Source organism: Pseudomonas sp. G11, assembly GCF_029457515.1.
Taxonomy (GTDB): domain Bacteria; phylum Pseudomonadota; class Gammaproteobacteria; order Pseudomonadales; family Pseudomonadaceae; genus Aquipseudomonas; species Aquipseudomonas gorinensis.
Genome location: NZ_CP120377.1, coordinates 2451782 through 2508768 on the forward strand (window position 1 = coordinate 2451782; position 56987 = coordinate 2508768).

Annotated in this window: 50 protein-coding genes, 2 tRNA genes, 3 rRNA genes and 1 pseudogene (2 of these 56 running past the window's edge); 18 read left to right on the plus strand and 38 right to left on the minus strand. The window is 60.6% G+C overall.

Annotation, left to right across the window (positions count from 1 at the left end; translation table 11 throughout):
• Window positions 1–662 carry the beginning of a bifunctional diguanylate cyclase/phosphodiesterase gene (locus P2T68_RS11355; protein WP_024074382.1) on the minus strand. Its footprint begins 1108 nt before the window's first position, so 662 of the gene's 1770 nt are visible here — the first part of the coding sequence; the start codon lies at window positions 660–662; its stop codon lies beyond the left edge, outside the window.
• Between the two features lie 118 nt (window positions 663–780).
• Window positions 781–2862, minus strand: a complete 2082-nt coding sequence (locus tag P2T68_RS11360) for a carboxy terminal-processing peptidase (RefSeq protein ID WP_172831342.1) — start codon at window positions 2860–2862, stop codon at window positions 781–783.
• A 138-nt stretch (window positions 2863–3000) separates the two neighbouring features.
• Here P2T68_RS11360 and P2T68_RS11365 point away from each other — a divergent pair, with 138 nt between their 5' ends.
• Window positions 3001–3963 (plus strand): zinc-binding dehydrogenase, encoded by a 963-nt coding sequence (locus P2T68_RS11365; protein ID WP_069075612.1) that lies wholly within the window; start codon window positions 3001–3003, stop codon window positions 3961–3963.
• Window positions 3964–4106: 143 nt separating this feature from the next.
• Here the strand turns inward: P2T68_RS11365 and P2T68_RS11370 are convergent, their stop codons facing one another.
• The 6 genes from P2T68_RS11370 to P2T68_RS11395 all read right to left on the minus strand — a co-directional run bounded on the left by P2T68_RS11370 (window position 4107) and on the right by P2T68_RS11395 (window position 9479).
• Window positions 4107–4760 carry an HAD family hydrolase gene (locus P2T68_RS11370; protein ID WP_069075613.1) on the minus strand — a complete coding sequence of 218 codons (654 nt, stop codon included), beginning with the start codon at window positions 4758–4760 and terminating at the stop codon, window positions 4107–4109.
• 31 nt (window positions 4761–4791) lie between these two features.
• A complete protein-coding gene (locus P2T68_RS11375; RefSeq protein WP_024074386.1) occupies window positions 4792–5781 on the minus strand; it encodes an ABC transporter ATP-binding protein in 990 nt (329 codons plus the stop codon).
• Entirely contained in the window at window positions 5778–6578 is an 801-nt protein-coding gene (locus P2T68_RS11380) for an ABC transporter permease (protein ID WP_024074387.1), read from the minus strand. The genes P2T68_RS11375 and P2T68_RS11380 overlap by 4 nt, the downstream gene beginning before the upstream one ends.
• Window positions 6565–7401: an ABC transporter permease subunit gene (locus tag P2T68_RS11385; RefSeq protein WP_168233592.1), complete on the minus strand. Its 837-nt coding sequence runs from the start codon at window positions 7399–7401 to the stop codon at window positions 6565–6567. Before P2T68_RS11385 ends, P2T68_RS11380 begins: the two co-directional genes overlap by 14 nt.
• Before the next feature lie 5 nt (window positions 7402–7406).
• Complete coding sequence (locus P2T68_RS11390) at window positions 7407–8213, minus strand: alkaline phosphatase family protein (protein ID WP_102624988.1); 807 nt, start codon at window positions 8211–8213, stop codon at window positions 7407–7409.
• A gap of 189 nt (window positions 8214–8402) precedes the next feature.
• A complete protein-coding gene (locus P2T68_RS11395) occupies window positions 8403–9479 on the minus strand; it encodes an ABC transporter substrate-binding protein (protein ID WP_024074390.1) in 1077 nt (358 codons plus the stop codon).
• Window positions 9480–9830: 351 nt separating this feature from the next.
• On the opposite strand from P2T68_RS11395, the gene P2T68_RS11400 reads away from it, so the two are divergent.
• The gene (locus P2T68_RS11400; RefSeq protein WP_041160882.1) at window positions 9831–10544 is read left to right on the plus strand and encodes a UTRA domain-containing protein; all 714 of its coding nucleotides are present in this window, start codon (window positions 9831–9833) and stop codon (window positions 10542–10544) included.
• A 107-nt stretch (window positions 10545–10651) separates the two neighbouring features.
• On the opposite strand, the gene P2T68_RS11405 is transcribed toward P2T68_RS11400, so the two are convergent.
• The 8 genes from P2T68_RS11405 to P2T68_RS11440 are packed head-to-tail and all read right to left on the minus strand — an operon-like array spanning window position 10652 to window position 16775.
• A complete protein-coding gene (locus P2T68_RS11405; protein ID WP_069075614.1) occupies window positions 10652–11575 on the minus strand; it encodes a zinc ABC transporter substrate-binding protein in 924 nt (307 codons plus the stop codon).
• Window positions 11575–12474, minus strand: coding sequence for a metal ABC transporter permease (locus tag P2T68_RS11410; RefSeq protein ID WP_024074393.1), 900 nt, complete (start codon window positions 12472–12474; stop codon window positions 11575–11577). Before P2T68_RS11410 ends, P2T68_RS11405 begins: the two co-directional genes overlap by 1 nt.
• A complete protein-coding gene (locus P2T68_RS11415; RefSeq protein ID WP_024074394.1) occupies window positions 12471–13217 on the minus strand; it encodes a metal ABC transporter ATP-binding protein in 747 nt (248 codons plus the stop codon). Before P2T68_RS11415 ends, P2T68_RS11410 begins: the two co-directional genes overlap by 4 nt.
• The gene (locus P2T68_RS11420) at window positions 13214–14134 is read right to left on the minus strand and encodes a metal ABC transporter substrate-binding protein (RefSeq protein ID WP_150056052.1); all 921 of its coding nucleotides are present in this window, start codon (window positions 14132–14134) and stop codon (window positions 13214–13216) included. The genes P2T68_RS11415 and P2T68_RS11420 overlap by 4 nt, the downstream gene beginning before the upstream one ends.
• Window positions 14135–14153: 19 nt before the next feature.
• Complete coding sequence (locus P2T68_RS11425) at window positions 14154–14714, minus strand: DUF6162 family protein (RefSeq protein ID WP_277379347.1); 561 nt, start codon at window positions 14712–14714, stop codon at window positions 14154–14156.
• Entirely contained in the window at window positions 14711–15031 is a 321-nt protein-coding gene (locus tag P2T68_RS11430; RefSeq protein WP_277379746.1) for a hypothetical protein, read from the minus strand. Before P2T68_RS11430 ends, P2T68_RS11425 begins: the two co-directional genes overlap by 4 nt.
• 5 nt (window positions 15032–15036) lie before the next feature.
• Entirely contained in the window at window positions 15037–15576 is a 540-nt protein-coding gene (locus P2T68_RS11435) for a hypothetical protein (RefSeq protein WP_024074398.1), read from the minus strand.
• Window positions 15573–16775 carry a PepSY domain-containing protein gene (locus P2T68_RS11440; protein WP_277379348.1) on the minus strand — a complete coding sequence of 401 codons (1203 nt, stop codon included), beginning with the start codon at window positions 16773–16775 and terminating at the stop codon, window positions 15573–15575. The genes P2T68_RS11435 and P2T68_RS11440 overlap by 4 nt, the downstream gene beginning before the upstream one ends.
• Window positions 16776–16988: 213 nt before the next feature.
• On the opposite strand from P2T68_RS11440, the pseudogene P2T68_RS11445 reads away from it, so the two are divergent.
• A pseudogene (locus tag P2T68_RS11445) lies at window positions 16989–17090 on the plus strand (3-isopropylmalate dehydratase small subunit); the annotation flags it as partial.
• 436 nt (window positions 17091–17526) lie between these two features.
• Here P2T68_RS11445 and P2T68_RS11450 read toward each other — a convergent pair.
• Both P2T68_RS11450 and soxR read right to left on the minus strand, forming a co-directional pair.
• A complete protein-coding gene (locus P2T68_RS11450; protein ID WP_024074401.1) occupies window positions 17527–17985 on the minus strand; it encodes a VOC family protein in 459 nt (152 codons plus the stop codon).
• A 238-nt stretch (window positions 17986–18223) separates the two neighbouring features.
• Window positions 18224–18673 carry a redox-sensitive transcriptional activator SoxR gene (soxR, locus tag P2T68_RS11455; protein WP_024074402.1) on the minus strand — a complete coding sequence of 150 codons (450 nt, stop codon included), beginning with the start codon at window positions 18671–18673 and terminating at the stop codon, window positions 18224–18226.
• Window positions 18674–18773: 100 nt separating this feature from the next.
• On the opposite strand from soxR, the gene P2T68_RS11460 reads away from it, so the two are divergent.
• On the plus strand, window positions 18774–19139 hold the full coding sequence (locus tag P2T68_RS11460; RefSeq protein ID WP_041160883.1) for an antibiotic biosynthesis monooxygenase: 366 nt from the start codon (window positions 18774–18776) through the stop codon (window positions 19137–19139).
• Here P2T68_RS11460 and P2T68_RS11465 read toward each other — a convergent pair.
• The 4 genes from P2T68_RS11465 to msuE form a co-directional block, all read right to left on the minus strand.
• Window positions 19128–20231, minus strand: a complete 1104-nt coding sequence (locus tag P2T68_RS11465; RefSeq protein ID WP_024074404.1) for a sigma-54 dependent transcriptional regulator — start codon at window positions 20229–20231, stop codon at window positions 19128–19130. The two genes, P2T68_RS11460 and P2T68_RS11465, sit on opposite strands and share 12 nt — an antisense overlap.
• A gap of 11 nt (window positions 20232–20242) precedes the next feature.
• The gene (locus P2T68_RS11470; RefSeq protein WP_102624995.1) at window positions 20243–21430 is read right to left on the minus strand and encodes an acyl-CoA dehydrogenase family protein; all 1188 of its coding nucleotides are present in this window, start codon (window positions 21428–21430) and stop codon (window positions 20243–20245) included.
• Window positions 21431–21577: 147 nt separating this feature from the next.
• Window positions 21578–22717, minus strand: a complete 1140-nt coding sequence (gene ssuD / locus P2T68_RS11475) for an FMNH2-dependent alkanesulfonate monooxygenase (protein ID WP_277379349.1) — start codon at window positions 22715–22717, stop codon at window positions 21578–21580.
• Window positions 22718–22726: 9 nt separating this feature from the next.
• Window positions 22727–23290, minus strand: a complete 564-nt coding sequence (msuE, locus tag P2T68_RS11480) for an FMN reductase (RefSeq protein ID WP_024074407.1) — start codon at window positions 23288–23290, stop codon at window positions 22727–22729.
• A 396-nt stretch (window positions 23291–23686) separates the two neighbouring features.
• Between msuE and P2T68_RS11485 the strand changes: the two genes are divergently transcribed.
• The 3 genes from P2T68_RS11485 (at window position 23687) to P2T68_RS11495 (ending at window position 27208) form a co-directional block, all read left to right on the plus strand.
• A complete protein-coding gene (locus P2T68_RS11485; RefSeq protein ID WP_024074408.1) occupies window positions 23687–23956 on the plus strand; it encodes a hypothetical protein in 270 nt (89 codons plus the stop codon).
• A 233-nt stretch (window positions 23957–24189) separates the two neighbouring features.
• Entirely contained in the window at window positions 24190–25350 is a 1161-nt protein-coding gene (locus P2T68_RS11490) for an aminotransferase class V-fold PLP-dependent enzyme (RefSeq protein WP_102624997.1), read from the plus strand.
• 49 nt (window positions 25351–25399) lie between these two features.
• Window positions 25400–27208: an aminopeptidase P family protein gene (locus tag P2T68_RS11495; protein ID WP_024074410.1), complete on the plus strand. Its 1809-nt coding sequence runs from the start codon at window positions 25400–25402 to the stop codon at window positions 27206–27208.
• An 84-nt stretch (window positions 27209–27292) separates the two neighbouring features.
• Here P2T68_RS11495 and P2T68_RS11500 read toward each other — a convergent pair whose 3' ends face one another.
• From P2T68_RS11500 to rhtA, 4 genes are all read right to left on the minus strand, one after another.
• Window positions 27293–27907 (minus strand): 2-hydroxychromene-2-carboxylate isomerase, encoded by a 615-nt coding sequence (locus tag P2T68_RS11500; protein ID WP_277379350.1) that lies wholly within the window; start codon window positions 27905–27907, stop codon window positions 27293–27295.
• Between the two features lie 37 nt (window positions 27908–27944).
• The gene (locus P2T68_RS11505; protein WP_168233590.1) at window positions 27945–28676 is read right to left on the minus strand and encodes an SDR family oxidoreductase; all 732 of its coding nucleotides are present in this window, start codon (window positions 28674–28676) and stop codon (window positions 27945–27947) included.
• 106 nt (window positions 28677–28782) lie between these two features.
• Window positions 28783–29064 carry a hypothetical protein gene (locus tag P2T68_RS11510; RefSeq protein ID WP_024074413.1) on the minus strand — a complete coding sequence of 94 codons (282 nt, stop codon included), beginning with the start codon at window positions 29062–29064 and terminating at the stop codon, window positions 28783–28785.
• Between the two features lie 166 nt (window positions 29065–29230).
• A complete protein-coding gene (rhtA, locus tag P2T68_RS11515) occupies window positions 29231–30118 on the minus strand; it encodes a threonine/homoserine exporter RhtA (protein ID WP_277379351.1) in 888 nt (295 codons plus the stop codon).
• A 698-nt stretch (window positions 30119–30816) separates the two neighbouring features.
• Between rhtA and P2T68_RS11520 the strand changes: the two genes are divergently transcribed.
• From P2T68_RS11520 to mrdA, 6 genes are all read left to right on the plus strand, one after another.
• A 16S ribosomal RNA gene (locus tag P2T68_RS11520) occupies window positions 30817–32353 on the plus strand.
• 83 nt (window positions 32354–32436) lie between these two features.
• Window positions 32437–32513: transfer RNA gene (locus P2T68_RS11525), tRNA-Ile, on the plus strand.
• 30 nt (window positions 32514–32543) lie between these two features.
• A tRNA-Ala gene (locus P2T68_RS11530) sits at window positions 32544–32619 on the plus strand.
• Window positions 32620–32866: 247 nt separating this feature from the next.
• Window positions 32867–35758 (plus strand): 23S ribosomal RNA (locus tag P2T68_RS11535).
• Window positions 35759–35915: 157 nt separating this feature from the next.
• A 5S ribosomal RNA gene (gene rrf / locus P2T68_RS11540) occupies window positions 35916–36031 on the plus strand.
• Together the 16S, 23S and 5S rRNA genes with 2 tRNA genes alongside form the textbook arrangement of a ribosomal RNA operon.
• A gap of 346 nt (window positions 36032–36377) precedes the next feature.
• Window positions 36378–38270, plus strand: a complete 1893-nt coding sequence (gene mrdA / locus P2T68_RS11545) for a penicillin-binding protein 2 (protein WP_024074415.1) — start codon at window positions 36378–36380, stop codon at window positions 38268–38270.
• Between the two features lie 4 nt (window positions 38271–38274).
• Here the strand turns inward: mrdA and P2T68_RS11550 are convergent, their stop codons facing one another.
• The gene (locus P2T68_RS11550) at window positions 38275–38676 is read right to left on the minus strand and encodes a GFA family protein (protein WP_024074416.1); all 402 of its coding nucleotides are present in this window, start codon (window positions 38674–38676) and stop codon (window positions 38275–38277) included.
• Between the two features lie 98 nt (window positions 38677–38774).
• Here P2T68_RS11550 and P2T68_RS11555 point away from each other — a divergent pair, with 98 nt between their 5' ends.
• The 5 genes from P2T68_RS11555 (at window position 38775) to P2T68_RS11575 (ending at window position 43811) form a co-directional block, all read left to right on the plus strand.
• Window positions 38775–39242 (plus strand): SRPBCC family protein, encoded by a 468-nt coding sequence (locus tag P2T68_RS11555; RefSeq protein WP_024074417.1) that lies wholly within the window; start codon window positions 38775–38777, stop codon window positions 39240–39242.
• Window positions 39243–39410: 168 nt separating this feature from the next.
• Window positions 39411–41768 carry a DNA polymerase II gene (locus P2T68_RS11560; RefSeq protein WP_277379352.1) on the plus strand — a complete coding sequence of 786 codons (2358 nt, stop codon included), beginning with the start codon at window positions 39411–39413 and terminating at the stop codon, window positions 41766–41768.
• Between the two features lie 68 nt (window positions 41769–41836).
• The gene (locus P2T68_RS11565) at window positions 41837–42415 is read left to right on the plus strand and encodes a GNAT family protein (RefSeq protein ID WP_277379353.1); all 579 of its coding nucleotides are present in this window, start codon (window positions 41837–41839) and stop codon (window positions 42413–42415) included.
• A gap of 13 nt (window positions 42416–42428) precedes the next feature.
• Entirely contained in the window at window positions 42429–43061 is a 633-nt protein-coding gene (locus P2T68_RS11570; RefSeq protein ID WP_150054272.1) for a glutathione S-transferase, read from the plus strand.
• A 165-nt stretch (window positions 43062–43226) separates the two neighbouring features.
• Window positions 43227–43811 (plus strand): DUF4174 domain-containing protein, encoded by a 585-nt coding sequence (locus tag P2T68_RS11575; protein WP_069075620.1) that lies wholly within the window; start codon window positions 43227–43229, stop codon window positions 43809–43811.
• A gap of 38 nt (window positions 43812–43849) precedes the next feature.
• Here the strand turns inward: P2T68_RS11575 and P2T68_RS11580 are convergent, their stop codons facing one another.
• The 11 genes from P2T68_RS11580 to P2T68_RS11630 form a co-directional block, all read right to left on the minus strand.
• Complete coding sequence (locus tag P2T68_RS11580; protein WP_190362324.1) at window positions 43850–44857, minus strand: acyltransferase family protein; 1008 nt, start codon at window positions 44855–44857, stop codon at window positions 43850–43852.
• A 101-nt stretch (window positions 44858–44958) separates the two neighbouring features.
• Entirely contained in the window at window positions 44959–46368 is a 1410-nt protein-coding gene (locus P2T68_RS11585) for a lipid II flippase MurJ (RefSeq protein ID WP_102624310.1), read from the minus strand.
• Window positions 46368–47795 (minus strand): O-antigen ligase family protein, encoded by a 1428-nt coding sequence (locus P2T68_RS11590; protein WP_277379747.1) that lies wholly within the window; start codon window positions 47793–47795, stop codon window positions 46368–46370. Before P2T68_RS11590 ends, P2T68_RS11585 begins: the two co-directional genes overlap by 1 nt.
• A 2-nt stretch (window positions 47796–47797) precedes the next feature.
• Complete coding sequence (locus tag P2T68_RS11595; RefSeq protein WP_277379354.1) at window positions 47798–48901, minus strand: glycosyltransferase family 1 protein; 1104 nt, start codon at window positions 48899–48901, stop codon at window positions 47798–47800.
• Complete coding sequence (locus P2T68_RS11600; RefSeq protein WP_277379355.1) at window positions 48892–50109, minus strand: glycosyltransferase family 4 protein; 1218 nt, start codon at window positions 50107–50109, stop codon at window positions 48892–48894. Before P2T68_RS11600 ends, P2T68_RS11595 begins: the two co-directional genes overlap by 10 nt.
• Before the next feature lie 8 nt (window positions 50110–50117).
• Complete coding sequence (locus P2T68_RS11605; protein ID WP_277379357.1) at window positions 50118–51446, minus strand: cellulase family glycosylhydrolase; 1329 nt, start codon at window positions 51444–51446, stop codon at window positions 50118–50120.
• Window positions 51436–52626 carry a glycosyltransferase gene (locus tag P2T68_RS11610; RefSeq protein ID WP_277379358.1) on the minus strand — a complete coding sequence of 397 codons (1191 nt, stop codon included), beginning with the start codon at window positions 52624–52626 and terminating at the stop codon, window positions 51436–51438. The genes P2T68_RS11605 and P2T68_RS11610 overlap by 11 nt, the downstream gene beginning before the upstream one ends.
• Window positions 52626–54617 (minus strand): exopolysaccharide transport family protein, encoded by a 1992-nt coding sequence (locus P2T68_RS11615; RefSeq protein ID WP_024074429.1) that lies wholly within the window; start codon window positions 54615–54617, stop codon window positions 52626–52628. The genes P2T68_RS11610 and P2T68_RS11615 overlap by 1 nt, the downstream gene beginning before the upstream one ends.
• Before the next feature lie 14 nt (window positions 54618–54631).
• Window positions 54632–55408: a polysaccharide biosynthesis/export family protein gene (locus tag P2T68_RS11620; RefSeq protein ID WP_102624315.1), complete on the minus strand. Its 777-nt coding sequence runs from the start codon at window positions 55406–55408 to the stop codon at window positions 54632–54634.
• Between the two features lie 29 nt (window positions 55409–55437).
• Window positions 55438–56349 carry a glycosyltransferase family 2 protein gene (locus tag P2T68_RS11625; RefSeq protein WP_102624316.1) on the minus strand — a complete coding sequence of 304 codons (912 nt, stop codon included), beginning with the start codon at window positions 56347–56349 and terminating at the stop codon, window positions 55438–55440.
• A 1-nt stretch (window position 56350) separates the two neighbouring features.
• Window positions 56351–56987 carry the 3' end of a mannose-1-phosphate guanylyltransferase/mannose-6-phosphate isomerase gene (locus P2T68_RS11630; RefSeq protein WP_102624317.1) on the minus strand. Its footprint extends 824 nt past the window's final position, so the window shows 637 of its 1461 coding nt (coding positions 825–1461); its start codon lies beyond the right edge, outside the window; its stop codon occupies window positions 56351–56353.

Genomic DNA, 56987 nt, shown 5'->3' on the forward strand with positions numbered 1-56987 from the left:
GCCAGTTCCTCGGGCAGTTCGATGCCCTCGGCGATCACCTGCGCGCGAGAGGCCCGGGCGATTTGCAGGATGGAGCCGACAAACTCACGTTTGAGCGCGTCCTGATGAATACCATCGATGAAGTGCCGGTCGATTTTCACGTAATCCGGGCGTAACTCCGACCACAGCCGCAGGCTGGAATACCCGGCACCCAGGTCATCAAGGGCGATGGCGAAGCCCATGTCACGGTAATGATGCAGGGCGGTTTGCAGCACGTCGAAATCGTCGGTGGGTGTCTGCTCGGTGAGTTCGATCACCACCTGGCTCGGTGGAATGCCGAAGTCGCGCAGCAGTTGCAGGGTGCGTCCTGGTTGGTGCGCCGTTTCCATCAGGGATTCCGGCGAGATATTGAGAAACAGCTTGCCCGGCAGCTTCTGGTCGCTGAAGCGGCGGCAGGCGCTCTCGCGGCAGGCCATTTCCAGTTCACTGAGGCGCCCTGCGTGGCTGGCCACGGCGAACAAGGCGACAGGGGAGTGCAGCGGGCTGTTGGACGGGCCACGACTGAGGGCTTCGTAGCCGAGGATGCGCCGTTCTGACAGGCAGATGATCGGTTGGAACAGGCTGTGCAAACTGCCTTGAGCCAGGATAGAGCCCAATGCATTCAGCTGTTCGGTCATGGTCATGGCGATCTCGATCGAAAAAAAAGGACCGCAGGCATTAAGCCTACGGTCCTTCATTTCACGACAGAATGATGTCTATATGATGACACTCTGCTGAGCGATCACATTAAATCGCCATCATTTACTGCTTGGCCACCTGCTTGCTGACTTTCAGGTAGTCCAGCAGGATCCGGCCTGTCTCGGCCAGGTAGGCGTCGTCTTCCGGCTTGGTTTTATCCGCCTCGGTCGGCAGCGCATCTTCATCTTCTTTCTTCAGCTCCTTGAGTGGCTCTTCGCCCTTGGCCTTGCGGCGGACGTTTTCCAGTACCAGTTGCTGATTCTCGATGTCGCTGTGCTGCTTGCGGCGATCCACTTCGTTGAGGCTGACGGTTTTCTCTTCCATCAACTTCTTGGCCAAAGCCAGTTTGTCGCGGATAAACACGAACTCGGCATCCTTGGCGGAGCGGATGTCGTGGTCGGCCTTCAACTGCGCCAGGAACGGTTTGAACGGGTCTGACGCGGGCTTGATCGCGGGACGGATGGTGTCCCACGGCATGGCCTCAGGCAGTGCGCTCTCGCCGATTTCCTTGGTATCGATGATCGATGGGAAGTCGATGTCCGGCAGTACGCCCTGATGCTGGGTGCTCTGCCCGGAAACCCGGTAGAACTTGGCCAGGGTCAGTTTCAGCTCGCCATGGTTGAGCGGCTGGATGGTCTGCACGGTGCCTTTACCGAAGGTCTGGCCGCCGATGATCAACGCGCGGTGATAGTCCTGCATGGCGCCAGCGAAAATCTCCGAAGCCGAGGCCGAGAGGCGGTTGACCAGCAACGCCATCGGGCCTTTGTAGAAGGCGCCCGGGTTCTCGTCTTCGAGCACGTCGACACGGCCGTCAGCATTGCGTACCAACACGGTCGGGCCCTTGTCGATAAACAGGCTGGTCAGCTCGGTGGCTTCCTGCAGGGAACCGCCGCCGTTGTTGCGTAGGTCGATGACCACGCCGTCGACTTTTTCCTTCTGCAGCTCGGTAAGGATTTTCTTCACGTCGCGGGTGGTGGACTTGTAGTCCGGGTCGCCGGCACGGAAGGCCTTGAAGTCCAGGTAGAAGGCCGGGATTTCAATCACGCCCAGCTTGTAGTCCTTGCCATCCTGCTTGAGGTTGAGGACTTTCTTCTGCACGGCCTGGTCTTCGAGCTTCACCGCTTCGCGGGTGATGGACACGATCTTGCTGGTCTGGTCGTTCGGCGCATTGGTGTGCGGAATCACTTCCAGGCGCACCACGCTGCCTTTCGGCCCACGGATCAGCTTGACCACTTCGTCCAGGCGCCAGCCGACCACATCGACCATCTCTTTGTCGGCCTGGGCCACACCGATGATCTTGTCGGCCGGAGCCACTTGCTTGGTCTTGTCTGCCGGACCCGCCGGCACCAGGCGCACGATCTTGACCTGGTCATTGTCGCTTTGCAGGACGGCACCGATGCCTTCCAGCGACAGACTCATATTGATATCGAAGTTTTCCGCGTTATCTGGCGACAGATAATTGGTGTGCGGGTCGTAGGACATCGCAAAGGTATTGATGTAGGCCTGGAAGATATCTTCGGCACGGGTCTGGTCCAGGCGCGCCAACTGGTTCTTGTAGCGCTTGGTCAACAGTTCCTGGATGGCCTTGGGGTCTTTGCCGGCGATCTTCAGGCGCAGCACTTCGTCCTTGACGCGTTTGCGCCACAGGTCGTCGAGCGCGGCAGTACTGGTCAGCCAAGGGGCGTCCTTGCGATCCACCAGAAGGGATTCCTTCTCGGTGAAGTCGAGCTTGTCGACGCCTTTGTTCAGCTCCGCCAAGGCGAAGTCCAGACGCGCTTTGACGCGGTCCAGGTAGCGCTTGTAGATGGTGAAGCCGGGTTGCAGGTCACCGCTCTTGAGGAAGTCGTCGAACTGGGTCTTCCACTTGTCGAACTCAGCGATATCGCTGGCCAGGAAGTAGCTGCGCGACGGATCCAGCAGCTTGAGGTAGCTGTCATAGATGATCACCGAGCGCGCGTCGTCCAGCGGCGGCTTGCTGTAGTGATGGCGCTTGAGCAACTCGACGACGTTAAGGCTGGCAATCACCTCATCGCGATCAGGCTGAAGATTGTCCCAGCTATTGGCTGCGAACGTATTGGTCGACATCGACGAGAGGCCGAGACCAATGAAAAGAGCGAGGGCGGTGCTGGGGAACAAATGCTTCATGCTGATTCGACGCGGGGGCAATTGATAACGCATATTAGGCCGTCTTTGAAGTCGCCGGTTCCATATGGGCCGGTCGCATAATGCAAAAAGCCCGACGCTACAGCTACGGGCTCAGTCCAGACTCACTATGGAGGCACTGTGAAAGCATTGCAAGGCGTTGAAGGTCATGTGGAGTGGGTTGAGGCGCCAAGTCCTACGTGCGATGTAGGCCAAGTTCGCATTCGCGTGGCGGCTGCGGGGCTCAATCGCGCCGATTTATTGCAGCGGGCGGGGCTCTATCCGCCGCCACCGGGCGTCAGCCATGTGCTGGGCCTGGAGTGTTCCGGGGTGATCAGCGAAGTCGGGGCCGGCTCGTCCTGGCAAGTGGGCGACCGGGTCTGCGCGCTGCTGGCCGGTGGCGGCATGGCGGAAGAAGTGGTGGTGGATGCTCGCCATGTACTGCCCGTGCCGGAAGGCCTGTCGCTGGCCGAAGCGGCGGCGTTGCCTGAGGTGTACAGCACGGCGTGGCTCAATCTGTTCCAGCTGGCAGGGCTCAAGCCTGGTGAAAAAGTGTTGCTGCACGCGGGCGCCAGCGGCGTGGGTTCGGCGGCGATCCAGCTGTGCAAGGCGTTTGGCAGCCCGTGCTGGGTCAGCGTCGGTTCGGCGCAGCGCCTGGCCTACTGCGAAGACCTCGGGGCCCAGGGCGGTGTGGTGCGCACCGATGGTATCGAAGGGTTGCGCGATTTCGGGCCGTTCGATGTGATCCTCGACCCGGTCGGCGGCAGCTACGCGGCGTTGGACCTCAAGCTGCTGGCCCTGGACGGGCGCTGGGTGTTGATCGGCCTGATGGGGGGCCGCGAGGCGCAGCTGGACCTGGCACAGGTGCTGGGCAAGCGTATTCAGTTGTTGGGCTCGACCCTGCGCAGCCGTGATGATCAGTTCAAGGCTGACCTGTTCAGTGATCTGAGCCAGCAGGTGTGGCCGCTGTTCGCCGAAGGGCGCTTGAGCCCACAGTTGGCCAAGACGTTTCCGATCAAGGATGCCGAGGCGGCGTTTGCCGAGTTGGCGACCAACCAGATTGCCGGGAAGTTGGTGTTGGTGATTGACGAAAGCCTGACCTGATCCGGGATTGAAATAGGGTCAAGGTGGGTGGAGGCTCGCTCCCGATGGCGGTGGGTCAGTGAAGAATTCTTCATCTGGCACACTGCCATCGGGAGCAAGTCGAATCGTCGCACCGCCCCTCCCACATTTGGATTTCGGTCGAATCAGACCCAGTGGTGGATCGGCCAGCCGGCCTTCTCGGCGTGCTCGCGCAGCACCGGATCCGGGTTCACCACCTGTGGGTGATCGACTTTCAGCAGTAACGGCAGATCATTGCGCGAATCCGAATAAAAGTACGCCCCTTCCAGGGTTTCTCCTTCCCGTTCCAACCAATCCAGCAAACGCGTGATCTTGCCTTCGCGGTAGGTCAGCACACCGACGGTACGGCCGCTGTACGCGCCATGGCCGACGTCCAGATCGATCCCGAGCACCTCATCGATACCGATACGCGCCGCAATGGGCGTGACCAGGTGGGTGCCCGATGCGGAGATCACCAGGACTCGGTCGCCGTTCGCCCGGTGGCGGGCGATGGTTTTGGTGGCGTCGCTGTAGATCAGCGGCTCGATCACATCTTCGACCCACGGTTCGACCAGATGCTCGATTTCCTCCGGCGTGCGGCCAATCATCGGCTCCAGGCTGAAGTCCATGAAGTCTTCCATGGCCAGCTCGCCCCGGCTGTAGGCGTCCATCAGTTCGTTGTTCTTGCGCATGAACGACTCCGGGTCGACCCAGCCGAGGCGGCCCATCTGCTCGCTCCACAGGGTGGCGCAGTCACCGTGGATCAGCGTGTCGTCCAAATCAAAAATTACCAATGCCATCCGTCATGCTCTCTCAGTCAATCGTTGTTGCTCAGGCTACTTCACACAGCGCACTGGGGTCGATGGAAAGTGCCAGGCGCTGGCCGTCCGGGTGCAGGTCGTCCGCCGAGCGGTTGAGCACGTCCACCACCAGTTCCACGCCACGGGCTTCGATGCGGTAACGGATCACGTTACCCAGCAGGCTGTGGCTGCGCACCAAGGCGTCGAGTTCGCCGCTGCGGCTCAGTTCGATGGCTTCGGGGCGAATCGCGATACGCCCACTGATCGGGCGTTGCAGCAGTTGGCTGGCCTTGTCGGCATCGAGCAGGTTGTAGTTGCCGATAAACCCGGCGGCAAATACGTCCACGGGTGCGGTGTAGAGGGTTTCGGCGTCGCCGCTTTGCACGATCTTGCCCTGGTTCATCAGGAAGATGCGGTCGGACATGGTCAGCGCTTCCTCCTGGTCATGGGTCACGAAAATCGTGGTCAGCCCCAGTTCGCGCTGGATCTGGCGGATCTGTTCGCGCAGGTGCTTGCGAATGCGTGCATCCAGTGCCGACAGCGGCTCATCGAGCAGCAGCAGGCGCGGGCGCGTGACCAGCGAGCGGGCCAGGGCTACGCGCTGGCACTGGCCGCCGGACATCTGGTGCGGATAGCGCCCGGCCAGGTCCTTGAGTTCCACCAGTTGCAGTACTTCCTGCACGCGCTTGTGGCTGTCGTCGGCATTGACTTTCTGCATGCGCAGGCCGAAGGCGACGTTCTGTTCCACGGTCATGTTGGGGAACAGCGCATAGCTCTGGAACACCATGCCGATCTGCCGCTTCTGCGGGCTCAGCGGTACGATGTCCTGGCCGTCGAGGAGAATCTGGCCGCTGTCCACCGAGGTCAGGCCGGCGATGCAACGCAGCAGGGTGGATTTGCCGCAGCCGGACGGGCCAAGCAGGGTGACGAACTCGCCCTTGGCGATCTCGCAGTTGATGTCGCTGAACACCGGAGTGCCGGCGTAGCCTTTTTGCAGGTGTTGGACGCTCACGAAGCTCATTGGCTTTTGTCCTTGTTCAAGATATTGGCGGCCCAGGTCAGCACCAGCACAAAGAAGAAATAGGAAATCACGACGGCACTGGTGAAGTGGCCGCTGCTGTTGCGCATGTTGTTGAGGTACACCTGCAGGGTCTCGTAGCGTGTCCCCACGAGGATATTGGCGAACACGAACTCACCGAACAGGAACGAGAACGACAGCAGCAGGGCGACCATCAAGCCTTTGCGCAGGTTCGGCAGCACCACCAGGATCGCCGCCTGCCAGGTGCTGGCGCCGAGCAGTTGCGAGGCGTCCATCAGGTCGCGCAGGTTGATGGCTTGCAGGTTGTTGGTGATCGCGCGGTACATGAACGGCAAGGCCACGGTGAAGTAGCAGCCGATCAGAATCCACGGCGTGCCCACCATCGCGAATGGGCCGGAACCATACAGTTGCAGCAGGCCCACCGACGACACCACCGGCGGCACCGCGAAGGGCAGCAGGATCAGGATATTCATCAGCGCATCGAGCCGGGGGAAGTGGTAATGCACCACAAACAGCAACGGCAAAATCAACACCACCGACAGGATCAGCGCACCCACGCATACCAGCAAGGATTGCCCGAAGGCCATCAGGAAGCGCGGGTCACTCCACAACTGCACATACCATTTCACCGTGAAGCCGGCGGGCAGGATGGTGGCCGACCAACTGCTGGCGATGGAATAGACGAAGGTGCCGATCAGCGGCAATACCAGGATCGCGAACAACAGGTACACCACTACGCGATGGTAGAGGGCGGCGGGGCCGGCTTCAGCGCGAGACATGGTAGCTCCTCTTGAGCAGCAGTTGATGGACTACCGTGACCACGGTCATCAGTGCCACCAGCACGACGGCCAGGGCACTGGCCAGGTTCGGGTCGAGTGACACGTCGCCGGACACCAGGCCCGCGATGCGGATCGGCAGCACGTTGAAGTTACCGGTGGTCAAGGCATAGACCGTGGCATAGGCACCCAGGGCGTTGGCCAGCAGGATCACGAACGTGCCGAGCAGCGCCGGCGCCAATACCGGCAAGCCGATATGCCGCCAGAACTGCCAGCCATTTGCGCCCAGCAACGCCGCCGACTCACGCCAGTCTTCGCGCAGCGCATCAAACGCCGGGTAGAGCAGCAGCACGCCGAGGGGGATCTGGAAGTAGGTGTAGAGGATGATCAACCCGGTCTTGGAATACAGGTTGAAGTCCTGGATAAGCCCGGCCTGCTTGAGCATCAAGGTGATGCTGCCGTTGAACCCCAGCAGGATGATGAAGGCAAACGCCAAGGGCACGCCGGCGAAGTTGCTGGTCATGTTGGCGAAGGCGGTGACGAAGTTACGCAGCGGCGAATCGACGCGGCGCAGGGAGTAACTGCCCAGGGTGGCGATGATGATCCCGAAGATGCTGGAGTAGAAGCTGATCTCCAGGCTGAACTGGATCGCTTGCCGGTAGAACTTCGAACTGAAGATGCGCGTGAAGTTGTCCACGCCCCAGCCGGACTCTTCCGTTTGCAGGCTGTTGATCAGCACCCACACCAGTGGGGCAATCTCGAACACGATGAAAAACAGTGCGAATGGCACCAGGCATAGCAACGCCAGCCATTTGCCGCGGGTCATAGCGTTCATTTAAGCAGCTCCCGGCATACCGGTTTGTCGTGGGGGACGCCCAGCAGTTCGCAGACGGTGCCGCACAGCTCGGTCTGTTTCGGTGCGGCGCCGGCGTCCAGGCTGAAGGCGTCGCCGATGACGAACAGCGGCACTTCGCGTTCTTCCGGCAGCAGGCCATTGTGGGAACGGTCGTTGTTCATGCCGTGGTCGGCGGTCACCAGCACCTGGTAACCGGCATCGAGCCAAGCTTGCAGGTAGTCGGCCAGGATGATGTCGGCCGCGCGTGCGCTGTTGCGGTACTGCGGTGTGTCGAGGCCGTGCTTGTGGCCGGCGTCGTCGATGTTCATCGGGTGCACCACCAGGAGGTTCGGCGCGTGCTTGAGCCGCAGGCTCTCGGCGTCGGCAAACAGGTGTGAATCCGGGTAATGGTCATTCCAGTAGAAATGCCCGTGCTGGATCGCCAGCGCCTTGTCGTCGGTATGACGGTCACGGGCGGCGATAAAGGGCGTGCGGTTATACAACTCGCTGACCCAGTGATAGGCCGCTGCCGCCGTGGTGAGACCGGCGTCGGTGGCGTAGTGAAAGATGCTGCGCTGGTTGGACAGGCGTGAAACGTTGTTGTGCACGATGCCGCTCTGGATCGGTGGCACGCCGGTGAGGATGCATTCATACAGCGGACGGGACAGGGCAGGCAGTTCACATTCCAGCTTGTAGAGGGCTGCGCGTCCTGCGCCGACATAGGCCTGCAAGTGCCCCATGGCGTGCCTCGCAACCTCAAAGTTGAGGCCGTCGAGCACGACAAGGATGACAGTGTGCTTCATGGGGGAGAACGCTCCGCGGCAATAGACTTGACTCAATTTCCCTGGAGGAACGAGGTCAAAAGTGTGGGAGGGGGCTTGCCCCCGATAGCGGTGTGCCATTCAACGGATTGGTTAGCTGATCCACCGTCATCGGGGGCAAGCCCCCTCCCACATTGGATCTCCACTGGAGCTCCAATGTGGGATAAACCCTTACTTCATTTCTACGATGACCTGCTCATTCCACAACTGCGGCAATTTCTTGGAAGTCGCTTCCCAGGCATCGGCATCCTTGATCGGCTGCGGGTTGGCCTTGGTGTACTGCTCGCCCGGGATCAGGTTCTTGGCGATGTCGGCCGGTAGTTTCAGGTCGGTTTCGGCACGGATCGGACGTGCGTTGCCACGCGCCAGGTTGAGTTGGCCGGCATCGCTGAAGATGTATTCGCGGGTCAGCTTGGCGGCGTTCGGGTGCTTGGCGTATTTGTTGATGATGGTGGTGTAGCCGGATTTCACTGAGCCGTCCGATGGGATCAGCACCACGTAGTCAGCCGGGTTGGCCATCTTGGCCTTGTAGCTCAGGCCGTTGAAGTCCCAGACCACACCCACTTCGACTTCGCCTTTTTCCATGGTGGCGATGGTCGGGTTGGACAGTGACAGGCGGCCTTGCTGGGCGATCTTGGTGAAGAATTGCAGGCCAGGGGCGATGTTCTTCTCGTCGCCTTTATTGGCGATGGCGGCGGCCAGCACGCCGTTGGCGGCTTGTGCCGCGGTGCTTACGTCACCGATGGAGACCTTGTATTTGCCGGTCTGCAGGTCGGCCCAGCTGGTGGGGATTTCAGACCCGTGCAGCAACTTCTTGTTCACGATAAAGGCGATGGTGCCGGTGTAGGCCAGGGCCCAGTGACCGTCTTTGTCTTTCGCCCAATCCGGCACCTGGGCCCAGGTGGACGGTTTGTACGGCTGGGTGACTTCCTGTTTCACCGCGATCGGGCCGAAGGCCGCGCCCACGTCGCCGATATCGGCGCTGGCGTTGTCTTTTTCGGCCTTGAACTTGGCGATTTCCTGGGCCGAGCTCATATCCGTGTCGATGTGCTTGAGGCCGTAGGTCTTGGCCAGGTCTTCCCAGGTGCCTTTCCAGTTGGCCCAGTCATCGGGCATGCCGACGCTGTTGACGGCGCCTTCCGCTTTCGCGGCGGCTTCAAGGGTTTTTAAATCGGTATCAGCGGCCATGGCAGCGGTGCACATGGCAATGGTCGAGCCTAACAGTGATGCCAGGAAAAGCTGTTTCATCCGAAGCTCCTTTGGGCGTTTTCAACGCGGCGTTTTATACGAACGTTAGCGGTGGTGTTGGTCTAGGTCAGCAATACCTGAGCCAATCTAGGCTCGATGGATGACAGTTTCATGTCGATGTCGTTTTTAAAGCGCTGATGTCGCACAGTGCAGACTTAGCGTAGACCATGCTCAAGTGCCCGCAGACTCTGGACTTGGCCGATGTATTGCAGGGTGGCGCAGGAGGCACGATGCGGACTGTCATCTGTCGGTCATCTGTAATGCCTAGGCTGGCACGTAACAACAGAAGCCCAAATAACGCGCGGTTTATGCACCTGAACGGTGCTGGTCTAGTCCAGATAGGTAACGTTGATGCGTGATGAGGCAATCAAGGCGGTGACATCCATCGGCCTGGCGCTGCAAGAGCAGATCGACCACGGTTTGTTGCCGCCTGCAAGCAAACTGCCCGCCGAGCGCAAACTCAGCGAGTTGTTTGGTACCACTCGAATTACCGTGCGGGAAGCCTTGTTACAACTGGAGGCCCAGGGGCAGATCTATCGCGAGGAGCGTCGTGGCTGGTTTGTCTCGCCCCCCCGGCTGGCCTACAACCTGATGCAGCGCAGCCACTTTCACGCCATGGTCAATGACCAGGGACGCGTGGCGTCGACCGAGGTCATCAGCGCGCGGCTGCAACCGGCGTCGGCGGCAGTGTGTGCGTGGTTGCAGCTGCCGGCCTTGTCCAGCGTGATCCAGATTTGCCGGAGCCGACGGATCGATGGGCGGCTGGTGTTGTATGTGGAGCACTACCTGAACCCGCACTATTTCCCGGGGATTCTGGAGTGCGACCTGAATCAGTCGATGACCGAGTTGTATGCGCGCAAGTACGACCTGCACTACGGGCGGGTGCGTTTCGAGATTGTGCCAACCTCATTGCCGGTGGAAGCCGCCGCGGCGTTGCGCGTGTCGGTGGGCAGCCCGGGCCTGCGGATTGCCCGGGTCAACTATGACCAGCACCAGCGCTTGATCGACTGCGACCTGGAGTTCTGGCGGCATGATGCGATTCATGTCGGCGTGGATGTGGTGTGATCGGGAGCTTCCTGTAGGAGCGAGCTCGCTCGCGAAAAACCTGAGGGCGCCGAGGTGGATCAGGCTGTCCGCGTTAGCGTTGACGTCTTTCGCGAGCAATCTCGCTCCTACAGTGAGTGCTTTGTGAGTGCCTTGATCACTTGATCCACATTGGTTTCCAACTCCGATACCGGGTCCGCGCCGTCGACGTTCAACACCAGCAACTTCGAGCCGCCTGCCGTGACGGCGGCGTTCACGGCGTCACTCGGCTGACGATGATGCAGCACCACGGCCACGTCGTTTTCCTTCAGCTCGGCACTGAGTTTTTGTAATGCCTCAGGCGTCCAATCCGCATCGGGCCGGGCATCGGTGCTGAGCAGTTCCAGATTCAAACTGCTGATCAGATACCCAAAGTGATCGCTCAAGCTCACCACGCTCAGGTTGTCCGCCTGGGCCAGTCGCGCTTCGCTGTCGGCAGTGAGCTTGAGCAGGCGTTGCTTGAGGGCGGCGAGGTTGGCGTCGATCTTTGGCTTGGCGGCGGGGGCCAGGCGGCTGAGGTCGGCGGCCATTACGTCGGCCATGCGCCCCATGTTATTGCTCGATTGCCAGGGTTGGCTGTTCAAGCCGTCGGTGACGCCCGGTTGCACGGCGATCCCCGGCAAGCCGCCGTCCACCGGGCGTGCGGCGTCCACTTCGACAATACGGATATTGCTGCGCCGCGCCACGGGGTAGAGCGGATCATCGGCCCACAGCGAGCGCAGGCCGATGGCGGCGTCGGCGTCCTGGGCCAGCGTATTGAGCGCCGGTGCGCCACGGCCGGTGAAGTAGGACACCTGGCGCGAGCCTGGCAGGTTGGCCGGGGCGGCACGTTCCAACTGCACGTCGGTGCCCTTGAGCAGCACCGCTGCCAAGCCATAGGTGATGGGCAGCGAGGCCAGGACCTTGATGGGTTTGGCCGCGTGCATGGCCGGCCTGGCGACGTCGGCGGCTATCAGCGGCGGGGTGATCAAGCAGGCGATGGCCAGGGTCAGGGGGGGGAAGAACGCGCGCATTATCCAAGGTTCCCTTTGAGACTGGGCACGGTGCCGCGCGCAATGGCGGCACAGGCGAAGGCGATACCGGCCACGAGGATGATCGCGGCGCCGGAGGGGATCGGCAGGTCGAAGATGATGGGCAGCAGGATCCCGCAGAGGGTGCTGAGGGTGGCGATCACCACTGAGATCCAGAAGAATCCCTTGAGCGATTGGCTCAACAGGCGGGCCGCCGCGGCCGGGATCACCAGCAGCGCACCGACCAGGATCGCGCCGATGACCTTGACTGCCGCCACGGTGATCAGGGTCACCAGGATCACGAACAGGTAGTCCAGAGTCTTCACCGCCACACCGCGTACCGCGGCCAATTGCGGGTTGAAGCTGGCGAGCATGATGCGGTTGTACAGCGGCAGCGCCAGGGCCATTACCAGCGAACCTACGACTGCCAGTACCAGCAGGTCATTGCCGTTGACCGTCAGTACCGAGCCAAACAGCACGTTCTCCAGGATATGCACGTTGATCTTGCCTGCCAGGATCAGCAGCAGGCTCGCGCCCAACGCCAGGGACACCGACAGGAACACCCCGATCAACGTATCCGGCGCCAGGCCGGTGCGGTTGCGCAGGTAGTTGAGCAGGATGCCGAACAACAGGCAGTAGCCAAACAGGCTGCCGTACGGTCCGGTATAGGGTTCTCCGAGCAGGATGCCCACCGCAACGCCGGTCAGCGCCGCATGGCCGACCGCTTCGGAGAAAAACGCAAAGCGCTTGACCACCACCAGCGTGCCCAGGCCGCCCAGCACCGGGCCGATCAGCAGGCCAGCGAGCAACGCGTTGACCACAAAACCATAGGCCAGGGCTTCCGGCAGGTAACCGGAAGAGGCCCAGCCCTGGACCATCAAGCGAAACGCTTCATAACTCATTGCGCCGGGCTCCGAGGGTGGGTAGAGAACAGGGTCAGCAGGCGATCCGGGGTCAGAGCCTCCTTTGGCGTGGCGTCGAACAGCACACGGCGGTTCAACCCGGTGACGCGGTCGGCTAGGCGACCCACGGCCTCCAGGTCGTGCTCGATCCACAGCACGGTGATCCCGGCCAGGCGCCAGTCGCTCAGCAGCCGTTCGAACACTTGGATACCGGCTTCATCGAGGGCCGACATCGGTTCGTCCAGCACCAGCAAGTGCGGGGCCGGAATCAGCCCCTGGGCCAGCAGCACGCGCTGACGCTCACCGCCGGACAGCGCACCCATGCGGCGCTTGCGCTTGTCTTGCATGCCGACCCGTTCCAGCGCCTCGCCGATGGGGCCGGCGTAATGCTTCGACAACCCAAGGAACGCCGGGCGCCGCTGGCACATGGCAGCCATGAAATCATCCACGGTCATCGGCAAGCCCCGGTCGAATTCCAGGGCCTGGGGCACATAACCGATGGTGCCGGGCACCGTTGGCCATTGCAGGCTCAAGTGGCCCTGATGCGGCGTCTGCCCCAGCAGGGTCTTGATCAGCGAGCTTTTACCGCCGCCGTTGGGGCCTACCAGTGCGTGGATGCTGCCCGGCTGCACCTGGAAACTCACGCGATCGAGAATCGCCGTGCGGCCGAGGGTCAGCGTCACCTGGTCGAAGTCGATCGTTGGCCCGACGCTGGCCACTTTCAGGTGTTCCGCCACCGTCATGCCCCCGACTCCTGGATCGCCCGTACCACGGTGTTGAGGTTGCCGGTCATTTCCACTTCGTACTTCTCAGCGCTGTATTCACCGTAGGAAATATGCGAAAGCGGGTAGAGCTTGACCCCGGATTCGCGTTGGATGGTGTCGACATAGGTGGACGGGAAATCCATTTCCGAGAAGATCACCTTCACGTCCAGCGCCCGCAGTTCATCGATGGTTTTCTTCAACTGGCTGGGGCTGGGTTCGATCCCGTGGGCCGGTTCGACCACCGCGGTGACTTCCAGGCCGAACTCGCGCAGCAGGTAGTCGTAGGCCGCGTGCACGGTGGCGACACGCAGGTCCGGGTTGGGCGCGCGGGTCAGCTTGGCCAGGGCGTCGGCGCGCATCTGGCGTAGGCGTTTGCCGTAGGCACGGGCGTTCTGGGTGTAGGTCTTGGCGTTGTCCGGGTCGAGCTTGCCCAGCTCGCGGGCGATGTTGTTGACCTGGGCAATCGAGGCACTGATCGACAGGAAGGTGTGCGGGTTGACCACCTTGCCGGCACCGCGCGCCGCATTGCCGGTGGCGGCCAGCAACGGCACGTTGGCGTTGGCCTCGATCACCGGGATAGCCGGGCGCTCGCTGGTGGCAATCATGCGGTCGGCGAAATCGTCATGGCCGACGCCATTGAGCACGATCACATCCAGGGTGCCGATGCGCTTGATGTCTTCGGCGCGCGGCTCGTAGGCATGGGGGTTGAAACCGGCCGGAATCAGCGGCACCACCTCGGCCTTGTCGCCGACGATATTCGCCACGTAGCTGTAGTAAGGGTGCAGGGTGATGCCGATCCGCAGGCGCTTGGCGGCCTCGGCGTTAGCGAGGGGCGCGAGCATCAGGCTGAACAGGCCAACCAGCAACAGGCGTAACAGGGGAGATGAAATAGACATGGGCAATCGATCTTCTCGTTCAGTGACGGTGCTGGCGGGTGACGCCGGTATCGAATTGCGCGACCACCTGCTGCCAGCCGGCTGCGATCAGCGCCTGGTCAGTGAGGTCGGAAGGGGCGGCGAGGTCTGCGCGGCGGTTGAGCCAGATGTCCGGCTCGGCGCCGTGCACGCGCATCAGCAGCGAGCCACTGGTGGTCGGCGCCTGGCTCAGTCCCAGGTAGGCCGTATTCGCCAGCAACTGCCAGCGATGGTCACCACGACTGACCGAACTGGCGTCGCGGGCAAACGGCGCAAAGCCTTCTTCGGCCAGTTGTTCGGGGCCAGGCAGGGCGCTTTGCTCTTGTTGCAGCACGTGGATTTCATCCAGCGTTACCCGCAGGTCGGCGTAGATGCCTTGTTCGGCGGCGCTCAGGTCACGGCGGGCATCCAGTTGATGGCTGGACACGGCGGCCACCACCTGGGTTTCACCGTGCAGGGCCACCACCGTGCCGGCCACCGCGAGGATGATCAGGCACAGCAGCAGGACGTAGAGGGTTTCATGGCCGGCACCGGCGGGGCGTACAACCTGTGTGGTACTCATTGAGGCTGGATATCCGCTTGGTCGATTTCCACCACGTGGCCGGGGCCCGCATCAAACAGCACATAGAACTCGGCCGCGGGCTTCTTGAAGGTCAGGGTCGAGTCCTGGCCGAGCTTGCCGGGCAGCAGGATGGTCTCGTCGTAGCCGATCACGTCCAGGGTCACGCCGGGGGCGCCACTGCCGTCGGAAAAACCGCCGGTACACTGGATCTGCTCACCGGGGATTTCCTTGCATTCGCACATCGGGTTGTGGGCCAGGGCAACCGTACTGAAGCAGGCGCTCAGCAACAGAACGCCACAGGCGCGGGTCAGGCGCATCAAAGTCATGGTTTAACTCCTTGCTTGTTCAGCCAGGCAATGGTTGCAGGCGAGGCCTGGCTCAAAGGAACGGAACCCTGGTGCATCGTGCCGTCCCAGCCTTCCATGGTGACCCACAGTTCGGCGTCGACCGGCGTGCGCTCAGGGATGGGCAGGGCGGCGCCCATGCGGTAGGGCGTGCCGAAGAAGATCACCCCGGCGGCCCGCAGGCTGCGTGGCTTGCCGATACGCAGGTAGGTGGCCTTGACCTGCTCGGCGCAGGTCGCGCACAGGGCGGCATTGAAGGACTTCATCGGGCCGGCCGGGTCCGGGCGCGGGCCTTCGTTGCGGAATTCGGCGAGCTTCAGGCTCCATGGCCCGACCTGCACGTCACCGACCACCCGTTCGCCAAGGCCGGTGTCGCCACGAAACAGCGCGGCATCGGCAAAGTACTTGGGCATAAAGCCCAGGGGCACCAGTAACAGCAGGACGTTGATGTGGAAACGCCATTTCAGCCAAAAGGCCCGAAGCGGTGAAGGCGGGGTCGCGGCAGCGGGCTTGCTCATGGGTTGGCCTCCGAGGTTTCGGCTGGCATGGCCGGGATAGACGCCGGCGCACGTTGGGTCTTGGCTTCGCGCTTGAGGGCATTGAGGGTGGCCAGGGCGGTGCGCTTGGTCCAGATCAGCAGGCCGCTCAGCACCATCATGCTCATGATCAGGCCGAAGAACGCCCAGATCAGCTTGATCCACAGCCCGCCAAAGTCGCCGGTGTGCAGCGGGCGCATGGATTCGGTGACGAACTCCAGCTTCGAGCGGTCGGACAACAAGTGCGCGGCGGCGATTTCCCCGTCATAGGGGTTGATCTGCGCGGTCTGGTACATCAGCGGGTACCAGCCGCGCCCGCCGATCTGCAGGTGGCTGTAGGCATTGAGAGGCAGGCTGACGAAACTCGCCTCCAGGCCGGGAATACGCTGGGTGGCGATCTTGATCGCCTCGTCCACCGGAATCATGGGGGCCGGTACACCGGGTGCAGACAGCGGCACCTTCTCGCGGGCAATCACCGGGATCACCGGTTCAGTGGAAATCGAAATCTGGTTGTCCCCCAGGATCGCCCGGATCAAGAACCAGATACCGGTGATGGAGATCACCGCAATGAACCAGATCGACCAGATACCGCTCAAGCGATGGAAATCACCCCAGAAGATCCGCGCACCGTGGCGGATACGCAGGGTCGGGCGCAGGAAGCCCTTCCAGAACCGCTTGTACACCACCAGCCCGGTGACCAGCGACGCCAGCAGCGGAATACCGAGCGCCGACACCAGGTACCAGCCCCAGCTGTAGCCATTGGTGAACGGCACCAACCACCAGCCGTGCAGGGCGCGGGTAAATTGCTGGAAGTTGAAGGCCGGGCTGATCCCTTGGATGACCCCGGTGTACGGGTTGACGTAGACCTCGACGGAGCGCCCGTCGGGGTAGCTGAGGTTGACACTCAGGGCAAAGTGCGACTCATCCGGGCGGCTGATCGACTGCACGATCACCTCGGGCGCGTCACGCTGGATGGCGGTGATCACCTGGTCGTAACTCAGCAGTTCGGCGTCGTCCGACGGCTGGCTGGCACGGATATCCGGGTTGGCCAGCCAGACGATCTCCTGGCTGACCACCGCCAGGGTGCCGGTGACGCAGACGATCAGTACAAAGAACCAGATGGGCAACGCGAGCCAGCTGTGTACAAGAAACCAGAGTTTTGAGCGTGACTTCTTCGACATGTGAATGAGGGTCTTGATCGGAGGGGGCATTGAAGGCCCGGAAAAGGCCGGTCGTAGCTTTTGCTGACGCGACAGGCTGTATCTAAGTTAAGACGGATGAGAATGAGAAATCCCTAAGCGGGATATGAAAGAAAATGTTTCAGGTTCATATTCAGGGCGCTTTATCGCCTCCATCGAACACGAAACATGTTCCAAGCCATCACCCAGGCGCCATTGCTGCTGGGCCTGGATGCAGTTGGCAGCACCTTGCAGTGCAGCGAAGCGATCAAGGCATTCGAACGCGGCCACCTGCAAGCCAACCCGTGGCTTAACTGACCCACGGCCAAACAAATGTGGGAGGTCCCGCTCAATATCCGACTTAGCGCTGTCGCGCAGCAAACTGGAACCCCTGTGGCGAGCGGGCTTGTTGTGGCAAGCCCTAATGCCGTTCAGTTAAGGCTTTTTTGTAGGAGCGAGCTTGCTCGCGAAGAACTTACAGGCGCCGCGTTCATTCAGGAAACACGCGTTATCGTTGACGTTTTTCGCGAGCAAGCTCGCTCCTACAGAAGGCGATGTACGCTTAACTGAATGGCATTAGGGCAAGCCCGCTTGCCACAAAAATTCGGTCGTTTAAGGGAGGATTTTAATTCTTAATAATCAATAAGTTATTTTGTTTTATAAGAGGAGGTTTGCTCCCGATGGCCGTACATCAGTCAATTAAATGTCAACTGATCCACCGTTATCAGGAGCAAGTTGTATCGCCTCATGGACTTCAGCCTTGCTTGAACATGTCCATGGCACGTTCGCGGATCTGTGCTTCGGTCAAATCCTCCTTGCGCGTGGCCAGGAACCACAGGTGACCGAACGGATCCTTCACGCTCGCCGACCGGTCGCCATAAAACTGGTCCTTCGGTTCGGACACTACGGTGGCGCCTGCCGCCACGGCTTGCTTGAATTGCGCGTCCACATCGTTCACATACAGGTGCAAACCGACACTGGTGTGCTCGCCCGGATTACGCAGGGCCATTTCCTCGCAGGGTGAGCCCAGCATGATCGCCGAGTCGCCAATGCGCAGCTCGGCATGGCCGACTTTGCCATCGGGCATATCCAGGCGCATGACCTGTGTGGCGCCAAAGGCTTTTTTGTAGAAATCGATGGCATCACTCGCTTTGTCGATGCCCATATAAGGCGTGACGCTGTGGTAGCCCTCGGGAATAGGCTTAACGCTCATATCGTTCTCCTTGATTGTGGTTGTGGAGGGACGGCCTTTTCACTATAGGCCACGCCGATCGTGGCTTGCAGGCAGCCGACGAGGTGTCGGCCGGACAGCATCGGCGACCTGTGCATGCCGTGGCGGCAAGGCGTTCAATCGCGGTGAACTGCGCCAGTTCATCCTGACGCGTGACGAAAGTGATATCGCACCGGGTTTCTAAAACCCATGGCGATCAAAGGGGGGGCGCATTCCCAACTCAGGATTGCGGCGTGGGTTCCAACAGCTGGGCCCCAGGCCCATGTTCACCGAGCTGGTCAGCCTGATTACGCAGCGGGCACGCTTGCAGCGACAAACACCCGCAGCCAATACAACCACTGAGCTTGTCGCGCAGCAGTATCAACTTGTTGATGCGCTCATCCAGATCCTCTCGCCACAGCGCCGACAAACGCTCCCAATCCTCAGTGGTCGGCGTACGACCATCCGGCAGCGTCTGTAATGCCTGGCCAATCGTCGCCAGGGGAATGCCCAAGCGCTGGGCGATCTTGATCACCACCACGCGCCGCAATACATCCCGTGGGTAACGGCGCTGGTTGCCAGCGTTACGGTTGCTCTTGATCAACCCTTTGGATTCATAGAAGTGCAGCGCCGTGACCGCAACGCCACTGCGCGCGGCCAATTGGCCGACGGTGAGTTCCTTGTTGAGCATGAAAAACTCCAGAGAAGCGCTTGACCTTGACTTAACTAGAGGTTTTACCCTGCGTGGCATCGAATCGCAAGATTCTGCCTACAGAGAAAGGGGAGTGTTCATGCAGGTATCAGAGAAAAATCGCAGCTTCACTCAATTGATCGAGTTTCAGATCGAACCCCGGCAACAATCTGCCCTGGTGGCAGCCCTGACTATTCAGAGCGAACGTCTGGCCCAGGGCCATGGCGGCTTTATCAATGCGAGTGTGCAGGTCAGCGATGACGGACGACGGGTGCTCAATTACCTGCAATGGCGCTCGCGTGAAGACGGCGAGGCGGCCTTCAAGTGTTTCGAGCATGGAGAGGAAGATTTCTGGACATTGATTCGCGCCCACCAGGCCACGGCCGTGACCTTCGGTTCGTTCCAGGTGCTGCGCAGTTTCGAGCGCAGCCATGACAACGCGTTGCACTGTCGCCTAAATGGATAGGTGCAGCATGCGCTCGCCTTGCACGTTTTCGCCGGGGCGGCGCTTGTTTACCGCCAACTCGCCGATCTTGATCAGGCGCGTGCGTGTGACGTTGCGGCTCAGACCCAGCAGGTTGGCGGTATGGACCTGGTTGTAATGGCTGAACCGGTAGGCGGCGCGTAGTAACGCGTCTTCGACCTTTTCATGCAGGGCGCCGGCCTGTTCTTCGAACAGTTTTTGAAAGGCCCGTTCGAGCAAGGCTTCGGCACTGTTGTCGGTGTTGTGCTGGCTGTCGTCCTGACGCTCGATACGCATGTTCGACAGGCGCAGGTCGTCGCGTTCGATCACGCCATTGCGGCAGATCAGCAGAGTGTGGTGGATCACGTTTTCCAGTTCGCGGATGTTGCCCGGCCAACTGTAGCTTTTGAGTTTGTGCTCGGCTTCGCGGCTGATGGTGATCGGGCCATAGCCCAGGCGCTGGCTATAGGCTTCGATAAAATGACGGGTCAGCGGCAGGATATCGCCGGGCCGCTCCCGCAGCGGGCTGAGTTCCAGGCTGACCACATCGAGCCGGTAGTAGAGGTCTTCGCGGAAATGCCCGGCATTGATGGCTTTTTCCAGTTGCACGTTGGTCGCGGCGAGCACACGCACATCAATGGGAATGCTTTTGCGCGAACCGAGGCGCACCACTTCCCGCTCCTGCAATACCCGCAACAATTTGACCTGGATCGCCATCGGCAAATCGCCGATTTCATCGAGGAACAAGGTGCCGCCGTCAGCCTCTTCGAACCAGCCGGCCTTGGCGCTGAGGGCACCGGTAAAGGCGCCTTTTTCATGGCCGAACAATTCGGCCTCCACCAGGGATTCAGAGAAAGCCCCGCAGTTCACCGCCACGAACGGCCGGTTGCGTCGTGCGCTGAGGTTATGAATATGGCGCGCCACCAGCTCTTTACCGGTGCCGGTCTCGCCGATGATCAGCACGCTGGCTTCGCTGGGCGCCACTTGCTGGATATGGTCGAGCAGCGCCTGGGATTTCGGGTCTTCGAAGACCTGGGCTGTGGCGCGGATCGAGGTCGCGAGGGCGGGCGAGGGCGGTAGGGTTAAAAGCTGCATGGGCACCTCTCTTAGGAATAGAACGTGGGAGTCGGCAGGGATTGGTTCAAGGCCCAGTCCCCGAGTTCGTGGAGTTTGTAGTCCACGGGGTCGTGCAGGGTTTGCGTGCGCAGGTTGCGCCAGTGGCGGTCCAGGCGCAGCGAAGCATGGGTGGACCGCGCGCCGGTGACTTCAAACAAGCGGCTGCACAGCTCCAGGCCTTGGCGGGTGGCGGCAACCTTGGCGGTGGCGATCGCGATGGCCAGTTGGCCGCGTTCGTTTTCGCTGAGGCCGGGGCCTTTGGCCCAGGCGTGGTCGAGCAATTCGGCGGCGCGTTCCACCAGCAGGCGCACACCTTCCAGGGCCACCCAGAACTCACCGTAGTGGTGCAGCACGTAAGGGTCCTGGCGCACGTCCTCGGCGCTGGATTTGTGCCACGAACGGGTTTCGGTCAGGGTGTAATGGCGTGCTTCTTCGAAGGCCCCTTCGGCAATCCCGAGGAACATATGGGTAAAGGTCAGTTGGGCGATCAGTGGGCGCAGACAGGCGAAGGGTGTGCTCAGCGGACCGGGGTCGAGCAGCAGTTCCGATTCCTCCACGCGTACCCGTTCGAAGCTGGCACTGCCGCTGTCGGTCTGGCGCTGGCCGATATTGTTCCAGTCGTTGTGCAGGGTGATGCCGCTGCGCCCGCTGGGGATGGCGGCGATCAGCAACTTGCCGCCAGCGCTTTCATCCACGGCCGAGGCGATGAGCATTTCTGAATCGCTGGCGCCGGAGCAGAAGCTCTTCTTGCCGGAAAATTCGCGCCAGCCGCCGAAATCCTTGACTACCGTGCGTGTGTCCAGCGGGTTGAGGGCGTTGCCCCAGAACCAGTTCTGGCGCGCGGTCTGTTCGAACCAGGGTTGCCATTGGTCCTGGCGCGAAAACAGGCGCACGGTGGCGAGCATCAGGTGGTGGAAGCCGAAGACATGGGCGATTGAGCTGTCGACCTTGGCGAACTCGCGCACGATGCCCAGGGTGTCACTCCAACGTGCGCCGAGGCCACCGTATTGGGTGGGAATACTCAGGGCCAGCAGGCCGCTTTGGCGCAGGGCATCCCGTTCGGTTTTCGGCGTGCCACCGCGTTCGTCGCGTTCGACGGCGGTGAGGGCGAAATCGGCGGCCAGCAACTTGGCGGTCTGCAAAGGGGAGGGCAGGACGCTGTGGGGTTTGGCTGTCACGCGGTGTTCCTCAATGTCTATTTGGCAATGAAGGCCAAAGGTGGGAGCGGGCTTGCCCCGATAGCGGTGTGTCAGTTGCCAGTTACGGGGCTGACCCGCCGCAATCGGGGGCAAGCCGCCTCCCACCTAAGGCAGGCTTCATTGATCTCAGGGCTTGGCGGGCAGTACATCGTTGGCGATCATTTCGCCGAACGGCCCCGTCAGGTTGGTGATGCCGCGCCCGGCCAGGCTGGAATAAGGTTCCGGCAATAACGGGAACACCAACTCGGCAAAGCGATACGCCTCTTCCAGGTGCGGGTAGCCGGAGAAGATAAAGCTCTCGATGCCCAGGTCTGCGTATTCCTTGATGCGCTCGGCCACTTGCTGCGGGTTGCCCACCAGCGCGGTACCGGCACCACCGCGTACCAGGCCGACACCGGCCCACAGGTTGGGGGCAATTTCCAGGTTGTCGCGGCGCCCGTCGTGCAGGGCGGCCATGCGGCGCTGGCCTTCGGAGTCAAAGCGCGAAAACGATTTTTGTGCCGCGGCGATGGTGTCGTCGCTGATGTGCTCGATCAGTTTGTCGGCGGCTTTCCAGGCGTCTTCTTCGGTCTCGCGCACGATCACATGCAGGCGGATGCCGAACTTCACGGTGCGGCCATGACGCGCGGCCCGTTCACGCACATCCGCGAGTTTTTCCGCGACGGCGGCCGGGGGTTCGCCCCAGGTCAGGTACACGTCCACCTGTTCGGCGGCGAGGTCATGGGCGGCGTCCGAAGAACCGCCGAAATACAGCGGTGGGTACGGCTTCTGCACGGGCGGGTAAAGCGCCTTGGCATTCTGCACGCGCAGGTGCTTACCCTCAAAGTCCACCGATTCGCCCTGCAACACACGGCGCCAGATCTTGAGGAATTCGTCGCTGACTTCATAGCGCTCGCTGTGATCGAGGAAGCTGCCGTCGCCACGGTTTTCGTCGGGGTCACCGCCAGTCACCACGTTGATCAGCAAGCGGCCATTGGACAGGCGATCGAGGGTCGCCGCCATGCGCGCCGACACCGTGGGCGAGATGATGCCCGGGCGAATCGCCACCAGGTAGCGCAGGCGTTCTGTCAGGGGGACCAACGCCGAGGCGATGACCCAGGAGTCTTCGCACGAGCGGCCGGTTGGAATCAGTACGCCGTAGTAGCCGAGGCTGTCAGCCGCTTGGGCGACCTGTTTCAGATAGTTGAGGGTGACTGGCCGCGCACCTTGGGTTGTGCCCAGGTAATGACCGTCGCCATGTGTTGGCAGGAACCAGAAAACATCCATGACAGATCCTTAAGCGATTTTCAGCAGAGAAGTGGAGTGCGCGGCAAACAAGGGCGCCGCGCGTTCTGCAGCAAGACGAATACGGCCCTTCAAGGGCTCGCTGGTTATTTGGTAGTCGGTGAAGTCGGCTTCGGTGGCATACACGCCAATCGGCAAGGTCAAGGCCTGGAAGAAGCTGAATAACGGCCGCAGTTGGTGATCGAGGACCAGTGCATGGCGATCGCTGCCGCCGGTGGCTGCGAGCAATACCGGCGTGTTGATCAGCGAGTTGAGGCCGACCAGGTCGAACAGGTGCTTGAGCAGGCCGGGATAAGAGCCGCGATAGACCGGTGCGGCGACGATCAGCAGGTCGGCTTGCTCGATGGTCACCAGTTGCGCTTCGATTTCCGCTGGCAGCTCATCGCGCGACAGCGCGCCGCCCAGTGGCCGGGCTATGTCGCCCAGTTCGATGAGGGTGGTCTGGATCGGTAGCAGGCTGGCCAGTTCGGCGAGTACCGCTTGGGTCAGCACCAGGGTACGGGACGGGCGCCAGGTTCCGCCGGAGAGGGCAACGACATTCAGGGGACGGGTCATGAACAGTTCCTTTTCAACAGTGGTTCATTGCGAGTGAAGTACGTGAGCTGAGCAAGAGCTGTACCAATGGGCGCAGACCTTGCCGGCTGCGGGTTACAGGCTCACTGCTGAAAAGTGTTGCTGTTGTCTGCCTGGTGAATTGTTGAATGACTGTTGCCTGCGCAACAGTTGCCTGGCGAACACTGGGGCCCGGCGTGCAGCTAGTTATAGTGGGTTGTTTTTATTCCGTAAATGAACGTATTTCCATATTAATAGATCGTAAAAGAATATGCTGGCCTGGTTATCGAGGGTGTCGCGGCGGGTGATAGCGACTATCACGGACGATGATTTTTCACTGTGCGGGGGCGGGAGTAGCCTGTGTTCATTGACTTAAACCTCCTTCGCAGAGCCTTCGCCATGAACCAGTCACTCGCTGTTTGCGTATTACTTGTCGCTTCCTTCCTCACCGGCTGTGCGACACATCCCTCACCGGAATCACGTCCTTACACCGCTGAAGAAACCAAGCAATTGGCTCTGGAAGCGCTGAGCCGTCGCGGCTTGTCGTTTGATGAATACCAACAGCAGCGCGCCGCACTGACCGGCCAGCCACAGAAGCCCTTCGGTTTTGATCGCCAGGGTGAAATGAATGCCGAGCGCAGCGTGACCTTGCATGGGCGCCCCAGTTGAGTGGCTGCGCCGTGCTGAAGAACCCGAGGTTTCCCTTAAGGAATCTCGGGTTTTTTGTTTGCCATGGAGCGACTTCAGCCTGTTAAGCTGAATTTCAGGAGCGTTCCTACGCACATTTACATAAAGTCATCCTTTTCTAATGGCATTTGACCAGGTAAACCTGACCACCTCTGTTCCGGTCGATGCCCCTGAGACGCTGCTCTCGGGAACCTGCTCTGCGAGTCTTTAACGTCATGAATAAACGTCCGCTGTATTTCGACTACGCCGCCACCACGCCGGTGGATGAGCGGGTCATCCAGGTGATGGTCGAGTGCCTGGGCTTCAATGCCAACTTTGGCAACCCTGCGTCCAGTTCCCATGCGTTTGGCCAAGCGGCCCGGCAAACGGTTGAACAGGCACGTCGCCAGGTGGCCGAGCTGGTGGGCGCCGAGCCAGGACAGATCGTCTGGACCTCCGGAGCCACTGAATCCAACAACCTTGCGATCAAGGGCGTGGCCCAGGCGCGTGGCGTGGCGGGCGGGCATATCATCACCAGCCAGATCGAGCACAAGGCAACCCTGGATACCGCGCGTCAGTTGCAGGACGCCGGGGTGGCCGTGACCTACCTGGTGCCGGATGCCGATGGCTTGATCAGTGTCGAGGCGGTCAGCGAAGCCTTGCGTGAGGACACCTTCCTGGTGTCGCTGATGCTGGTGAACAACGAACTGGGTACCCTCAATGACATTCCGGCGATTGGCGCGCGAGTGCGGGCGCAGGGTGCGTTGCTGCATGTGGACGCGGCGCAAGGGGCGGGCAAGGTGGCTATCGACCTGACGCAATGGCCGGTGGACCTGATGTCATTTTCCGCCCACAAGCTGTACGGTCCCAAGGGCATCGGCGCGTTGTATGTCGGGCCTCGGGCCCAGCAGAAGGTATCTGCGCAGATTCATGGCGGTGGCCATGAGGGCGGTTTGCGTTCCGGCACCCTGGCGACGCATCAAATCGCGGGCATGGGGACGGCGTTTGCCTTGGCGGCGGAGTCTTTTGCGGAGGAGAAGGCCCGGATCGTGGCTTTGCGCCAGCGCCTGCTGGATCAGTTGGCACCGGTGGCAGGCGTACGCCTCAATGGCAGCCCGGCGCAGCGTATTCCGCACACCCTCAGCCTGACGTTCGGCGAAGGCGAATTCAATTCTGCCGCCCTGAGTGCCGGTATCGCCTTTTCGGCGACGTCGGCCTGCAACTCGGCCAGCAATGCACCGTCCCACGTCCTTCTGGCCCTGGGCCATGATGCACGCTCCGCCGCTCGAACCATTCGCCTGAGCCTGGGCCGGTTTACCACCGAACAGGATATCGACCAGGCTGTGCAATTGATCAAGGCCGCCCTTGCCAGTGCACCGGCGTTCTGGGCGGTCTGATTATCCATTTGCAGCACATAACAATTATTCGTGGTTAGCAGGAGACACAATGAGTACGCAGCCTTTGACCCATGGAACGGTGCCCCAGCGCCTTGCGCATACCCGTGAACTGATGAGCCGCGAGGGCATTCACGCCCTGCTGGTGCCGTCGGCCGACCCACACTTGTCCGAATACCTGCCCGGCTACTGGCAGGGTCGCCAGTGGTTGTCGGGGTTTCATGGTTCGGTCGGGACACTGATTGTCACCGCGGACTTCGCCGGTGTCTGGGCTGACAGCCGTTACTGGGAACAGGCGAGCAAGGAGCTCAAGGGCAGCGGTATCGAGTTGGTAAAACTGCAACCCGGCCAACCCGGTCCGTTGGAATGGCTGGCCGAACAAACCCCGGAAGGCGGTGTGGTGGCGGTCGACGGTGCGGTCATGGCCGTGGCCTCGGCGCGAACCCTGGGCAGCAAGCTGGCGGAGCGTGGCGCGCGCTTGCGTACCGATATCGACCTGTTGAATGAGGTCTGGCAAGACCGGCCGCCGTTGCCGAATCAACCGATCTACCCGCATCTGCCGCCCCAGGCCACCGTTAGCCGTGGCGAGAAACTTGCCGCACTGCGCAGCAGCTTGAAAGAGCGGGGCGCCGACTGGCACTTCATTGCGACGCTGGACGACATTGCGTGGCTGTTCAATCTGCGCGGCGGCGATGTGTCGTTCAACCCGGTGTTTGTGTCCTTTGCCCTGGTCAATCAGCAGCAGGCCACCTTGTTCGTGGCGCTGGGCAAGGTCGATGCCGAGTTGCGTGCCACGTTGGCGCGGGACGGTGTGACGCTGCGCGATTACAGCGAAGTGGCTGATGCATTGCGTGCCGTGCCGCCGGGCGCCAGTTTGCAGGTTGATCCAGCACGTGTGACTGCCGGTTTGCTTGAGCATCTCGATGCGGGGGTCAAGTTGGTCGAAGGATTGAACCCGACCACGCTGGCCAAGTCTCGCAAGAGCTTGGCCGATGCTGAACATATCCGCCAGGCCATGGAACAGGATGGCGCGGCGTTGTGCGAATTCTTCGCCTGGCTCGACAGCGCCCTGGGGCGTGAACGCATTACCGAGCTGACCATCGACGAACATTTAACGGCGGCACGCGCCCGTCGCCCGGGTTATGTTTCACTGAGTTTCAACACTATTGCGGCCTTCAACGCCAATGGCGCCATGCCGCATTACCATGCCACTGAAGAAGAGCACGCGCTGATCGAAGGTGATGGCCTGCTGTTGATCGACTCGGGCGGCCAGTACCTGGGCGGCACGACGGATATCACGCGGATGGTGCCCATCGGTACGCCGAGCGAGGAGCAGAAGCGCGACTGTACCCGGGTACTCAAAGGTGTGATCGCCCTGTCCCGTGCGCATTTCCCCAAGGGTATCCTCTCGCCGCTGTTGGATTCGATCGCGCGGGCGCCGATCTGGGCTGAGGGCGTGGACTACGGCCACGGTACCGGTCACGGCGTAGGCTATTTCCTCAATGTGCATGAGGGCCCACAGGTGATCGCCTATCAGGCCGCGACCGCACCGCAAACCGCGATGCAGCCTGGCATGATCACCTCGATTGAGCCCGGTACATATCGCCCAGGCCGTTGGGGCGTGCGCATCGAGAACCTGGTATTGAACCGTGAAGCGGGCAAGACCGAGTTTGGTGAGTTCCTCTCGTTCGAAACCCTGACCTTGTGCCCCATCGATACACGTTGCCTGGAGCCATCGTTGTTGACGGCTGATGAGCGCCAGTGGTTCAACGCCTACCACGCCGAGGTGCGGGAGCGTTTGAGCCCATTGCTAAGCGGTGCCGCGCTGGAGTGGTTGCAGGTCCGCACTGCCGCTATTTGATCGGTTGCGGTTCAGGGGGGCGACAGCGCAATGCCGAGCCCCCATTCAATCGTTGCCGCCTAAGACGGGTTCGCAAGGGGACGTTCAAGGGCGGTCGACGATCGATATGTTGCCAAGGGCTTCCCGTACAAACTCCAGACGGTCTTGGCCGAAAAACAACTGATCTCCTACAAACAGGCTGGGCGCACCAAACACCCCGCGTTGAACGGCTCGTTCGGTGTTGTCCTTGAGGGCGGCTTTTACGACTTCATCGTTGGACAGGGCCAATATTTGTTCCGGATCGAAACCCTGCTCAGTGAGGACTGTGGCCACGACGGCGGGGTCTCCCAAATGACGGCCTTCTACCCAGAGAGCGTGGAACAGGCAGTCGATGAAGGCCTGGAAGCGTTCAGGTTGGTGCATTTGCATGCCGGTAACTGCCCTCATCAATACCAGCGTATTGATAGGGAAGTGCGGGCTGAACTTGAGCACAACCTTGTAGCGTCGGGCATATCGCGCCAGGTCATCCAACAGGTAGCGACCTTTGGCGGGGACGGTGATCGGGGAAGCGTTGCCGGTCGCCTTGAATACGCCCCCTAATAGTATTGGCCGATACACCAGCAGTGCGCCGGTTTCGGCGCACAGGGCAGGGAGTTGGGTATACGCCAGGTAAGTGGCGGGACTGCCGAGGTCGAAGAAGAACTCCAGGGGCTTATCCATGGTTGCTGCTCGCTGCTTATTGTTATGGGAGGCGTGACTACCAGGGCTCGTTCCAGGGGCGCAGGTCCAGTTCGAAAGTCCAGGCGTCCCGTGGCTGGCTATGTAGGAACCAATAGTTATCGGCGATATGGTCGGGGTTGAGAATGCCGTCCTGATCCTTGAGGGCATATTTCTGCGGAAAATTGTCGCGAATGAACGCGGTATCGATAGCGCCGTCCACCACCACGTGGGCGACGTGGATACCTCGGGGGCCTAATTCCCTCGCCATACTTTGGGCGAGGGCGCGAATTCCGTGCTTGGCGCCGGCGAACGCGGCAAACCCTGCAGCTCCACGCAGACCTGCCGTGGCGCCGGTGAACAGGATGGTGCCGCGGTTGCGCGTAACCATGCGTTTGGCGACTTCGCGGGCATTCAGGAAACCGGAGAAACACGCCATCTCCCAGATCTTGAAGTATTTGCGCGCCGTTTCTTCCAGGATGCTGCAGGGGACGTTGGCGCCGATATTGAAGACGAGGACTTCGATAGGGCCCAGTTCGCTCTCGATCTGTTCGATCAGTGCGATAACGTCTTCTTCTTTGCGCGCATCGCAAGCAAAACCATGGGCTTGGCCGCCCGCCAGCTGGATGCTGTCCACCAGCGGCTGCAGTTTGTCGGCGCTGCGACGGGTGACGCAGGCCACATACCCCTCGCGGGCAAAGCGTTTGGCAATGGCGCTGCCGGTTGCATCGCCCGCACCCACTACCAAAACGATTTTCTTGTTGTGCGTCATGGGAACTCCTTTGGCTCGGTGATCAAGCAGGAGTGTAGCCACAGCATCGCAAAGGGCAGGTTTGTGTCAGGAATTTGATCGGAGCAGTCGGGGACTGCTCGGGTGACTACTTACAGATGACGATCATGCTGCGGCTGGTGTAGCCAGCAGGGTTGAGGCCGAAGGGGTAGTCCCCAGGCTCCTCGGAATTGTCACCGGATTTGGCGATAACCCGGTAGCCCTTGGCTCCGCAAGAATTGGTGGCACTGGTGTAGCACTGGTCCCAGGAGGACGACAGGCCCGAACAGTTGATATGCAGCCCTTTTTTGCCCCGCTTCACTTCTGTCTTGGTGGTCGCGGCACAGCCAGCAATGGCCACGACCATGAACAGTATCAAAATTCGCTTCATTCCTATCCTTAATAGCCGCTCCGCAAAAAAGCCTGGAGCTGGCCTTACTCGCTCTCGATTGTAGCGTTCGGGCTGTCCTTGTCGAAATTCTCCATGAATGACATTGGTTTACCGACTAAACATGGCCTAAATGAGCGGCAAATACCAGAGCTACCTCGAAAGATGATTAGTCGGCGGGCACCAGTGGTTTGGATTCATTGCGCATGGTCAATGTGGCGCCTACGGAGGCCATGATGATGCAGGTGATGGCCAGCCATTGGGCGAGGGATAAGTGCTCATGCAGGAAAAACAGGCCGGAAAGCGCGCCGAACGCGGGCTCGATGCTCATCAACGTACCGAAGGTGCGGGCGGGTAGTCGGGTCAGGGCGACCATTTCAAGGGTATAGGGCAAGGCGGTGGACAGAATGGCGACGCCAATGGCGATAGGGATCAGGGCGGGTGTCAGCAGTGCAGTACCGGCATGGACGATACCAATCGGTGCGACGAAGAGGGCGGCAATCATGACGCCCAGCGCGGCGGTTTGTACGCCGTTGTCGTTGCCGGCTTTTTGGCCAAACAGGATATACAGCGCCCAGCAGACGCCCGCACCCAATGCGTAGCCCGCGCCGATCAAGTCAATGCCACTGCTGGCTTCCCCCATCGGGATCAGCAGGAGCAGGCCAATGATCGCGAGGGCAATCCACAGGAAGTCCACCGCTCGCCGTGATGCATAGATAGCCACGGCGAGGGGGCCCGTGAATTCGAGTGCTACTGCAATGCCCAGGGGGACGGTGCGCAAGGACATATAGAAGAGGAAGTTCATGCCGCCCAGCGCCATTCCGTAGACGATTACGGTGCGCAGGGACTTGGCCGTCAGCTTTGCGCGCCAGGGGCGCAATAGAAGCAGCATGATCACGCTGGCGAAAATCAGGCGCAGGGTCGTGGTGCCTTGTGCGCCGATGATAGGGAACATGCTCTTGGCCAGCGAAGCGCCGGACTGTATGGAGGCCATGGCGATTAACAGCAGGCCTACTGGAAACAATGCCGAGGCCAGGCTGCGGGGTGGGGTGGTCATTGAGGTGTGTCGTCCAAGGTCATAGTAGAGAAGCAGAGGTCGCTATGATGCTGAACTGTTGAGTAATGAGCAATATATTGCCCAACTATCGCTGCCAAACGTCCTATATAGAAGGAATGTCAGGTGTTTTCGGTGGTTTGATAGAAATTCCAAATAAAGGGTTGACGGCAGATTCTGGAAGTCTATAATTCGCCCCACTTCCGGCGCAGTCGAAACGGAAAACTCCTTGGTAAACAAAGAGTTACGCGAGATTCGACAGCGACCTGCTTCAGTTCATCGAAGCCCAGAAGGAGTTGGTAGAGCAGTGTCGTTTGGCTCTATTAACGTTTCGATCCTCTCGGTCGAAAGCGGAGAAAAAGAGGTGTTGACAGCAGCGTATAACGCTGTAGAATTCGCCTCCCGCTAACGAGAGATCGGAAGCGCAAGTGGTTGAAGTTACAAAGGAAACTTTGAAAACTTCTGAAAATAATCACTTGACAGCAAATGAGGCTGCTGTAGAATGCGCGCCTCGGTTGAGACGAAAGATCTTAACCAACCGCTCTTTAACAACTGAATCAAGCAATTCGTGTGGGTGCTTGTGGAGTCAGACTGATAGTCAACAAGATTATCAGCATCACAAGTTACTCCGCGAGAAATCAAAGATGTAACCAACGATTGCTGAGCCAAGTTTAGGGTTTCTTAAAAACCCAAAGATGTTTGAACTGAAGAGTTTGATCATGGCTCAGATTGAACGCTGGCGGCAGGCCTAACACATGCAAGTCGAGCGGTAGAGAGAAGCTTGCTTCTCTTGAGAGCGGCGGACGGGTGAGTAATGCCTAGGAATCTGCCTGGTAGTGGGGGATAACGTTCGGAAACGGACGCTAATACCGCATACGTCCTACGGGAGAAAGCAGGGGACCTTCGGGCCTTGCGCTATCAGATGAGCCTAGGTCGGATTAGCTAGTTGGTGAGGTAATGGCTCACCAAGGCGACGATCCGTAACTGGTCTGAGAGGATGATCAGTCACACTGGAACTGAGACACGGTCCAGACTCCTACGGGAGGCAGCAGTGGGGAATATTGGACAATGGGCGAAAGCCTGATCCAGCCATGCCGCGTGTGTGAAGAAGGTCTTCGGATTGTAAAGCACTTTAAGTTGGGAGGAAGGGCAGTTACCTAATACGTGATTGTTTTGACGTTACCGACAGAATAAGCACCGGCTAACTCTGTGCCAGCAGCCGCGGTAATACAGAGGGTGCAAGCGTTAATCGGAATTACTGGGCGTAAAGCGCGCGTAGGTGGTTAGTTAAGTTGGATGTGAAATCCCCGGGCTCAACCTGGGAACTGCATTCAAAACTGACTGACTAGAGTATGGTAGAGGGTGGTGGAATTTCCTGTGTAGCGGTGAAATGCGTAGATATAGGAAGGAACACCAGTGGCGAAGGCGACCACCTGGACTGATACTGACACTGAGGTGCGAAAGCGTGGGGAGCAAACAGGATTAGATACCCTGGTAGTCCACGCCGTAAACGATGTCAACTAGCCGTTGGGAGCCTTGAGCTCTTAGTGGCGCAGCTAACGCATTAAGTTGACCGCCTGGGGAGTACGGCCGCAAGGTTAAAACTCAAATGAATTGACGGGGGCCCGCACAAGCGGTGGAGCATGTGGTTTAATTCGAAGCAACGCGAAGAACCTTACCAGGCCTTGACATCCAATGAACTTTCTAGAGATAGATTGGTGCCTTCGGGAACATTGAGACAGGTGCTGCATGGCTGTCGTCAGCTCGTGTCGTGAGATGTTGGGTTAAGTCCCGTAACGAGCGCAACCCTTGTCCTTAGTTACCAGCACGTTATGGTGGGCACTCTAAGGAGACTGCCGGTGACAAACCGGAGGAAGGTGGGGATGACGTCAAGTCATCATGGCCCTTACGGCCTGGGCTACACACGTGCTACAATGGTCGGTACAGAGGGTTGCCAAGCCGCGAGGTGGAGCTAATCCCATAAAACCGATCGTAGTCCGGATCGCAGTCTGCAACTCGACTGCGTGAAGTCGGAATCGCTAGTAATCGCGAATCAGAATGTCGCGGTGAATACGTTCCCGGGCCTTGTACACACCGCCCGTCACACCATGGGAGTGGGTTGCACCAGAAGTAGCTAGTCTAACCTTCGGGGGGACGGTTACCACGGTGTGATTCATGACTGGGGTGAAGTCGTAACAAGGTAGCCGTAGGGGAACCTGCGGCTGGATCACCTCCTTAATCGACGACATCAGCTGCTCCATAAGTTCCCACACGAATTGCTTGATTCATTGAAGAAGACGATAAAGAAGCAGCCCGAAATTGGGTCTGTAGCTCAGTTGGTTAGAGCGCACCCCTGATAAGGGTGAGGTCGGCAGTTCGAATCTGCCCAGACCCACCAATTTTGTGTGGGAAACGCCTGTAGAAATACGGGGCCATAGCTCAGCTGGGAGAGCGCCTGCCTTGCACGCAGGAGGTCAACGGTTCGATCCCGTTTGGCTCCACCACTACTGCTTCTAGACGTTGAAAGCTTAGAAATGAGCATTCCATCACTGCGATGGTGAATGTTGATTTCTAGTCTTTGATTAGATCGTTCTTTAAAAATTTGGGTATGTGATAGAAAGATAGACTGAACGTTACTTTCACTGGTAACGGATCAGGCTAAGGTAAAATTTGTGAGTTCTCTTAGTTGAGAAATTCGAATTTTCGGCGAATGTCGTCTTCACAGTATAACCAGATTGCTTGGGGTTATATGGTCAAGTGAAGAAGCGCATACGGTGGATGCCTTGGCAGTCAGAGGCGATGAAAGACGTGGTAGCCTGCGAAAAGCTTCGGGGAGTCGGCAAACAGACTTTGATCCGGAGATGTCTGAATGGGGGAACCCAGCCATCATAAGATGGTTACCTTACACTGAATACATAGGTGTAAGGGGCGAACCAGGGGAACTGAAACATCTAAGTACCCTGAGGAAAAGAAATCAACCGAGATTCCCTTAGTAGTGGCGAGCGAACGGGGACTAGCCCTTAAGTGGCTTTGAGATTAGCGGAACGCTCTGGAAAGTGCGGCCATAGTGGGTGATAGCCCTGTACGCGAAAATCTCTTAGTCATGAAATCGAGTAGGACGGAGCACGAGAAACTTTGTCTGAATATGGGGGGACCATCCTCCAAGGCTAAATACTACTGACTGACCGATAGTGAACTAGTACCGTGAGGGAAAGGCGAAAAGAACCCCGGAGAGGGGAGTGAAATAGATCCTGAAACCGTATGCGTACAAGCAGTGGGAGCCCACTTTGTTGGGTGACTGCGTACCTTTTGTATAATGGGTCAGCGACTTATTTTCAGTGGCGAGCTTAACCGAATAGGGGAGGCGTAGCGAAAGCGAGTCTTAATAGGGCGTCTAGTCGCTGGGAATAGACCCGAAACCGGGCGATCTATCCATGGGCAGGTTGAAGGTTGGGTAACACTAACTGGAGGACCGAACCGACTACCGTTGAAAAGTTAGCGGATGACCTGTGGATCGGAGTGAAAGGCTAATCAAGCTCGGAGATAGCTGGTTCTCCTCGAAAGCTATTTAGGTAGCGCCTCATGTATCACTGTAGGGGGTAGAGCACTGTTTCGGCTAGGGGGTCATCCCGACTTACCAAACCGATGCAAACTCCGAATACCTACAAGTGCCGAGCATGGGAGACACACGGCGGGTGCTAACGTCCGTCGTGAAAAGGGAAACAACCCAGACCGTCAGCTAAGGTCCCAAAGTTATGGTTAAGTGGGAAACGATGTGGGAAGGCTTAGACAGCTAGGAGGTTGGCTTAGAAGCAGCCACCCTTTAAAGAAAGCGTAATAGCTCACTAGTCGAGTCGGCCTGCGCGGAAGATGTAACGGGGCTCAAACCATACACCGAAGCTACGGGTATCACGTAAGTGATGCGGTAGAGGAGCGTTCTGTAAGCCTGTGAAGGTGAGTTGAGAAGCTTGCTGGAGGTATCAGAAGTGCGAATGCTGACATGAGTAACGACAATGGGTGTGAAAAACACCCACGCCGAAAGACCAAGGTTTCCTGCGCAACGTTAATCGACGCAGGGTTAGTCGGTCCCTAAGGCGAGGCTGAAAAGCGTAGTCGATGGAAAACAGGTTAATATTCCTGTACTTCTGGTTATTGCGATGGAGGGACGGAGAAGGCTAGGCCAGCTTGGCGTTGGTTGTCCAAGTTTAAGGTGGTAGGCTGAGATCTTAGGTAAATCCGGGATCTTAAGGCCGAGAGCTGATGACGAGTTATCTTTTAGATGACGAAGTGGTTGATGCCATGCTTCCAAGAAAAGCTTCTAAGCTTCAGGTAACCAGGAACCGTACCCCAAACCGACACAGGTGGTTGGGTAGAGAATACCAAGGCGCTTGAGAGAACTCGGGTGAAGGAACTAGGCAAAATGGCACCGTAACTTCGGGAGAAGGTGCGCCGGTGAGGGTGAAGGACTTGCTCCGTAAGCCCATGCCGGTCGAAGATACCAGGCCGCTGCGACTGTTTATTAAAAACACAGCACTCTGCAAACACGAAAGTGGACGTATAGGGTGTGACGCCTGCCCGGTGCCGGAAGGTTAATTGATGGGGTTAGCTAACGCGAAGCTCTTGATCGAAGCCCCGGTAAACGGCGGCCGTAACTATAACGGTCCTAAGGTAGCGAAATTCCTTGTCGGGTAAGTTCCGACCTGCACGAATGGCGTAACGATGGCGGCGCTGTCTCCACCCGAGACTCAGTGAAATTGAAATCGCTGTGAAGATGCAGTGTATCCGCGGCTAGACGGAAAGACCCCGTGAACCTTTACTATAGCTTTGCACTGGACTTTGAATTTGCTTGTGTAGGATAGGTGGGAGGCTTTGAAGCGTGGACGCCAGTTCGCGTGGAGCCAACCTTGAAATACCACCCTGGCAACTTTGAGGTTCTAACTCAGGTCCGTTATCCGGATCGAGGACAGTGTATGGTGGGTAGTTTGACTGGGGCGGTCTCCTCCTAAAGAGTAACGGAGGAGTACGAAGGTGCGCTCAGACCGGTCGGAAATCGGTCGTAGAGTATAAAGGCAAAAGCGCGCTTGACTGCGAGACAGACACGTCGAGCAGGTACGAAAGTAGGTCTTAGTGATCCGGTGGTTCTGTATGGAAGGGCCATCGCTCAACGGATAAAAGGTACTCCGGGGATAACAGGCTGATACCGCCCAAGAGTTCATATCGACGGCGGTGTTTGGCACCTCGATGTCGGCTCATCACATCCTGGGGCTGAAGCCGGTCCCAAGGGTATGGCTGTTCGCCATTTAAAGTGGTACGCGAGCTGGGTTTAGAACGTCGTGAGACAGTTCGGTCCCTATCTGCCGTGGACGTTTGAGATTTGAGAGGGGCTGCTCCTAGTACGAGAGGACCGGAGTGGACGAACCTCTGGTGTTCCGGTTGTCACGCCAGTGGCATTGCCGGGTAGCTATGTTCGGAATAGATAACCGCTGAAAGCATCTAAGCGGGAAACTAGCCTCAAGATGAGATCTCACTGGGACCTTGAGTCCCCTGAAGGGCCGTCGAAGACTACGACGTTGATAGGTTGGGTGTGTAAGCGCTGTGAGGCGTTGAGCTAACCAATACTAATTGCCCGTGAGGCTTGACCATATAACACCCAAGCAATTTGCTGACCTGAAAAGGCACCAGATTGCGGTGTGTGAAGACGAAACGAACCGAAAGTTCGAAGTTCACAAAACACCGAAAGCTATCACATACCCAATTTGCTGAAGCGAGGCCAACTGGCCACGACTCAGTACCCGAATTTCTTGACGACCATAGAGCATTGGAACCACCTGATCCCATCCCGAACTCAGTAGTGAAACGATGCATCGCCGATGGTAGTGTGGGGTTTCCCCATGTGAGAGTAGGTCATCGTCAAGATTAAATTCCGAAACCCCATTTGCGAAAGCAGATGGGGTTTTGTTTTGGGCGGTCGAAAAGCGCAGGCGCAAGCGTGCTCATGCAGGACGACAACGCTGACGCGCACCCTCGGGTTGGCATCCCACCATCCTGATGGCATGTTGGCCCGAGTGACGCCTGGCTGTTGGAGCATAGATACCCATCTGAATTTTGACTCAGCTACACAAAACAACTCTTCCAGAGTGCCGTTGGGGAAATCGATGCAAAGTGTTTCTTCATTTTTGGTATGGTGCAGCACATTTTCACAAGGATTGATTTTTCATCCGCAGGACGCGGCGTCGACCTTCTTCAACGAGATGCTGTAGAAATGCCTGAACCCATACCGATTAAAGATCACGAAAAAGAAAACCGTTTGGTCAACAAACGTCTGCTCGCCTGCGCGCTGTTGGTGATTGGCATCACCTGTGCCTTGGTGGGGCGCATGTATTTCCTGCAGGTAGTGCAGTTCGACTATCACTCGACGATTTCTGAAAACAACCGGGTCCATGTCCTGCCCATCACGCCCACCCGCGGCCTTATTTATGACCGCAACGGGGTTGTGCTGGCTGACAACCGTCCCAGCTACAACCTGACCATTACCCGCGAGCGCACCACGGATCTCAAAGGTGAACTCGACGCCATCGTCAACCTGCTGCACCTGCCCGCCGAAGACCGTGCCGTGTTCGATAAGGCACTCAAGCAAGCACGCCACCCCTTCGTCCCTGTCACACTGTTTTACGAGTTGACGGAAGAGCAGATCGCCGTATTGGCGGTGAATGAATTCCGGCTTCCCGGGGTCGATGTGGAGCCACAGTTCGTTCGCCACTACCCGCTGGGTGCGCACTTCGCTCACTCCATCGGCTATGTCGGCCGTATCAACGAAAAAGAATCCAAGGCCCTGGATTCGGTGGAGTACCGCGGTACGCAATCCATTGGTAAAACCGGCATCGAGCGCTTCTACGAGTCTGAACTGCATGGTCATGTCGGCTATGAAGAAGTCGAGACCAATGCTCAGGGCCGGGTATTGCGCGTGCTGAAGCATACGGACCCGATCCCCGGCAAAAACATCGTCCTGAGCCTGGACGTCAAACTCCAGGAAGCGGCTGAAGAAGCCCTGGGCGATCGTCGTGGTTCGGTGGTCGCCCTTGACCCGCAAACCGGCGAAGTACTGGCCATGGTCAGCAAACCGAGCTTCGACCCGAATCTGTTCGTTACCGGTATCAGCTTCAAGGAATACGCCGCGCTGCACGACTCGATCGACCGGCCACTGTTCAACCGCGTATTGCGCGGGCTCTATGCCCCAGGCTCAACCATCAAGCCGGAAGTGGCGATTGCCGGTCTCGACAGTGGCGTCGTCACAGCCCAAACCCGCGTCTTCGACCCCGGTTACTACCAACTGCCGGACTTTGACCATAAATACCGCAACTGGAACCACAGTGGCGACGGCTGGGTGGACATGGACGCGGCCATCATGCGCTCCAACGATACCTACTTCTACGACCTTGCCCACAAGCTGGGGATCGACCGCTTGCACGACTATCTGGCCGAATTCGGCCTTGGCCAGAAGGTCTCACTGGACATGTTCGAAGAGTCCGCCGGCTTGATGCCATCCCAGGCCTGGAAGCGTGCAACAAGGCGCCAACCCTGGTTCCCGGGTGAAACCGTGATCCTCGGAATCGGCCAGGGCTATATGCAGGTCACGCCGCTGCAACTGGCTCAAGCCACCGCGTTGATCGCCAACAAAGGTGTGTGGAACCGACCGCACTTGGCCAAGACCATCAATGGCGTGCCGCCAGTGGATGAGAACCCCATGCCCAACGTGGTCCTCAAGGATCCGCGCGATTGGGAGCAGGTCAACCACGGTATGCAATTGGTAATGCACGACCCGCGCGGTATCGCCCGGGCTGCTGCGCTTGGCGCCCAATATCGTATTGCTGGCAAGAGCGGTACCGCGCAGGTAGTGGCAATCAAGCAGGGGGAGCGCTACAACCGCAACAAGACCCTGGAGCGCCATCGCGACAACGCCTTGTTCGTCGGCTTCGCACCAGCGGAACACCCGAAAATCGTGATCTCGGTGATGATCGAAAACGGCGAGGCGGGCGGACGTGTGGCAGGCCCTGTAGTGCGCCAGATCATGGACGCCTGGCTACTCGACCAGGAAGGCCACTTGAAGCCGCAATATGCGACCCCGAGCAAGGCGCCGGGCGACCCGCACGTCTGACGAATCAAGTCTTCCACTCATCCCACTGTTCCACGCCCTCATAAGTCAGCCACGGCACATCATGGGCCGTCCAGATGTGCGAGGTGGGCCTGACGCCCGGATCATCATCCAGCGTCGCCACCCGCACAATCACATGCGGCTGAAACTCACGTTCAGCGATCAGATGTGAGCCGCAGCGCGAGCAGAAATGCCGGTGCTTGCCCGGCGAAGACTCAAACGACGACAGCAGGTCCTCACCTTGCGTCCAGCGAAAATGCTTGCGCATCACGCCGGCTGTGGCCACGAACGCAGCCGCATGCACTTTGCGGCAGCTGTCGCAGTGGCAGTGGCTGATGGGCATGTCCAGGCTGTCCACTTGATAGCGCACGCCTTTACAGAAGCAACTTCCATTCAACGGGTCAGTCATAACCTATGGCCGGGTCAAGGATGGGGTCATCATCATCGCGCACAACCGAAGTTTGCGCATTGGTCGATGTCGCCTACTGTCAATGGAGGAGGTGACTTATGCATGTATTAGATCGCATAGAACGAAAAGTCCTGCTGAACGCTTCACGTAAACAAGTATGGGCGGCACTGACCGATGCCGAACAATTCGGTCGCTGGTTTGGCATTGCCCTCAAGGGCAAGACCTTTGTTGCCGGGGAGACCATCGAAGCACCGATTACCTATCCTGGTTACGAACATGTGGTGTGGAAAGCCAAGATCGAGCGCATCCTGCCGCAAACGTTGTTCTCTTTCTGGTGGCATCCGTTCGCGGTCGATAAGACTGTCGACTACGACCAGGAGACACCCACCCTGGTGGAGTTCACGATTGAAGACCGCGCGCCTGGCATTCTGCTGCGGGTCGTTGAGTCGGGCTTCGACGCCATTCCCGAGGCTCGCCGTCAGAAAGCCTTCAAGATGAACTCCCGTGGATGGGATGAGCAGATGGGCAATATCGAAAACTATCTCAGCCAAGCCCGGCAGGCTTGACCCAAACGGGCATCATGGGCGATGCCCGTTTCCAGCTTCTTGTAGACGTCGATGGCTGCCGACACCGTGGCCACCCTCTGATCACCGGTTGTTCGCCGCAAACGTTCGGCGTTTAGACGTATGACAGGTAGAATCACGCCCTGAAAGCGATTCCTGAGGTGCGGTACGGTGGATTTACAGCAGGGTTTTGTCCTGACCCGGCATTGGCGCGACACCCCTGGGGGCACGGAGGTCAGCTTCTGGCTGGCCACGGACCTTGGGCCACGGTTTATCCGCCTCCCCGTGCAAACCTCGGTGATGTTCATTCCCGAGGCCCACCGCAAGCCGCTGGATTGGTTGCTCAAGGATGAGCGCGATATCGAGTTGCGGCCGTTGCAACTGTGCGACTTCCATCACCGCCCGGTCCTGGGCCTGTACACCCGTCAGCACCGTCAGGCGATGGATCTGGAAAAACGCCTGCGCACCGCCGGGGTGGATGTCTACGAAGGCGATGTACGGCCCCCCGAGCGCTACATGATGGAACGCTTCATCACCGCCCCGGTGTGGTTCGGCGGCACGCCGGATGCCAGCGGCACGCTGCTCGACGCGCAGATGAAACCCGCGCCGGACTACCGCCCGTCGCTCAAGCTGGTATCCCTCGACATCGAGACCACGGCCCAGGGCGATCTCTACTCCATCGCCCTCGAAGGTTGCGGCGAACGCCAGGTGTACATGCTCGGTCCACCGAACAACACCGACGCAGTCGACTTCAAGCTCGACTACTGCGAGACCCGCGCCCAATTGCTCGAACGCCTCAATCAATGGCTCGCCACCCATGATCCCGATGCCATCATCGGCTGGAACCTGGTGCAGTTCGACCTGCGCGTGCTCCACGAACATGCCAAGCGCCTCAAGGTGCCGCTGCTGCTTGGCCGTGGCGCCGAGCCCATGGCCTGGCGCGAACATGGCAGCCGCAATCACTATTTCGCCGCGGCGGCGGGGCGCTTGATCATCGATGGTATCGAAGCCCTGCGCTCCGCTACCTGGAGCTTTGAATCCTTCAGCCTGGAAAACGTCGCGCAAACCCTGCTTGGCGAGGGCAAGGACATCTCCACGCCGTACCAGCGCATGGACGAAATCAACCGCATGTTCGCCGAAGACAAGCCCGCCCTGGCGCGCTACAACCTCAAGGACTGCGAGCTGGTCACGCGGATTTTCGAGAAGACCGAGCTGCTCAAGTTCCTGCTCGAACGCGCCAGCGTCACCGGGTTGCCGGCCGATCGCAACGGTGGCTCGGTGGCCGCCTTCACGCACTTGTACCTGCCGCTGATGCACCGCCAGGGTTTCGTCGCGCCGAACCTGGGCGACAAGCCGCCCCAGGCCAGCCCCGGCGGTTTTGTCATGGACTCGCGCCCCGGCCTCTACGAATCGGTACTGGTGCTCGATTACAAAAGCCTCTATCCGTCGATTATCCGCAGCTTCCTGATCGATCCGGTGGGCCTGATCGAGGGCCTCAAGCACCCGGACGACAGCGAGTCCGTGGAAGGCTTTCGCGGTGCGCGCTTTTCCCGCACCCGGCATTGCCTGCCGTCCATCGTTGCTCGTGTTTCCGAAGGTCGCGAAGAGGCCAAGCGTGAACACAATGCGCCGCTGTCCCAGGCGCTGAAAATCATTATGAACGCCTTCTATGGCGTACTCGGCTCCAGTGGTTGTCGCTTTTTCGATACGCGGCTGGCCTCGTCGATCACGATGCGCGGCCACCAGATCATGCGCCAAACCCGCGCGCTGGTCGAAGCCCAGGGCTATGAAGTGATCTACGGCGACACCGACTCCACCTTTGTCTGGCTCGGCAGCGCTCATTCCCAGGCCGATGCCAGCCGCATCGGCCGGGCACTGGTGCAGCACGTCAACGCATGGTGGCGCACGCATTTGCACGATGCGTTCGGCCTGCAAAGCGCCCTGGAACTGCAGTACGAAACCCACTTCACCCGCTTCCTGATGCCCACCATCCGTGGCGCGGAGGAGGGCAGCAAGAAGCGCTACGCCGGCTTGGTGGTGCGCGCTGATGGTAGCGAGGAGATGGTCTACAAGGGCCTCGAAACCGTGCGCAGCGACTGGTCGCCCCTGGCCCGGCAATTCCAGCAGGAACTCTACCAGCGCATCTTCCATCGCCAGCCCCACCAGGACTATGTGCGCGACTACGTGCGGCGCACATTGAACGGCGAGCTCGACGAATTGCTCATCTACCGCAAGCGCCTGCGCCGCCAGCTCGATGACTACGAACGCAACGTCCCGCCTCACGTGCGTGCTGCGCGCCTGGCCGACGACTACAACGACCGCCTGAACCGCCCACGCCAATACCAGCGCGGCGGCTGGATCAGCTACGTGATCAGCGTCAATGGCCCCGAACCACTGGAAGTGCGCCAGGCGCCGATCGACTACGACCACTACGTTACCCGCCAGTTACAGCCGGTGGCCGATGCGATTTTGCCGTTCGTGAATGATGATTTCAGCACCCTGGTCGGTGGGCAAATGGGCCTGTTCTAAAACACTTGCCTCGTCCGGGTGAGAGCCTGCACTCTTGTTCTCTGACGACCATCCGACGGCGCCGCCCCATGACCCACATCACCCTGACCGGCCACACGGTCGAGCTCTTGCCCCTGCAGCGTGAACACGCGGCCGCCTTGCTCGACGCAGCCGCCGACGGCGAGCTGTGGAACCTCAAGGTCACCCATGTACCGGGCCCGCACACGGTCGATCAATACATCGACACGGCCTTGGCCGGACGTGATGCCGGCACGGTTATCCCATTTGCCGTCGTGCGCCGGGACACCGGCCGGATCGTCGGCAGCACGCGGTTCTGGAAGGTTGACCGGGTCAATCGCAAGCTGGAAATCGGTCATACCTGGCTGGCGCAGTCCACCCAAAGAACCGCGATCAACACCGAAGCCAAGCTCTTGCTGCTGACTTACGCTTTCGAAGTCCTCGATTGCGTGCGCGTGCAATTCACCACCGACGAACTCAACGAAAAATCCCGAGCCGCGATTCTGCGCCTGGGCGCCGTCCAGGAAGGCATCGTGCGCCACGAACGCATCATGCCCGACGGTCGCAAGCGCAACTCGGTACGCTTCAGCATCATTGATTCGGAATGGTCGCAGGTGAAGGCCAACTTGCAGGCAAAGCTGCTGCGATAAGGAGGAAGCACCTATGTACACGCTCTATGGCACAGACGAGTCGGGCTCCTGCATGATCGAAATCGCCCTGCAACGTTGCGCGGTGCCCTGGCAACGGGTGGACGCCAGTTCCTGGCAGGACGGTGCGGGCAGCGAAGCCCTGGCGCGCATCAACCCGCTCAAGCAGATCCCCACCCTGGTCACGCCCGATGACCAGGTGTTGACCGAAAGTGCGGCGATCCTGATCCACCTGGGCCTGGAGTATCCCGACTCGCACCTGCTCAGCGGCGACCGTGCCCAGATCATCAGGGGCCTGGTATACATCGCTGCCAATTGCTACTCGGCCATCGGCATCCTCGACTACCCACAGCGTTGGCTGGGGGATGCGGACCCGGCAGCACAAGCACAATTGACCAGCGGCACGCGTCGCTACCTGCACCATGCCTGGGTGGTGTTTGCCAATCAGTTCGCGGGCCAGTTGTTTGCCCCGAACCAGGCGCCGAATGCCCTGGGCATCATGGCGGCGGCGGTGTCGCGCTGGGACGAGGCGCGGGAGGCCCTGAACTCCCTGGCTCCAGGCTTTGCCCAGACCCTCGTGCGGGTGGATGCCGACCCCATTGTCGCGCCTGTCTTTGCGCGACATTGGCCCGAGTGGAAGGTCTCGTAATGTTTCCGCAATCAAAGGAAACAATGAGCATTGAACAGGCCAAAACCCTTGCGTAGCGGGCGCCCTGACCTACGCTTTCTTAAAGTGATGTAGGAATCATCCTTGAATTTGACTGTCGCAGACATGAAACTCAAGAACCCTGCATGGAATTCAAAGGAGGTGCGCATGCTCATCCGGTCGCTGACCCTGGCTACCTTGATGGCTTTTACGGGGCCGCTGTTGGCTGCTGATGATATCAACCCGCTCAAGCAGGACTTGGGCAAAGCCCGGCCACTGGTGGTGGTGGAGCTTGATTCCGGTAATGCCACCTTGGCAGACCTGAAGAGACAACTGGACGAGCCTGCCACCAAGCAGTCGTTTGAAGAGCGCAACATGGTGTTCTACACCATCAAGTTCGGCAGCATCGGTGCCGAAGGGGAGAAGTTCGCCAAGGATCCCAAGGACAACAAGAAGCTCACTCCACCTGAAACCAATGCGCTGATCCGTGCCCTCAAACTGGGTGCCGGCAGCGGCACCAAAGTGATCCTGATCGGCAAGGACGGCGAGAAGAAAGTCGAGAAGACCGTGCCACCGGATACCCTCGACCTGAAGGCGTTTTTCAGCGCCATCGACCAGATGCCCCAGGCTGAAAAAGAAGCCGCTGCCGTCGCAGAGCCCGAACCTGTGGCGCCCACTCCGGCCAAGGGCACCAAGCCAGCCAAGCCAGCCAAGCCCGGCAGCAAGCCTGCTCCGCAACAACTGGATGACTGATCCAAAAAACCTGTGGGCGCTCGCGCCTACGGGTTTTTTTACGCCTTGCGCAGGGCAAACGGAAAGTAGAAAAACCGCAAGAACGCCACCCGCTTGATCACTTCCCCAATCAGCAACGGCGCCCCCACCGCCACCACAAACCCCACGCACGCCGCAAAAAATGCAGGCAGGCCCAGGCGCTCCATCAGGTCGAAGGTCTTGTGCTGGATTTCCCCATGGAAGATCAACAGGATCAGGGTCGACTGGCCGATGTAGGTCATCGCCCGGGTGATCAACGGCGACACCATCAGCACCCGCGCCAATGCCCAGCACAGGTAGACGCCAATCACCGCCAGCAAGCTGGTCCATAGCCAGTGGTCGTAGCGCCGTTGCGCCAGGTCCATGGTGTCGTGGCTATAGATGAACACCGCTGCGAACAGCACCACCGAAATCAGCAGCGTCAGCAGCGAGCCCTGATGCCTGCGTAACCTGTCGCGCAGCAGGTAACCGTAAATGAAATACGTGCTGCTGATCAGGGTGATATCGAGGCTGAACGGTAAGCCGGGCAGCACCCAGGTTTGCCCTCCGACGGTGACTGGCAGTTGCCAGAAGAAGGGCAACATCCAGATGCCGATCAGCAAGGGCACCAGCATCAGCACGCAGCTCACCGCCAGCGACAGGCGTTCGATCAGCCGTAGCACGACCCAACTGAACAGGATCGCCACCCAGAAATGCGGCAGGAACCACAACGCTTGCCAGGGGATAGTGTCCACCGAGGCATACAGCACACCGCCGATATCCGGCAGCAGTGGTTGGCCGCGCAGCAGGTCGCGCACGATCACGTAGGTCAGCAGGGTGAAGAAAAACGGCTTGAGCAGGCCGTCCGCCTTGCGGACCGCCATCTGCGTGAAGGCTTGCTCCGGCTTGAAAAATACCCCGGACAAAAAGAAGAACAGCGGCAGCACGAACGACGCCAGGATCGGGTACAGCAGGTCCGGGGACGAGGCGACGAACCAGCCATGGGCGTAGACGATTATCAGGATGCCAATGCCCTTGGCGATATCCATTTGAATCCAACGATGTTTCACCTGACCACCCCCTATTCATAAACCCCACATTCCTGGGAGCGCTTCGCACCCTCGAGCAAGCGTGCTCGCCACAATTGGCGTCATGCCTTGCGCCACGGTTTGAGCCACAGGCCCATGGCCAACAACACTGTGGCACCGGCCAGGGTGCCCAGCGCCAATTGCAGCCACACGCCGTCAATCCGAAACAGCCACAGCGCCGCCAGCCCCATCACCAGCGTACTGAGCAACCCGTGTCGCACCCACGGCAAGGCACCGAGCAACCCCTGGCGCTGCATCAGCAACAGCGCGGTGCCGATCACCCCGGCCAGTGCCGCCAACGGAATACCCGCCAGTCCGAACACAAAGGGCAGGGCACCCAGCAACAGCACATTGACCAGGCTGCCAAGCACCTCGCAACGCAGCGGCTGGCGCGTATCGCCAGCGGCATAGGCATACCGCGCAAGCAAGGCGTTCCATGCCCCGAACACCAGCGGCGCGGCGAACCATGCCAGCAACCAGGGCAGCGGCGAGTCGGCCGATTGCCTGGGCAACAGCAACGCCACCAGACTCGGCGCCGCGGCCACCAGGCCGACGCCAGCGGGCAGGGTCAACATGCTGGCGGTTTCCAGGCCGCGCTTGAGCAGGGCCAGGCGCTCATCGCCCTGGCGCCGGCTCATCATGCCCAGCAGCACCTGGTTGAGGCTCATCAGCGCAATCAACGGCAGGTTCATCAGCTTGCGTGCCAGGTTGACCCACGTCACCGCGCCTTCGCCCAGCAGCGACGCCACCAGCCGCTCGATCAGCGCCAGGCCCTGGCTGGCACCATTGCTCAGCAATAATGGCCCGATGCGTTGGCCCAACTCCCGCAGCGGTGCAACCGACAACTGCCAGCGCCACGGTCGCCAGCCCTGGCGCCACACCGACGGCAACAGCGCCAACGGCATCAACAGGCTGCCCGCCAGGCACGCCAGGGCCAGCGTGTGCGGCTGCGTCGCGGTGCCTGCCAGGGCGAGGTAAATCACCGGCGGCAGGTTGAACAGCAGGGAGCCCAGCCCCGCCAGCACAAAGCGCTCGCTGGCCTGCAACGGAATACTGAACAACCCATGCAACATCAGCCCAGGCACGCACCAGGCGACAATCTGCAGGTTACTGCCAGCCAGCGTCGTGGCGCTCGCCGCCAACCCCGGGCCCAGTACCTGCACCAGCCAGGGCGCCAGCAGCGTCAGCAGCAGGCTGGTGCACAGGGCAATCAGCAGCAGCGCTGGGAACAATGCCGCCAGCCAAGCCAGCCGCTCAGCGGCCTTGCGCGCCAGGTACAGCGGCAGTGCGGCGGCACTTAACACGCCCCCGGCCAACGACATGCGCAACGCCTCGGGCAAGAACAGCGCGATCAGGAACGCATCGCTGCGCTCCCCTGCGCCCCAGGCCGCCACCAACAACCATTCGCGGGCGAACCCCAGGCACAGGCCGAGCAAGGTAGCCAGGGTCAGCCACGCCGCAGAGCCGAGCATCAGGGACGCACGCCATCGAGCAGCGGCTTGCGATAAGCCACGCCCTTGAGCGGCGGCAGGCGCGCCGGAAACAACCGGCGCGCCTCCAGCACATTGATCCCCACCATCAGCCAGAACAACGCCACCATCACCACCGCAAAGCTGAAGTAGTGGTCAAACAAGCCGCTGACCAGCGCTGAGAGAATCCCGGCGGTGGTGCCTAACCACAGCGCATTGTCCTTGGTCAGGCGGATCGGGCCTTTTTCCGGGCGAGCTTCGCGCCACCAGCGCACGGTCACGGCGACAAACAGCAGCATGCCCACCAGGCCGATCTTGTAGATGTAGTTCAGCCACAGGTTGGAGATCCCCAGCAGGTGCGTGCCCGGCACCGGTGGGTCGACCTTGAAGCCGATACCCAGCGGGTACGCGGCAACCGCCTGGGGGAACAGGCGGTATTCATCGAAACGCACTTCGGTACTGGCGTTGTCCGATGAGAAAATCGTCGCCAGGCGCTCCTGCAACGGCGGATACGCCATCACCAGCGCCACCGTCAGCGCCGCGCCGATCATCAACAGGCGGCCGGTATACGGCACGCGACGCGTGGCCATCCATATCAGCACCAACGCCAGGCTGACCATCGCCCCCCGACTGCTGGCCAACAGCAACGCGGCCGCGCCCAGGCACGCCACAGCCAGGCCCAGTGCGCGTTTCCAGCCTCGTTCAGTCATGCCATAGCAGAACGCCAACGGCAGCAGCAACGCCATGATCCCGCCGATGGCATTCGGGTGAGTCCACGGCGAGCCCATGCGCGATGACATGGCCTCCAGGCCGAACTTCAACATGTCGTAGTTGGCGTAGTTGAACAGCCCCAGGAGCGGCGCAATCCCCGCCCCCGAACGTGTGCGCACGAACACCGCAATCGACAGCACCAGCATCGCCAGGGTGCCCAGCAGCAAGGCGATCACCAGGGATTCACGCTGCTTCTGGTCCACCAGCAATTTGGCGGCAAGGAACACCCCGGACAGGTTCAACAGCCAACGCAGCCAGTTGGCCAGGCCGCTGGCATCGGCGTGGGTGATGACCTGGCCGACGATAAACGGGAACACGCTGAACAGCATCAGCCCCAGCAGCATCTGGTCGGTGGGCCGCCTCGCCAAACCGGGGGTGTCGGGCAGGCGCGACAGAAACCCGTGCCACATCACCGCGCCCCAGGTCAGGGCCAGGATCGCCTCGCTGACGGTGGTGCGAATGCCCAGGTTGACCGTCGAGTACGGCATGAAGGTTGCCATCGCGGCGAACAGCAGCAGGCCCCAGAGCGGAAAACGCAAGATGGTCACCGCCGCCGCCAGGCCGATCACTGCGAGAAAGGCCTTGGCCGGTGACAACAGCAGGGCCAGGGCGCCGAACAGCACGCCAAAGAGGACGGCGACGAGACCGGTCAGGTTCAGCCTCACGTCAATTCCTCGATCAATTCGGCGAGGCGCTGGCGATAGGCATGCTGATTGAAGCGCGCAGCCCATTGACGCCGCTGCTCGGGTGGCTCTTCATCGGGCCGCTCGGCCAGCGTCACCATCAACTGCACCAGCGCCGGTGCATCGGTGGGCGAAAAACGCGGCGCCGACGGCGGGGTGATTTCATCCAGTGAGGTACCGCTGGCCACGGCCACCGGCGTGCCGACGCTCAGGGCTTCGATCACCGGCAAGCCAAAGCCTTCGGCATAGGACGGCTGCCACAGGCGCGACGCCTGGCGGTACAGCGCCTGCAACTCGGCATCCGACACGCCGCTCAAGGCGCGAACCCCCGGCAAGCTGCGCTGGGCCTCGGGCAAATGATCGAGGCTGCCCACCAGTACCAGCTCAGGCACGCCAGGGGATTGGCGGCGCGCCTGCTGCCAGGCGTCCACCAGGAACGGTACGTTCTTGCGCAGTTCCCGGGTGCCCACCAGCAGCCAGTAGCGTTCGGGCAGTTGGCGGGCGGCCAGGTCCGCCGCCCGTTCGGTAAAACCATCGACCTGGTTGGGCAGCACACGAACCTTGCCCCCGGCGTTGGGAAATAACCGCACGGTTTCATCGGCGCTGTACTGCGACGGTGTCCACACCCGGTCAGCGCTGTGGACTGCGTAGGCAATCGACAGGCGATCGCTGGTCTTGTAGATCAGCGCCTTCAAGCGGTTGGCGTGGTAGTTGTCCAAGGTGATCTGGAACAGGTCATGCAGCAGCACCACCGTGCGCAACCCCCTGGGCGTGGGCGGCAGTGGCAGGCCCATATTGAAGGTGCTGATGTACACATCGATGTGCTGTTCACGCAACGCCCGGGGCAAAAAGCCGGCTTCGAAACGCAGGCGATTGTGCGGCTGGTGCATTGCGGTCTTGGCGCAGCCCCAGTCGGGGCAGTGGGCCTGCAAGCGGGTTTGATCGCCCAGCGGCGCCACGGTAAAGCGTTCCAGCTCGATACCCGGCAGCGTGCGCAGGGCGCTTTCCAGCGCATACACCTGGCGACTGATGCCCGATTGCGGCGAGGTGCCGACGGTGCGGTAATCCAGGCCTACGCGCATGCGGGCTCCTTTTGATTCAGCGGCGACAGCGTGGCGTACACCTTTTCCAATTGGCTGGCGGCGACGCTCCAGTCATGGGCGCGGCGCACGTAGGTGCGGCCGGCTTCCCCCATGGGCGCGGCAGCGCCGGGAAATTGCAGCAGGCGCACCACGGCATCCGCCAGGCTGGTCGCGCTTTGCCCGCCGAGGTAATCCAACCCCTCTACCAGATCGAGGCCCGACACGCCCTGATCGGTGCTCGCCAACGGCAACCCGGCCGCGAGCGCCTCCAACACCTTGAGCTTGGAGCCGCCGCCATGACGCAACGGCGCGAGAAACACCGAACAGCTCGATTGCAGGGCCAGCAGGTTCGGCACAAAGCCTTGCCATTCGATACGCGGGTCCTGCCAGCGTTCGCGCCAGCGTGTGGGCATGCCGAAACCACACACGCTCATGCGCGCGTCCGGGCAGTGCTCCCAGACCTTGGGCAGGATCTCATCCAGCGCCCACTCAATCGCATCCACATTGGGGGCGTATTCATAGTTGCCGAGGAACAGCACGCGACGCGCCGACGGGTCGGGCCGGGCGCTGGCGAAGTATTGGCAGTCCACGCCATTGACCACCACGGGCACCGGCTTGCCAGCGATTTTTTCCAGGACCTGGGCATCGCTGTCGGTCACCGCCACTACCTGCGTTGCCTGGCGCATCACCCGGCGTTCCCAGCGGGCGTAGCGCCATTGGTCGTAGCGAATAAACGGCAGCGCCCATCGTGGCAAGCGGTCGTAGGTCGCCGCACCCAGGGCCGATTCGACATTGTGTTCGGTCAGTACAAAGGGTTGGGACTTTCGCGCCAGCGCCTCTTCATAGGGCTGGAAGCTGTAGCTGTGCTCGATCTGCACCACGTCCCAATGTTCATTGAGCAATTGGCTGAAGGTGTCCTGCAAGGCTCCCGACAGGCCATTCACGCTCGCCAGCAACGGGTAGGGCGCCAACAATCCGGCCACCAGGGTCTTCACGCTGCGCAATGGGCGGCGCGGCAGGATGATCAGTTGTTCGAGGAAGGCTTCCAGCACCTGGCGATCGGCCAGCGACACCGGGTGCTTGTCATGCAGCAGCAAGGTGATCCGATGCCCGCGCGCCGCCAGGCTGCGCAACAGGTGGAACTGGCGCGTCTTGCCGCCGCTGGTGGCGGGCCAGGGCGAGTAGGGCAGGATCCATAAAATGCGCATGGCTGGCCTCAATCCCATAACAGAATTTGCAGGTTTGGCTTGACCGGGAGGGTCAGCCCATTGGTGCCGCTCACCGGGGTTTGCGTGCCGCGCAGCGGGTCATAGAGGGTTGCGCTGGCAAGGTTTGGCAGGTGTGCGTTACCCCCCTGGGCCGACCAGAAGAACCACAGCTTGCGCCCGTCGGCGCGGGTCCAGCCGATGCTGAACATACCGTCGGGCCATGCGTCGGTGGTGGGCGGGTCGCCGGGGGTGAGCGTTGGCCCGCTGACCTCGAGGAAGTGTTTCAAGGCGGTGTAGACCGGCTTGGGGTTGGCTTCGATGTCGAGCAAACCATAAGACTGATCGCGCACGCTGGCGCGCGGGTCGAGGTCGCTCAAGGTAAACAGGAAGGTGCGGTCGTAATCCAGCGCGCTCATCAGCGCCAGGCGGCGCACCACGTAATCCGCTTGGCCTTGGAGGGTAATGAGGTCCTGGGCGTCTTTGGGCCCGGTGTAGGTTGACCAGCCCCATTCGGTGCTCCACAGGGTTTGCACGCCGCTGTTACGCAGGGCCTGGTTGAGCGCGCGGGTCTTGGCGATAAAGTCCAGGTTGGCGGGGTCGTTGCCCTCGGGCAATTGGGTGTAGGGGTGATAGGCGATCACCGTGTTCAAACTTGCGACGCCCAGGGCACCGAGGGCGCTGAACAGGTTCTGGCCGTTGGGCATTTCACCGAAGAACGCCATGCCGGCGGCCACCACCGGTTTATTCGGGTCGACCGCCCTTAGCGCGGCGGCGGTGGCGGTAAGCAGTGTGGCGTAGCCGGCCGGGTCTGCCGCAGGGCGCCAGAAACCCAGCAGGTTCGGCTCGTTCCACACCTGCCAGGCGTCGACGCTGGGGTAACGCTGGGCCAGCAGCGCCATGCGTTTGGCGAATACGTTCGGGTCTTTGGGCGGGTACTGGTCCTGGTAGGGCGCACCGGCGCGCGCGGTGGTGGCGAAGGGTGCCGAACCGACCAGGTAGAACACCGACTTGAGTTGGTTGTCTTGCAGCTTGCCGACCAGTTGATCCAGCGTCGCGACCTGGTACTGGTTCTCGGCCGGCTCCAGTTGGTCCCAATGCAGGTCAAGGCGCACCCATTCCAGCCCGAGCGCCTTGAGGCGGTCGATCTGCTTCTGGTAACGCTCAGGGGCAAACCACAGGAACTGCGCGTTCACTCCCAGGAAGTCCTTCCACACCACCACCTTGCTGCCCTTGAGCACATGGCTCTCGGCGTCGGCCTGGCGGTCCCACAAAAACGCGCTCAGGCCCAGGGCGGCGACCACGGCCAGGGTGGCAAGGCAGGTACGTTTACGCGCCATGGTCGGCTCCTGCAACGGCCTCATCGAACAGCTGTACAAACTTTTGCGCGGTCAACGGCCACAGGCGCTCGCGGCCGATTTCCCCGGCGCGTTCGGCCCAGTCCCGAGCCAGCGACGGCGTGTGTGCCAGGCGCAACAATTGCGCGCTCAGCGCGGCCACATCGCCCTGGGGATAGATCGCCCCGTTGCCGCTGGCGACTTCTTCGGCAAACGCCCGCGCATCCGACGTGATCGCGCCGCGCCCACAGGCGGCCGCCCAGGACAACGCGCCACTGGTGCCACGCTGGCGCCCCAGCAGCCCGAGTTTTTTCGATTCGCGATAGGGCAGCACCATCACATGGTGCGCCTGGATCGTCTGGGCAATCTCGCTGGCCGGCAGGTTCAGTCGCCAGTCGATGGTTCCCGTCAGGCCGAGGTCGGCGATCTGGCGGGTCAGTTGCTCCAGGTAATTGCCGCCTGCGCCAAATGCCATTTCGGCGGCGGTGCCACCGGCCAGGGTCAGGCGAATACGCTCACGCCTTTCGGGGGCTTGCTGGAACACGGCGGCCAAGGCCTGCAACAAGTCCTCAATACCTTTGCCTCGGTAGATAAAACCGAAATACAGCAGGCGCAGTGTCTCCAGCGGCGGCAAAGGGGCCGCGGCAATGGACAGGTTGGCATGGTTGATCACCGCCACTTTACCCGCCGGCAGTTGCATGCGTTGGCTCAGGCACTCGGCGCCCAGTCGGGTCAGGGTCACCAGGCGGGTCAGGCCCTGGGCAACCTGGCGTTCTTCGCGCAAGGTCAACGGGTCTGCCAGCACCACGGCCCCCTGCGGCAAGGGGCTGGGCAAACGTGCCAGCAGGTTGAGCGGGAAGGGCAGGTGCTCACGCCGCCAGACCAGGCGTTCCGGGTCGTGCACGGTGGCGGTCAGTGCCAGGTGGGGGTAGGCCCGGCGCAGTGCGCGCAGGGCCAGGAACTCGCCCAGGCGTCCACCGCCCAATTCGGCGTGGACCAGGTCCACCCGGCGCCAGTCGAACGCGGCGACGGCCTGCCGGATCGCTTCGCCAGTGCCGGCCACGCCGCTCAACGGGGTCAACACCTCCACACCCAACTGCTCCAGTGCCGTCTTGAAATGGTTCGCGTAGTCGGCGATCCCGTTTTTTTCCGGCGGCAAAGGTGCGAGCAGGGCGATGCGCATCAGAGTGCCCCCTGGTACTTGGCGATGGTTTGAAGCACCTTGGCCGGTACTTCGAATTTACGCCGGTTGATGATGATGCCGTCGACTTTGCCGAATGCGGTATTGAGGATCGACAGCGCATGCTCCACCACCGGCACCGTGCTTTTCTGCGCTTCCACCACCAACGCGATCAGGTCCGCGCGCCGCAGCGTGATGAACGCGTCGCGGTTGTCCAGCAGCGCCGAGGCATCCAGCAGCACCACCTCACCAGGCGCCGCCGGCTCCACGCCGCCGACGCGTACGCTGATGCCGTTTTCCTGCAGCAATCGGCGCAATTGCTCCACCACGAACGTCACCCCCTCGCCGTGGCGCGCCGAGGTCAGCCCCAGTGTCATCCCGTGTTCGGCGATGCGCTCCAGTTGCAGCAAACCGTACAGCCGGTAGATGCTCGCATTGAACGCGTTGGTGCTTTGCGCGGTGCTGGTGTCCAGCTCCGGCAGGGTGGTCCATAGCGGCAGGCCGAACTTGCGTTCTACCAGGCCGCCGTCGTGGATGCGCTGGTCGAGCAGGTAGCACAGGTAGATCACCAGCAGGCCGACGACGATGGCGAACGGGATCGCCAACACCAACATCATCAGGGTTTTCGGGAAGATGCGGCCGGGGTTCAAGGTGGCTTCTTCGATCACCGCGATGTTGCTGATCTGGCTGTTGTCCAACTCACGGTCGATGCGCGATTTTTCCAGGTTATCCACGTACAGCGCATAGTTGCGTTCGGTGGCACTCAGCTCGCGGGCCAGGCGGGCCAGTTCCGGTTCGATCTCCAGGGCTTGCTTGCGCTGGCCTTCAAGGTTTGCCAGGTGTTTCTGTTGCTGCACCAGCTGGGTACGCAACGCCAGGTTGTTGCTCGACTCATCCAGCAGCACCCGCTGCAGGTGGATTTCCAGGGTGTTGGGCGCACGGTTTTCCGAGCTTTGCACCGTGTTGCTTTCGCCTGCGACCTGGGCCTGCATCGCGCGTATCGAGGCATCCAGGGCTTTGACCGGCGGCGCGTTATCCGTGTAGGTGCGCATCATGTCGGCCCGTTCCAGCAGCTTCTGGTTCAGCAGGCGACGCAAATCCTGCTGCTGCGGGTTCAGTGCGATCTGGCGCACCGTGGTCACTTCCTTGGGCTGGGTCTTGAGCTGAGCGCGGGTGCTGGCGATGGCGCTGTCGGAGGAAGCGATCAGGCGCGTGGTATTGAACACTTCGCCGCGCAGCACGTTGATGCGTTCGGACAAGTCTTCCAGGCGGTCGGTGATGCTCGCCGCGCCGATCTGGTTCAAATGCGTAAGGATCTGTTGCTTGTAGCGCTTGATCTCGGCGGCGCTGGTGGACACCTGGCCCTCATAGAAGGTGTACAGGCTCTTGCGCCCCAGGGCCTGGGTACGCTCGTTGATGTAGGTCTCGACCCAAGCCTTGACCACCGCCTGGGCGATGTGCGGGTCGCCCCAGGTAAAGGTGATGTCCATTACCGTGGAGCCGGCGGCGTGGCTCACCTCAAAGCTCTTTTCCAGGCCGGCGGCCAGGCGTTCCACCGCGGTGGTTTTTTCAATCACACCCACGGTTTCCAGTACCACGCGCAGGCCATCGAACACCGCGCCCACGCCCTCCTTGATGTAATGCTTGGTGCGCTTCCAGAAGCCCTCCGGCGGTGGCGCGTTGTTGATCACTTCCAGGTAGTGCTCGGCCACCGCGCGCACGATCGGGCGCCCGGTCAGCAGGCGTTCCTCGTCGACAATCGGGTCGCGCTGGGTGCTGGGCATCACCAACGCCTGGCGGTTGCTGATCTCGATCGGCAGTGTCGAATCACGTCCTGGCTTGACCAGCAGGCGCGCGGTGGATTCGTACTTGGCCGGCAGTAAAAAAGCGCCCAGCAGGATGATCACCAGCGCGGCAATCGCGGCCAGTTTGAACTCACGCCGGAAGATGAAGAACAGGCGCAGCAGGTCACGAAAAGAACGGATCTCGATCATGGGATGTCGCTCCTTCAGTTACTGCCGCTGCTGGTTCGGGTGTAGTTGTAGCCAACCCCAATGGACTTGGTGAACGGGATCAGTTGGTTCATGTAGGTATCCACTCCCTGGATGCGTTCGCCGACGTTGGATTTGGGCACGAACACCACGTCGCCGCGTTGCAGGGCTACGGGTTTGCGCCCGCTGGTGCCGGTCTTGAGGAACTGGCTGAAGTCCAGGAAGTAGGCGTGGTAGGCGCCTTGGGCGTCTTCGCGCAGCAGCGCGACCATGCTCGCGTTGCCGGCCTGGCTGACACCGCCCGCACCGACAATCGCCTGTTCCAGGGTATTGGCCGTGGCGATCTGTACCGCCGTGGGGTTGTTCACCGCGCCGCCGACGATTACCGAGTTGCCCGGCGCCTGGTTGATATTCACTGTCACGCGTGGCTCGCGGTACACCGGCGCCAGGCGTTCAGTCAGTTCCTCTGCCACCTCGGCGGGCGTACGCCGCGCCACCTGGATCGGCCCCAGGAACGGGTAGTTGATCTTGCCGTCGTTCTGCACCGTGTACAGCGTCAGCTCGTAGATCGTGCTGACGTTGAACGCCGACAGGGTCGGCATCTCACCGGCATCACGCACGATGCGCAACTGGTCGCCGACGCGAATGCGTTCCACCGCCGGAGGCAACTGGGCGAGCTGTTCGAGAGCGCGCTTGCCGTCTTCGACGGTCTGGTCGTCCGGTGGCACGATACGCGCGGGAGTGTTGCAGGCGGTCAGGGCCATCAAGGCCAGGACGAGCACGGTGTGTTTCATCAAGGGGGACCTCCTGTAGGTCATGATGCTCACCTCCAATAGCCGGGGAACATGCTGATGCGCCGCTTGAGGGCGACGGGGAGGCGGCGCTCCAGTTGGCCCAGCCGATAGCCGAGCAACTTGAACGCGCTGCGCACCAGGACTTCGGGGACGCGGTGCAAGGCACCGGCCTTGCGCAAGGCCGCCAGCTCGGCCAGTACATAGCGTTTACCTTCACCGCCGGCATCGCCGAAGGCCTCGCGGATCCACGGCTCGCGACCGTAGAACACGCCAATGTCGAAGTAGCGGTGAAACTCATCCATCAGCCGGTAGTCGTGGGAGTGGTACACCCGCGCCGTGGCGGCGTAGCGCACTTTGTAACCGTCGAGCAGCAGGCGTGCTGCCACAAACGCGTCTTCGCTGCCGATCACATCCACAGGGAAGCCGCCGACCGCCTCCAGGGCGCTGCGCCGGTACACGGAAAACGAGTCGGAGCTGAAGCAGGTCTTGATCCCCAGTTCCGGCGCATCGGCCAGGCTCTTGCTGCGGCTCTGGGGCGGGTAGTTGAAGTGCCGCGACTGCGCGCCCAGCACACCGGCGTCGGGGTGTGGTAATTGGCGGCCGTAGGCCACGCCGTTGAGCGGGTCTTCCTGCAACTCGTGCAGCAGATTAGCGAAGGTCTGCGGGTCGGCGGGAATTGCGTCCTGGGTCATCACGATCAATGCGTCGCCGTCCACCTGTTCACTGGCCCAGCGTCGCGTGCCGCCATGGTTGAACGTGCTGGCGTCGATCACCTCGACCCGCGCGCCAAACGCCTGAAAGCGCGCCGCGGTGTCATCGCTGGAGGCACTGTCCACCACCAGCATCTCGTCCGGTTGCAGGGTTTGCATCGTCAGGGCGGGCAACAGGCGCGCCAAATGACTGGAGGCGTTGCGGGTCGGGATGATCAACGCGGTGCGCATATCATTTGTTCACGTCGAGGGGCGCGCGCCCGTAGATGTCATCGAAGCGCACGATATCGTCCTCCCCCAGGTACTCGCCGCTCTGCACCTCGATCATCACCAGGTCGATGATGCCCGGGTTGCTCAAACGGTGTTTGTGCCCGGCCGGGATGTAGGTCGACTCGTTGGCGTTGATCAAGAACTCGCGCTCGCCATTGGTGATCTGTGCCGCGCCGCTGACCACCACCCAGTGCTCGCTGCGGTGGTGGTGCATCTGCAACGACAACGATGCCAGGGGCTTGACCACGATGCGCTTGATCTTGAAGCGGGGGCTTTCCTCCAGAACGGTATAGGTGCCCCACGGCCGCGTCACGGTACGGTGCAAGCTGTACGCCGGGTGGTTCTGGCGCTTGAGTTCGGCGACGATGTAGCGCACATCCTGGCTGCGATGGGCGTCGGCGATCAGCAGCGCGTCGGGGGTGTCGACGATGATCAGGTCGCGCACGCCCACCGCGCCCAATACACGCTTGGGCGAGTCGATGTAGCAGTTGTGCACGTCGTGCAGGATCGCTTCGCCATTGACCTGGTTGCCCTGGGCGTCATTGGGGGTGAGTTGGCGCAGGGCTTCCCAGGAGCCGATGTCGCTCCAGCCGATGTCG

Excerpts from the sequence above, each read along its gene's own strand:
- P2T68_RS11360 (WP_172831342.1), bottom strand. The coding sequence starts at position 2,862 with ATGAAGCATTTGTTCCCCAGCACCGCCCTCGCTCTTTTCATTGGTCTC.
- P2T68_RS11370 (WP_069075613.1), bottom strand. The coding sequence starts at position 4,760 with ATGGCATTGGTAATTTTTGATTTGGACGACACGCTGATCCACGGTGAC.
- P2T68_RS11375 (WP_024074386.1), bottom strand. The coding sequence starts at position 5,781 with ATGAGCTTCGTGAGCGTCCAACACCTGCAAAAAGGCTACGCCGGCACT.
- P2T68_RS11380 (WP_024074387.1), bottom strand. The coding sequence starts at position 6,578 with ATGTCTCGCGCTGAAGCCGGCCCCGCCGCCCTCTACCATCGCGTAGTG.
- P2T68_RS11385 (WP_168233592.1), bottom strand. The coding sequence starts at position 7,401 with ATGACCCGCGGCAAATGGCTGGCGTTGCTATGCCTGGTGCCATTCGCA.
- P2T68_RS11390 (WP_102624988.1), bottom strand. The coding sequence starts at position 8,213 with ATGAAGCACACTGTCATCCTTGTCGTGCTCGACGGCCTCAACTTTGAG.
- P2T68_RS11395 (WP_024074390.1), bottom strand. The coding sequence starts at position 9,479 with ATGAAACAGCTTTTCCTGGCATCACTGTTAGGCTCGACCATTGCCATG.
- P2T68_RS11400 (WP_041160882.1), top strand. The coding sequence starts at position 9,831 with ATGCGTGATGAGGCAATCAAGGCGGTGACATCCATCGGCCTGGCGCTG.
- P2T68_RS11405 (WP_069075614.1), bottom strand. The coding sequence starts at position 11,575 with ATGCGCGCGTTCTTCCCCCCCCTGACCCTGGCCATCGCCTGCTTGATC.
- P2T68_RS11410 (WP_024074393.1), bottom strand. The coding sequence starts at position 12,474 with ATGAGTTATGAAGCGTTTCGCTTGATGGTCCAGGGCTGGGCCTCTTCC.
- P2T68_RS11415 (WP_024074394.1), bottom strand. The coding sequence starts at position 13,217 with ATGACGGTGGCGGAACACCTGAAAGTGGCCAGCGTCGGGCCAACGATC.
- P2T68_RS11420 (WP_150056052.1), bottom strand. The coding sequence starts at position 14,134 with ATGTCTATTTCATCTCCCCTGTTACGCCTGTTGCTGGTTGGCCTGTTC.
- P2T68_RS11425 (WP_277379347.1), bottom strand. The coding sequence starts at position 14,714 with ATGAGTACCACACAGGTTGTACGCCCCGCCGGTGCCGGCCATGAAACC.
- P2T68_RS11430 (WP_277379746.1), bottom strand. The coding sequence starts at position 15,031 with ATGCGCCTGACCCGCGCCTGTGGCGTTCTGTTGCTGAGCGCCTGCTTC.
- P2T68_RS11435 (WP_024074398.1), bottom strand. The coding sequence starts at position 15,576 with ATGAGCAAGCCCGCTGCCGCGACCCCGCCTTCACCGCTTCGGGCCTTT.
- P2T68_RS11440 (WP_277379348.1), bottom strand. The coding sequence starts at position 16,775 with ATGTCGAAGAAGTCACGCTCAAAACTCTGGTTTCTTGTACACAGCTGG.
- P2T68_RS11450 (WP_024074401.1), bottom strand. The coding sequence starts at position 17,985 with ATGAGCGTTAAGCCTATTCCCGAGGGCTACCACAGCGTCACGCCTTAT.
- soxR (WP_024074402.1), bottom strand. The coding sequence starts at position 18,673 with ATGCTCAACAAGGAACTCACCGTCGGCCAATTGGCCGCGCGCAGTGGC.
- P2T68_RS11460 (WP_041160883.1), top strand. The coding sequence starts at position 18,774 with ATGCAGGTATCAGAGAAAAATCGCAGCTTCACTCAATTGATCGAGTTT.
- P2T68_RS11465 (WP_024074404.1), bottom strand. The coding sequence starts at position 20,231 with ATGCAGCTTTTAACCCTACCGCCCTCGCCCGCCCTCGCGACCTCGATC.
- ssuD (WP_277379349.1), bottom strand. The coding sequence starts at position 22,717 with ATGGATGTTTTCTGGTTCCTGCCAACACATGGCGACGGTCATTACCTG.
- msuE (WP_024074407.1), bottom strand. The coding sequence starts at position 23,290 with ATGACCCGTCCCCTGAATGTCGTTGCCCTCTCCGGCGGAACCTGGCGC.
- P2T68_RS11485 (WP_024074408.1), top strand. The coding sequence starts at position 23,687 with ATGAACCAGTCACTCGCTGTTTGCGTATTACTTGTCGCTTCCTTCCTC.
- P2T68_RS11490 (WP_102624997.1), top strand. The coding sequence starts at position 24,190 with ATGAATAAACGTCCGCTGTATTTCGACTACGCCGCCACCACGCCGGTG.
- P2T68_RS11495 (WP_024074410.1), top strand. The coding sequence starts at position 25,400 with ATGAGTACGCAGCCTTTGACCCATGGAACGGTGCCCCAGCGCCTTGCG.
- P2T68_RS11500 (WP_277379350.1), bottom strand. The coding sequence starts at position 27,907 with ATGGATAAGCCCCTGGAGTTCTTCTTCGACCTCGGCAGTCCCGCCACT.
- P2T68_RS11505 (WP_168233590.1), bottom strand. The coding sequence starts at position 28,676 with ATGACGCACAACAAGAAAATCGTTTTGGTAGTGGGTGCGGGCGATGCA.
- P2T68_RS11510 (WP_024074413.1), bottom strand. The coding sequence starts at position 29,064 with ATGAAGCGAATTTTGATACTGTTCATGGTCGTGGCCATTGCTGGCTGT.
- rhtA (WP_277379351.1), bottom strand. The coding sequence starts at position 30,118 with ATGACCACCCCACCCCGCAGCCTGGCCTCGGCATTGTTTCCAGTAGGC.
- mrdA (WP_024074415.1), top strand. The coding sequence starts at position 36,378 with ATGCCTGAACCCATACCGATTAAAGATCACGAAAAAGAAAACCGTTTG.
- P2T68_RS11550 (WP_024074416.1), bottom strand. The coding sequence starts at position 38,676 with ATGACTGACCCGTTGAATGGAAGTTGCTTCTGTAAAGGCGTGCGCTAT.
- P2T68_RS11555 (WP_024074417.1), top strand. The coding sequence starts at position 38,775 with ATGCATGTATTAGATCGCATAGAACGAAAAGTCCTGCTGAACGCTTCA.
- P2T68_RS11565 (WP_277379353.1), top strand. The coding sequence starts at position 41,837 with ATGACCCACATCACCCTGACCGGCCACACGGTCGAGCTCTTGCCCCTG.
- P2T68_RS11570 (WP_150054272.1), top strand. The coding sequence starts at position 42,429 with ATGTACACGCTCTATGGCACAGACGAGTCGGGCTCCTGCATGATCGAA.
- P2T68_RS11575 (WP_069075620.1), top strand. The coding sequence starts at position 43,227 with ATGCTCATCCGGTCGCTGACCCTGGCTACCTTGATGGCTTTTACGGGG.
- P2T68_RS11580 (WP_190362324.1), bottom strand. The coding sequence starts at position 44,857 with ATGGATATCGCCAAGGGCATTGGCATCCTGATAATCGTCTACGCCCAT.
- P2T68_RS11585 (WP_102624310.1), bottom strand. The coding sequence starts at position 46,368 with ATGCTCGGCTCTGCGGCGTGGCTGACCCTGGCTACCTTGCTCGGCCTG.
- P2T68_RS11595 (WP_277379354.1), bottom strand. The coding sequence starts at position 48,901 with ATGCGCGTAGGCCTGGATTACCGCACCGTCGGCACCTCGCCGCAATCG.
- P2T68_RS11600 (WP_277379355.1), bottom strand. The coding sequence starts at position 50,109 with ATGCGCATTTTATGGATCCTGCCCTACTCGCCCTGGCCCGCCACCAGC.
- P2T68_RS11605 (WP_277379357.1), bottom strand. The coding sequence starts at position 51,446 with ATGGCGCGTAAACGTACCTGCCTTGCCACCCTGGCCGTGGTCGCCGCC.
- P2T68_RS11610 (WP_277379358.1), bottom strand. The coding sequence starts at position 52,626 with ATGCGCATCGCCCTGCTCGCACCTTTGCCGCCGGAAAAAAACGGGATC.
- P2T68_RS11615 (WP_024074429.1), bottom strand. The coding sequence starts at position 54,617 with ATGATCGAGATCCGTTCTTTTCGTGACCTGCTGCGCCTGTTCTTCATC.
- P2T68_RS11620 (WP_102624315.1), bottom strand. The coding sequence starts at position 55,408 with ATGAAACACACCGTGCTCGTCCTGGCCTTGATGGCCCTGACCGCCTGC.
- P2T68_RS11625 (WP_102624316.1), bottom strand. The coding sequence starts at position 56,349 with ATGCGCACCGCGTTGATCATCCCGACCCGCAACGCCTCCAGTCATTTG.